The 55697-nt window shown below is 62.9% G+C and carries 58 protein-coding genes and 1 pseudogene (1 of these 59 running past the window's edge); 27 read left to right on the top strand and 32 right to left on the bottom strand.

The genetic code is table 11. The features are described 5' to 3' along the window. Together NKI49_RS01945 and NKI49_RS01940 are read right to left on the bottom strand one after the other, a co-directional pair. Positions 1-55 carry the beginning of an ABC-F family ATP-binding cassette domain-containing protein gene (locus NKI49_RS01945; RefSeq protein WP_352598599.1) on the bottom strand. 1823 nt of this gene lie to the left of the window's left edge, so the window shows 55 of its 1878 coding nt (coding positions 1-55); it begins with the start codon at positions 53-55; its stop codon lies off the left edge, out of view. 138 nt (positions 56-193) lie between these two features. Further along, positions 194-640, bottom strand: coding sequence for a Ros/MucR family transcriptional regulator (locus NKI49_RS01940; RefSeq protein ID WP_352598600.1), 447 nt, complete (start codon positions 638-640; stop codon positions 194-196). A gap of 625 nt (positions 641-1265) precedes the next feature. Here NKI49_RS01940 and NKI49_RS01935 point away from each other — a divergent pair. After that, positions 1266-2210 carry a LysR substrate-binding domain-containing protein gene (locus NKI49_RS01935; protein ID WP_352598601.1) on the top strand — a complete coding sequence of 315 codons (945 nt, stop codon included), beginning with the start codon at positions 1266-1268 and terminating at the stop codon, positions 2208-2210. A 19-nt stretch (positions 2211-2229) separates the two neighbouring features. Here the strand turns inward: NKI49_RS01935 and NKI49_RS01930 are convergent, their stop codons facing one another. Continuing rightward, on the bottom strand, positions 2230-2742 hold the full coding sequence (locus NKI49_RS01930) for a DinB family protein (RefSeq protein WP_352598602.1): 513 nt from the start codon (positions 2740-2742) through the stop codon (positions 2230-2232). A gap of 67 nt (positions 2743-2809) precedes the next feature. On the opposite strand from NKI49_RS01930, the gene NKI49_RS01925 reads away from it, so the two are divergent. Further along, positions 2810-3502 carry a glutathione S-transferase family protein gene (locus NKI49_RS01925; protein ID WP_352598603.1) on the top strand — a complete coding sequence of 231 codons (693 nt, stop codon included), beginning with the start codon at positions 2810-2812 and terminating at the stop codon, positions 3500-3502. An 81-nt stretch (positions 3503-3583) separates the two neighbouring features. On the opposite strand, the gene NKI49_RS01920 is transcribed toward NKI49_RS01925, so the two are convergent. Next, positions 3584-3847, bottom strand: a complete 264-nt coding sequence (locus NKI49_RS01920) for a DUF2934 domain-containing protein (RefSeq protein WP_352598604.1) — start codon at positions 3845-3847, stop codon at positions 3584-3586. Between the two features lie 214 nt (positions 3848-4061). Here NKI49_RS01920 and ndk point away from each other — a divergent pair, with 214 nt between their 5' ends. Next, entirely contained in the window at positions 4062-4484 is a 423-nt protein-coding gene (ndk, locus tag NKI49_RS01915; protein WP_352598605.1) for a nucleoside-diphosphate kinase, read from the top strand. A 152-nt stretch (positions 4485-4636) separates the two neighbouring features. Here the strand turns inward: ndk and NKI49_RS01910 are convergent, their stop codons facing one another. The 7 genes from NKI49_RS01910 to NKI49_RS01880 form a co-directional block, all read right to left on the bottom strand. After that, positions 4637-4906: a hypothetical protein gene (locus NKI49_RS01910; protein WP_352598606.1), complete on the bottom strand. Its 270-nt coding sequence runs from the start codon at positions 4904-4906 to the stop codon at positions 4637-4639. Between the two features lie 163 nt (positions 4907-5069). Beyond that, positions 5070-5834, bottom strand: a complete 765-nt coding sequence (locus NKI49_RS01905) for a YbaY family lipoprotein (RefSeq protein WP_352598607.1) — start codon at positions 5832-5834, stop codon at positions 5070-5072. Positions 5835-5914: 80 nt separating this feature from the next. Further along, positions 5915-6391, bottom strand: coding sequence for a molybdenum cofactor biosynthesis protein MoaE (locus NKI49_RS01900; protein ID WP_352598608.1), 477 nt, complete (start codon positions 6389-6391; stop codon positions 5915-5917). A 5-nt stretch (positions 6392-6396) separates the two neighbouring features. Continuing rightward, a complete protein-coding gene (gene moaD, locus NKI49_RS01895; RefSeq protein WP_352598609.1) occupies positions 6397-6654 on the bottom strand; it encodes a molybdopterin converting factor subunit 1 in 258 nt (85 codons plus the stop codon). Between the two features lies 1 nt (position 6655). Next, on the bottom strand, positions 6656-7252 hold the full coding sequence (pgsA, locus tag NKI49_RS01890; RefSeq protein WP_352598610.1) for a CDP-diacylglycerol--glycerol-3-phosphate 3-phosphatidyltransferase: 597 nt from the start codon (positions 7250-7252) through the stop codon (positions 6656-6658). 128 nt (positions 7253-7380) lie between these two features. Then, the gene (uvrC, locus tag NKI49_RS01885) at positions 7381-9447 is read right to left on the bottom strand and encodes an excinuclease ABC subunit UvrC (protein WP_352598611.1); all 2067 of its coding nucleotides are present in this window, start codon (positions 9445-9447) and stop codon (positions 7381-7383) included. Continuing rightward, the gene (locus NKI49_RS01880; RefSeq protein ID WP_352598612.1) at positions 9444-10205 is read right to left on the bottom strand and encodes an SDR family oxidoreductase; all 762 of its coding nucleotides are present in this window, start codon (positions 10203-10205) and stop codon (positions 9444-9446) included. The genes uvrC and NKI49_RS01880 overlap by 4 nt, the downstream gene beginning before the upstream one ends. 413 nt (positions 10206-10618) lie before the next feature. On the opposite strand from NKI49_RS01880, the gene NKI49_RS01875 reads away from it, so the two are divergent. Beyond that, on the top strand, positions 10619-11275 hold the full coding sequence (locus NKI49_RS01875) for an outer membrane protein (protein ID WP_352598613.1): 657 nt from the start codon (positions 10619-10621) through the stop codon (positions 11273-11275). A 78-nt stretch (positions 11276-11353) separates the two neighbouring features. On the opposite strand, the gene NKI49_RS01870 is transcribed toward NKI49_RS01875, so the two are convergent. Both NKI49_RS01870 and NKI49_RS01865 read right to left on the bottom strand, forming a co-directional pair. Further along, on the bottom strand, positions 11354-11950 hold the full coding sequence (locus NKI49_RS01870; protein ID WP_352598614.1) for a glutathione S-transferase family protein: 597 nt from the start codon (positions 11948-11950) through the stop codon (positions 11354-11356). A gap of 414 nt (positions 11951-12364) precedes the next feature. After that, on the bottom strand, positions 12365-12748 hold the full coding sequence (locus NKI49_RS01865; protein ID WP_352598615.1) for a hypothetical protein: 384 nt from the start codon (positions 12746-12748) through the stop codon (positions 12365-12367). 664 nt (positions 12749-13412) lie between these two features. Here NKI49_RS01865 and NKI49_RS01860 point away from each other — a divergent pair. Next, complete coding sequence (locus NKI49_RS01860) at positions 13413-13724, top strand: transcriptional regulator (RefSeq protein WP_352598616.1); 312 nt, start codon at positions 13413-13415, stop codon at positions 13722-13724. Between the two features lie 69 nt (positions 13725-13793). On the opposite strand, the pseudogene NKI49_RS01855 reads toward NKI49_RS01860, so the two are convergent. Beyond that, a pseudogene (locus tag NKI49_RS01855) lies at positions 13794-14005 on the bottom strand (transposase); the annotation flags it as partial. Positions 14006-14098: 93 nt separating this feature from the next. Here NKI49_RS01855 and NKI49_RS01850 point away from each other — a divergent pair. Next, positions 14099-14554 (top strand): DUF5680 domain-containing protein, encoded by a 456-nt coding sequence (locus NKI49_RS01850; RefSeq protein WP_352598617.1) that lies wholly within the window; start codon positions 14099-14101, stop codon positions 14552-14554. A 328-nt stretch (positions 14555-14882) separates the two neighbouring features. Here NKI49_RS01850 and NKI49_RS01845 read toward each other — a convergent pair whose 3' ends face one another. The 5 genes from NKI49_RS01845 to NKI49_RS01825 all read right to left on the bottom strand — a co-directional run bounded on the left by NKI49_RS01845 (position 14883) and on the right by NKI49_RS01825 (position 19145). Beyond that, the gene (locus tag NKI49_RS01845) at positions 14883-15335 is read right to left on the bottom strand and encodes a hypothetical protein (RefSeq protein ID WP_352598618.1); all 453 of its coding nucleotides are present in this window, start codon (positions 15333-15335) and stop codon (positions 14883-14885) included. A gap of 128 nt (positions 15336-15463) precedes the next feature. Further along, positions 15464-16318: a 23S rRNA (adenine(2030)-N(6))-methyltransferase RlmJ gene (locus NKI49_RS01840; protein ID WP_352598619.1), complete on the bottom strand. Its 855-nt coding sequence runs from the start codon at positions 16316-16318 to the stop codon at positions 15464-15466. Further along, positions 16315-16926 carry a hypothetical protein gene (locus NKI49_RS01835; protein WP_352598620.1) on the bottom strand — a complete coding sequence of 204 codons (612 nt, stop codon included), beginning with the start codon at positions 16924-16926 and terminating at the stop codon, positions 16315-16317. The genes NKI49_RS01840 and NKI49_RS01835 overlap by 4 nt, the downstream gene beginning before the upstream one ends. Before the next feature lie 248 nt (positions 16927-17174). Further along, complete coding sequence (locus tag NKI49_RS01830; protein ID WP_352598621.1) at positions 17175-17624, bottom strand: DNA polymerase III subunit chi; 450 nt, start codon at positions 17622-17624, stop codon at positions 17175-17177. Between the two features lie 9 nt (positions 17625-17633). Further along, entirely contained in the window at positions 17634-19145 is a 1512-nt protein-coding gene (locus NKI49_RS01825) for a leucyl aminopeptidase (RefSeq protein WP_352598622.1), read from the bottom strand. Positions 19146-19506: 361 nt separating this feature from the next. On the opposite strand from NKI49_RS01825, the gene lptF reads away from it, so the two are divergent. From lptF to rsmA, 6 genes are all read left to right on the top strand, one after another. Continuing rightward, positions 19507-20709, top strand: a complete 1203-nt coding sequence (gene lptF, locus NKI49_RS01820; RefSeq protein WP_352598623.1) for an LPS export ABC transporter permease LptF — start codon at positions 19507-19509, stop codon at positions 20707-20709. Then, on the top strand, positions 20706-21791 hold the full coding sequence (lptG, locus tag NKI49_RS01815) for an LPS export ABC transporter permease LptG (RefSeq protein WP_352598660.1): 1086 nt from the start codon (positions 20706-20708) through the stop codon (positions 21789-21791). Before lptF ends, lptG begins: the two co-directional genes overlap by 4 nt. Then, a complete protein-coding gene (locus NKI49_RS01810; RefSeq protein ID WP_352598624.1) occupies positions 21791-24217 on the top strand; it encodes an LPS-assembly protein LptD in 2427 nt (808 codons plus the stop codon). Before lptG ends, NKI49_RS01810 begins: the two co-directional genes overlap by 1 nt. Positions 24218-24305: 88 nt before the next feature. Continuing rightward, positions 24306-25238: a SurA N-terminal domain-containing protein gene (locus NKI49_RS01805; protein ID WP_352598625.1), complete on the top strand. Its 933-nt coding sequence runs from the start codon at positions 24306-24308 to the stop codon at positions 25236-25238. After that, on the top strand, positions 25238-26260 hold the full coding sequence (pdxA, locus tag NKI49_RS01800) for a 4-hydroxythreonine-4-phosphate dehydrogenase PdxA (protein WP_352598626.1): 1023 nt from the start codon (positions 25238-25240) through the stop codon (positions 26258-26260). The genes NKI49_RS01805 and pdxA overlap by 1 nt, the downstream gene beginning before the upstream one ends. A 25-nt stretch (positions 26261-26285) precedes the next feature. Beyond that, positions 26286-27125: a 16S rRNA (adenine(1518)-N(6)/adenine(1519)-N(6))-dimethyltransferase RsmA gene (rsmA, locus tag NKI49_RS01795; RefSeq protein WP_352598627.1), complete on the top strand. Its 840-nt coding sequence runs from the start codon at positions 26286-26288 to the stop codon at positions 27123-27125. A gap of 36 nt (positions 27126-27161) precedes the next feature. Here the strand turns inward: rsmA and gmk are convergent, their stop codons facing one another. The 9 genes from gmk to fabD form a co-directional block, all read right to left on the bottom strand. Further along, a complete protein-coding gene (gene gmk / locus NKI49_RS01790) occupies positions 27162-27818 on the bottom strand; it encodes a guanylate kinase (RefSeq protein ID WP_023773399.1) in 657 nt (218 codons plus the stop codon). 3 nt (positions 27819-27821) lie between these two features. After that, positions 27822-28712, bottom strand: coding sequence for a YicC/YloC family endoribonuclease (locus NKI49_RS01785; protein WP_352598628.1), 891 nt, complete (start codon positions 28710-28712; stop codon positions 27822-27824). A gap of 157 nt (positions 28713-28869) precedes the next feature. After that, positions 28870-30114, bottom strand: a complete 1245-nt coding sequence (gene mltG, locus NKI49_RS01780) for an endolytic transglycosylase MltG (protein WP_352598629.1) — start codon at positions 30112-30114, stop codon at positions 28870-28872. Between the two features lie 102 nt (positions 30115-30216). Continuing rightward, positions 30217-31479, bottom strand: a complete 1263-nt coding sequence (gene fabF, locus NKI49_RS01775; protein ID WP_352598630.1) for a beta-ketoacyl-ACP synthase II — start codon at positions 31477-31479, stop codon at positions 30217-30219. Positions 31480-31513: 34 nt separating this feature from the next. After that, positions 31514-31750, bottom strand: a complete 237-nt coding sequence (locus NKI49_RS01770; protein ID WP_006203723.1) for an acyl carrier protein — start codon at positions 31748-31750, stop codon at positions 31514-31516. 212 nt (positions 31751-31962) lie between these two features. Then, positions 31963-32700, bottom strand: coding sequence for a 3-oxoacyl-[acyl-carrier-protein] reductase (gene fabG / locus NKI49_RS01765; protein ID WP_352598631.1), 738 nt, complete (start codon positions 32698-32700; stop codon positions 31963-31965). A 31-nt stretch (positions 32701-32731) separates the two neighbouring features. Further along, a complete protein-coding gene (locus NKI49_RS01760; RefSeq protein WP_352598632.1) occupies positions 32732-32998 on the bottom strand; it encodes a type II toxin-antitoxin system RelE family toxin in 267 nt (88 codons plus the stop codon). Beyond that, positions 32982-33203, bottom strand: a complete 222-nt coding sequence (gene relB, locus NKI49_RS01755; RefSeq protein WP_352598633.1) for a type II toxin-antitoxin system RelB family antitoxin — start codon at positions 33201-33203, stop codon at positions 32982-32984. The genes NKI49_RS01760 and relB overlap by 17 nt, the downstream gene beginning before the upstream one ends. 56 nt (positions 33204-33259) lie before the next feature. Continuing rightward, positions 33260-34198 carry an ACP S-malonyltransferase gene (fabD, locus tag NKI49_RS01750; protein ID WP_352598635.1) on the bottom strand — a complete coding sequence of 313 codons (939 nt, stop codon included), beginning with the start codon at positions 34196-34198 and terminating at the stop codon, positions 33260-33262. 276 nt (positions 34199-34474) lie between these two features. Here fabD and NKI49_RS01745 point away from each other — a divergent pair, with 276 nt between their 5' ends. Next, entirely contained in the window at positions 34475-36403 is a 1929-nt protein-coding gene (locus NKI49_RS01745; protein WP_352598636.1) for an LTA synthase family protein, read from the top strand. A gap of 48 nt (positions 36404-36451) precedes the next feature. On the opposite strand, the gene NKI49_RS01740 is transcribed toward NKI49_RS01745, so the two are convergent. Continuing rightward, entirely contained in the window at positions 36452-38083 is a 1632-nt protein-coding gene (locus NKI49_RS01740; RefSeq protein ID WP_352598637.1) for a pilus assembly protein TadG-related protein, read from the bottom strand. A 465-nt stretch (positions 38084-38548) separates the two neighbouring features. On the opposite strand from NKI49_RS01740, the gene rpsF reads away from it, so the two are divergent. From rpsF to NKI49_RS01680, 12 genes are all read left to right on the top strand, one after another. Next, positions 38549-39049: a 30S ribosomal protein S6 gene (gene rpsF / locus NKI49_RS01735; protein ID WP_027026331.1), complete on the top strand. Its 501-nt coding sequence runs from the start codon at positions 38549-38551 to the stop codon at positions 39047-39049. After that, positions 39049-39297, top strand: coding sequence for a 30S ribosomal protein S18 (gene rpsR, locus NKI49_RS01730; RefSeq protein ID WP_006203718.1), 249 nt, complete (start codon positions 39049-39051; stop codon positions 39295-39297). The genes rpsF and rpsR overlap by 1 nt, the downstream gene beginning before the upstream one ends. A gap of 219 nt (positions 39298-39516) precedes the next feature. Beyond that, positions 39517-40101, top strand: coding sequence for a 50S ribosomal protein L9 (gene rplI / locus NKI49_RS01725; protein ID WP_352598638.1), 585 nt, complete (start codon positions 39517-39519; stop codon positions 40099-40101). Between the two features lie 177 nt (positions 40102-40278). Further along, entirely contained in the window at positions 40279-41571 is a 1293-nt protein-coding gene (locus NKI49_RS01720) for a cyclopropane fatty acid synthase (protein WP_352598639.1), read from the top strand. A gap of 84 nt (positions 41572-41655) precedes the next feature. Beyond that, positions 41656-41979 carry a YnfA family protein gene (locus NKI49_RS01715; RefSeq protein ID WP_352598640.1) on the top strand — a complete coding sequence of 108 codons (324 nt, stop codon included), beginning with the start codon at positions 41656-41658 and terminating at the stop codon, positions 41977-41979. A 2-nt stretch (positions 41980-41981) separates the two neighbouring features. Then, positions 41982-42944 (top strand): small ribosomal subunit Rsm22 family protein, encoded by a 963-nt coding sequence (locus NKI49_RS01710; protein WP_352598641.1) that lies wholly within the window; start codon positions 41982-41984, stop codon positions 42942-42944. Positions 42945-43173: 229 nt separating this feature from the next. Then, complete coding sequence (locus NKI49_RS01705; RefSeq protein WP_027026336.1) at positions 43174-44664, top strand: replicative DNA helicase; 1491 nt, start codon at positions 43174-43176, stop codon at positions 44662-44664. 248 nt (positions 44665-44912) lie between these two features. Continuing rightward, complete coding sequence (radA, locus tag NKI49_RS01700) at positions 44913-46331, top strand: DNA repair protein RadA (protein ID WP_352598642.1); 1419 nt, start codon at positions 44913-44915, stop codon at positions 46329-46331. 47 nt (positions 46332-46378) lie between these two features. Further along, positions 46379-47050: a CvpA family protein gene (locus tag NKI49_RS01695; RefSeq protein ID WP_352598643.1), complete on the top strand. Its 672-nt coding sequence runs from the start codon at positions 46379-46381 to the stop codon at positions 47048-47050. A gap of 105 nt (positions 47051-47155) precedes the next feature. Continuing rightward, positions 47156-48625: an amidophosphoribosyltransferase gene (gene purF, locus NKI49_RS01690; protein ID WP_352598644.1), complete on the top strand. Its 1470-nt coding sequence runs from the start codon at positions 47156-47158 to the stop codon at positions 48623-48625. Between the two features lie 67 nt (positions 48626-48692). Then, the gene (locus NKI49_RS01685; protein WP_352598645.1) at positions 48693-49460 is read left to right on the top strand and encodes an SDR family NAD(P)-dependent oxidoreductase; all 768 of its coding nucleotides are present in this window, start codon (positions 48693-48695) and stop codon (positions 49458-49460) included. Between the two features lie 172 nt (positions 49461-49632). Continuing rightward, entirely contained in the window at positions 49633-49851 is a 219-nt protein-coding gene (locus NKI49_RS01680) for a hypothetical protein (RefSeq protein ID WP_015318519.1), read from the top strand. Between the two features lie 39 nt (positions 49852-49890). Here the strand turns inward: NKI49_RS01680 and NKI49_RS01675 are convergent, their stop codons facing one another. Further along, entirely contained in the window at positions 49891-50397 is a 507-nt protein-coding gene (locus NKI49_RS01675; RefSeq protein ID WP_352598661.1) for an OsmC family protein, read from the bottom strand. Positions 50398-51038: 641 nt separating this feature from the next. Between NKI49_RS01675 and NKI49_RS01670 the strand changes: the two genes are divergently transcribed. Next, positions 51039-52550, top strand: a complete 1512-nt coding sequence (locus NKI49_RS01670; protein ID WP_352598646.1) for a S10 family peptidase — start codon at positions 51039-51041, stop codon at positions 52548-52550. A 117-nt stretch (positions 52551-52667) separates the two neighbouring features. On the opposite strand, the gene NKI49_RS01665 is transcribed toward NKI49_RS01670, so the two are convergent. Further along, on the bottom strand, positions 52668-53564 hold the full coding sequence (locus NKI49_RS01665) for a glutathione S-transferase family protein (RefSeq protein WP_352598648.1): 897 nt from the start codon (positions 53562-53564) through the stop codon (positions 52668-52670). 27 nt (positions 53565-53591) lie between these two features. Next, a complete protein-coding gene (locus NKI49_RS01660) occupies positions 53592-54173 on the bottom strand; it encodes a VOC family protein (RefSeq protein WP_352598649.1) in 582 nt (193 codons plus the stop codon). A gap of 392 nt (positions 54174-54565) precedes the next feature. Here NKI49_RS01660 and NKI49_RS01655 point away from each other — a divergent pair, with 392 nt between their 5' ends. Next, positions 54566-55459, top strand: a complete 894-nt coding sequence (locus NKI49_RS01655) for a DMT family transporter (protein ID WP_352598650.1) — start codon at positions 54566-54568, stop codon at positions 55457-55459. Positions 55460-55697 lie beyond the last annotated feature (238 nt).

Genomic DNA, 55697 nt, shown 5'->3' with positions numbered 1-55697 from the left:
GGTCGAGAAGCAGGCGTCCGGCCATGCGGAGCGAAAGGTCGTTGATGATCAGCATGGCCGCGCTTTTGCACTGGACATCAACGCTTCGCAAGGCCTTGCTGGCCAGTTGACCGCACAAGGCCTGGAAACGACGCCCGCAAAGGCGCCGTCAATGCAGCCGATCAGCGGCTTGCCACACGGGTCCGGGCAGCGCTCAGGCCGTTACCTTGCGCTTCGTTGCCTTGGCCGCGGCGGGCGCTGCCGCCGGCTTGCGGCCGAGTCCCGTCGACTTCGCCAGAGCGGACCGCGTCGCCGAATAGTTTGGAGCGACCATCGGATAGTCGGGCGGCAGGCCCCATTTGGCCCGATAGTCGTCCGGGCTCAGGCCATAGTCCGTCCGGAGATGCCGCTTGAGCGACTTGAATTTCTTTCCGTCCTCCAGGCAGACGATGTAATCGGGAAACACCGACTTCTTCGGGTTCACGGCCGGCACCAGGCTCGGGCTTTCCGCGACAACCGCGCCGGCCAGCTTCCGAACCGACGCGCTGACGCTGGCAATCAGGTCAGGCAGGCCGGAAGCCGGAAGCGGATTGTTGCCGACATAGGCCGAGACAATATCAGCCGTCAGCTCGATAACGGTCTTATCCTCGATATTTGACAATTCTTTTCATCCTATTTGCGACAAAGCCCTCCACCCCAGCGAAGACTTTTATCGATGTATCTCTTTAACCGAGCCCACCAACGGATCGTCAAGCCTAAACCGAATCAAGACTTGCCACCATATATCTTTTATGAAAATCGATGCGTTGCAAATTAGAAAATCTAATACTTAGTACTGACAGACTTCGCGCCTAGGTTGTGCGCCAATATCTCAAGAATATGCTTCCAGCGGGCACAACGCCTGAAATTCATTTGCTCGACCGCCTTTTCGGCCCTCATCGCGGCATAAAGTGAGCGCCTCGGCGCCAAACTCCTGACCAGCAAATGCGCTTCCTGCCCGGCAGCACGTTCGTTTCGTCAAACACAGCTTTCCGCCTCCGAGCCGCTCCAAGCCGATCGCGACGCCGTGCAGATGCTGCCCAACGCCGAAGCTCGACACTTTCCAGGCGGTGCCGTGGCCGATGCTGGCTTCGCGACCCATCGCATAACACAGTCGGGAATGGCATAGGCGTTCGCTTTACTTCTCCAGGATGGGGACAACACTTGGCAATCACTCGATAAATTCGCCCACCCCTGTAAAGTTAGGAATGCTGGTGCTAGCGTAAGCCCAGCTTAAGGTCGAAACTGTGCGTTTGCTCAATCAGGTTAACCTCAATTCGTTGAAAATCGTGGAGAGTGCTGCCAGGCACGGGAATTTCACGCGCGCCGGCGAAGAGCAGTTCATCACCGCTTCGGCGGTCAGCCAGCGTGTCAAAAGCCTGGAGGACCAGCTGCGCTTCAAGATCTTCCAGCGCGGTGGCAATGCGGTATCTCTGACGCCGGAGGGCGAGACCTATGTGTCGCGCGTTCGCGAGGCGCTGGAGCGGATCGTCGCCGCCAGCATGGAAGCGACCGGGCAATCACAGGAACATGTGCTGAAGATATCGGTGCTGCCGACCTTTGCCGCACGCTGGCTGTTTCCGCGCCTGCCGCTGTTTCAGCAGCGATATCCCGACATCACCATGCGGGTCTCGACCTCTTATGCGACGCACGAATTCACGACTTCGGAGTTCGACCTCGAAATCCGCTATGGCTATGGCGACGGCGGACTTTCCGGGCTGCAGGCCGATCTGCTCTTTCGGGAAGACCTGACGCCTGTGTGCAGCCGCAAGCTGTTCCATGACGTTCTCGGCGACAAGCCGTCGAAGGTGACACCCGACGACCTCAAGCACTTCACGCTCCTGCATTCCGACACCTGCACCCAGAACTGGCAATCCTGGCTTGGCTTTGCCGGTGCAAGCTTCGTGCTCAGCGAGACCAGAAGCATCTATTTCGATTCGTGCATGATGTCCTACGAGGCAGCCAATGCCGGGATGGGCTTTGCGGTGGCCAATCGCGCCTACATGGCCAGCGATATCCACGCCGAAAGGCTGGTGGCTCCATTCGCCGTCCACCACCCGAACACGGCCGGCTGGTATTTCGTCTCTCCCCACAAGACGCTTGGAACACGCAAGGTGCTGCTGTTCAAACAATGGGTCATGGCGGAGGCGGCTTTGACGCAGAGCCAATTGGACTGTGATATCGACGCCTGACTGTCTGCCGGCGGCGAAATCACGCATATGCGCGCCCCTCCTCGGTGCGCTGAAAAGACGCCAGATCGAGCTGCACTGAAGGGCGGCCCAGAACCGTCAGGATCATATGCGCCTGGCCGCGGTGGTGGGTCTGGTGATTGAACACATGATCCAGCGCCGGCGCCAGTCTTTGCGAGACAGTGCGCATGTCCGAGACCGTCATGTAGGTAAAGCGCCCCGTCAACGCCTTATCGCTCAGGCCGCCGATCCAGTCGATCATCCTCTTGTCCTCCGCATCGCGTGCCATTCGCAGGCTCGGCAACGCCCGGTAGAGGATGGCGTCCAGTGTCGTCGGCGCGTCGCCCTCGCCGGTGAAGCGCTTCATCCAGATGCGGTCGGCTGTCAGAAGGTGATTGAGCGTGCCCATCAACGAGCCGAAGAAGGCGCCGACATCGCGATTGAATTCCTCTTCATCGAGATTGGCGGCGGCATCGTAGATGCGGCCATTGGCCCATTGATTATAGGCCGCAAACATCATGAAGTGCTGTCTCATCTTCTTCTCCGCCGAGCCCGTTTCGGGTGCCGGGAGCGATACCTAGACCGCAAGGGAGCCGACGCCAATGACCATTGTGCTTTATGATCTCGTCGGGCGCGACGAGAGCCGTCCGTTCAGCCCGCATTGCTGGAAGACGACGATGGCGCTGGCCCATAAGGGGCTCGAAATCAGCACCGTGCCGACGCGTTTCCTCGAAGTGCCCAGCGTCGAGGGCGGTGTATCGAAACTCGTTCCGGTGATCCGCGACGGGGACACCGTCGTCGCCGATTCCTTCGCCATCGCTCTCTATCTCGAAGAGGCCTATCCGGAGCGGCCGACGCTGTTCGGCGGCGAAGGCGGCAAGGCGATGGCGCGCTTCGTCGAGCGCTGGTCGCAGCTGACCATCCATCCTTATGTGACCACCGCCGCGATCATGGATATCCACGCCATGCAGGACGCCGCGAACGCCGCCTATTTCCGCCAGAGCCGGGAGCAGCGCCTGGGTAAGAAACTGGAAGACGTGATGGCCGCGCGGGAAGCCGGGCTCACCAGTTTCAGGGCCTCGCTGGAACCGCTGCGCTCGACGCTGAGCTACCAACCGTTCATCGGCGGCGCCTCACCGCTGTTTGCCGACTATATCGTCTTTGGAGCACTGCAATGGGCGCGTATAGCCTCGCCCTATCGGCTGCTCGACGACGGCGACCTGGTGGCGCAATGGTTCGCCCGCTGCCTCGACCTGCATGGCGGGTTGGGACGAAACGTAGCCGCGGCGGCATGAGGTCGCGGCGCCTGGCCTTGCCGCAAGGCGAGCGCAATGGCCTTCAATCCTTGCGAACAGGTTGGAGCGAGACGGCCAGACCTACTTGGTCGCCGCCTTTTTTGGCTTGCTGGTCTTTGTAACGGCCTTGGCCTCGTTGGGGGCAGCTTTCGTGTTGCCGGCGCCGGTTGCCTTCTTGGCCGGTTTTTTGGCTGCCGGCGGCTTCCCCGTGGCATCCTCCCGATCGATATCGGCCGCGGCCTGGTTCCAGTGACGTTCGTGCTGACCGGCCGGTTGCCCTTCTTCCTGCCAGATCTGATGTGCACGGTTGCGAATGCGCTCCTGACGATCGTCTGTCATGGTCATATCATCTCCATTCGGGCCGACTTCAGCGCGGCGCCGACACGCGACTATAGCAAGCAAAGCGCAGCATTGCAGCTCTCCGATCTCGCCTCTGGCCCATCCTGTCGACGCCGGCCCGCCACAGAAACGCACACCGCGCCCGCCTCCCCTTGGCAATGGGCCGGGTGACTTGTATAGAGCCCGCCACTCTCAATTCCATTCTCAGAAGGACGACCCCATGGCGCTCGAACGCACCTTTTCCATGATCAAGCCGGACGCAACCCGGCGCAACCTCACCGGCGCCATCACCAAAATGCTGGAAGACGCCGGCCTGCGCGTCGTCGCTTCGCGTCGTGTGTGGATGAGCCGCCGCGAGGCGGAAGGATTTTACGCCGTTCACAAGGAGCGTCCCTTCTTCGGCGAACTGGTTGAGTCCATGTCTTCGGCGCCGACGATCGTCCAGGTGCTGGAGGGCGAGAACGCCATTGCCAAGAACCGCGAAGTGATGGGCGCCACCAACCCGGCCAATGCCGCCGAAGGAACAATCCGCAAGGTGCATGCGCTGTCGATCGGCGAAAACTCGGTGCACGGCTCCGACGCTCCGGAAACCGCAGCGCAGGAGATCAAGTACTGGTTCTCCGATACGGAGATCGTCGGCTGAGCCGACCTCATCAAGCGTGATCTGGAAAGGCCGGCGTTCAGCCGGCCTTTCTCATTGGCTGAACGGTCAGGTCCCGCGCACGAATTGCAACATATGCAACGCGCGCCCGTAAACGAGGAAGCGGCCACCCGGATCAGCCTGCCAGGTTCTGTTCACTTCGGCTGACGATCTTTTACGTTCGCATGAGCGTTCGCTGCCTCGGTGTCGGTGGCCGGCGTCTGGGTGTCGGCGCCGGTGAACGGACTGCCCTGCCCAGGCGCGAGGTCGCCACTGTGGCCGGCCTTGTTGGTCTGGAAGGCTTGGCTGTCGGGGCTGAGACCATGCTGCTCGGCATTGAACAGATGGTCGTCTGCCCTCGCAAGGCCGGTAAGGGCAAGGAGCGATGCGCCTGTGGCAGCAAGGATAAGCACGTGCGTTTTCATCTCTGGACTCCTTCGAGTTAGGCCAGAACGAGCCGCAGCAGGTCTGGCGGCTTCAACGAAGGGACATTCGAGAACATCCCTTTTGCCTACCCGCCATATCTGAGAGAAACGCTCCTCCTGCCCGGATTATTCCGGCTGAAGCGCGTTGGTTACGAAATATGTGTCAGCTCGCGGCGCTGAAGCGCAGGATTTCGCGGCCGTCCTTGTCGGCGATGGTGAGCTTGCCGGCATCGATCTTGTACGACGCCGCTTTGGTCAGCGCATCGAACAGCGCCTTTTCCTCGGCCATGACCTCCGGCGCACAAGCCTTGTAGGTCGAGCCGACATCGCTGATGGCGATCGCCTGGCCGTCGACCTTGACCGTGGCGAAATAGCTGTTGCAGGGGCCGTGGCCGCCGGCCTTGCCCGCTTCGCTGATCTTGAACGTCGCTTGCGGCGCGGTGATCGCGCCGATGCCATCGACATAGTCGACCAACCAGAGCTGCCCAACCACGGAAGCCCCCGGCTCGGTGCTCGGCGTGACGATCTTGAGCATGATCGTCTGCGGCACGTCGGTCAGCGGGTCGACCTGATGGCGCACGTCGCTGATGAACAGGAGCTTGTCATCGACTGTAATGCGCGCTTGCAGCGCATAGGTCATCTGCGACCGGATGACGGAAGCGTCGAACTTTATCTCGAAACCGATCGGCACCTGGCCGGTGGGTTTTACATTCTGCTCACCGATGATTTTGGCCGGCGCATCGGCAAGCGAGACATCGGCAAGCTGGATGGAAAGAACGGCGCTGGGCGGCAAGGCGATGCGCTCACGATAGATCACTTCGCCCCTGATCGCCTTTTCGGCTGCAACCGACGTTTCCGGCACCGCCAATATGCCGACGACAAGCGGCACGAAACCGAAGACCAGGAACTCCGCGATCCTGTCCAGCATGATCACCTCCCTTGCCCAAGCCGACCAACCGCGCCCAACTGGCCAAAGGATTACGGTCAATGCATGGCTGCGGCGCAGGTTTATTCGGACGGTTTCCAGCGCCGCGCGGCGTTGGCGTCGGTTTCCTTGGCGTCGACCCAGCCGCCCTCGGAGCCGTCGGCGCGATGCTCCTTCTTCCAGAAGGGCGCCCGCGATTTCAGATAATCCATAAGGAAATCGGCCGCCTCGAACGCCGCCTGGCGATGCGCAGACGCGGCCACCACCAGCACGATGTTCTCACCAGGCCTGATCTTGCCGTGCCGGTGAATGACCGTCAGGCCCTGCAGCGGCCAGCGCTGAACCGCCTCGGCGGCGATGCGGCCGATTTCAGCTTCCGCCATGCCGGGATAATGTTCGAGTTCAAGCGCCGAAAGCGTGCCTTGCTCGTCTCGGCAGAGACCGGAGAAGGTGACCACCGCGCCGATGTCGGCACGGCCTTGCGTCAGCCGGGCGATCTCGGCGGCGACGTCGAAATCCCCGGCCTGGATCCGCACGGTCGGCACCATGGCGGCCGACATGGTTGTCAGCCTCCGGTCATGGGCGGGAACAGCGCGATCTCGCGCGCGCCCGATATCTTCTCGCGATGGTCGACATGTTCCTGGTTGATGGCGACACGGATCACGTCGGGATATTGCAGCGCGTTCTCATAGCCCTCGCCGCGCGACTTCAGCCAGCGCAACAGGTCGGCGACCGTTTCGATGCCGTCAGGCAAGTCGATGTCTTCCTCGGGCATGCCGATGCGCTCGCGCACCCAGGCAAAATAGATAAGGCGGGTCGTCATCTCACTCGTCCATGATGTGCTTGAGGCCGGCGCGGAAATAGTCGTAGCCGGTGTAGAGCGTGACGAGCGCCGCGATCCACAGCAGCACCAGGCCGGTCTGCGTGGTCAGCGGAAAGATCTTGTCACCGGCCGGTCCTGCCAGCAGAAAGGCGATGGCGACCATCTGGATCGTCGTCTTCCACTTGGCAAGCTGCGTCACCGGCACCGAGACCTTGAGCGCCGCCAGATATTCGCGCAGGCCCGAAACCAGGATCTCGCGGCATAGGATGATGATCGCCGCCCACAGCGACCAGCCAGCGATACCGGCGTGACGATCCGTGTCGGCGGCCAGCAGCAAAAGACAGGTAGCGACCAGCAGCTTGTCGGCGATCGGATCGAGCATCTTGCCGATGTTGGAGGTCTGCTGCCAGGCGCGCGCAAAATAGCCGTCAAAGTAATCGGTAACCGACGCCAGCAGGAAAATGACCAGCGCCGACCAACGGGCAAAATCGCTCGATTTCAGGTGTCCTTCCAGAAAAAAGCACAGCACGACCAGCGGCACCGCGATGATGCGGGCGTAGGTCAGTATGTTGGGCAGGTTGAACGCGCGCTGGGCCATATCTTGGGGACTCTTTCTGCCTGCGTACTCAAATCAGATGCGAATGTGGGGGGTCAACAGGCGAAAATCGATTGGCCAGTCGAAAATAGCCGAATCTGTCTTGGGGGCGATGCATGCCGCGACACGCATCAGCTCTCGTGGAAATGATTGTAGACCAGTTTCGCGACCTGCTCGGAAATGCCGTCCACTTTCCTCAGATCCTCGATCGCGGCGCGGCTGACCGCCTTGGCGGTGCCGAAATGCAGCAGCAGGGCGCGCTTGCGGCCGGGGCCGATGCCGCTGATCTCGTCGAGCGGGCTCTTGACCATCTCCTTCTTGCGTCTGGCCCGATGCGAGCCGATGGCGAAGCGATGCACCTCGTCGCGCAGCCGCTGGACGAAATAGAGCACGGGGTCGCGCACCGGCAGCGAGAACGAGTCCCTGCCCTTGACGAAGAAGCGCTCCCGGCCGGCATCGCGGTCCTGGCCCTTGGCGATACCGATGGCCACGACGCGGTCCTCGATGCCGAGATCCGAAAGGATCTTGCGCACCGCAGTCATCTGGCCCTGGCCGCCGTCGATCAGGATGACGTCGGGCCAGGCCGGGAAGCTGCCGGAGATGTCTTCTTCCATGTCGGCGCCGGCTTCACCGGCAGCCGCATCATCGGGCGCGACATCGCCATGCTCCTTCAGCAACCGCGAAAAGCGCCGCTCCATCACCTCACGCATCATGCCGAAATCGTCGCCCGGCGTGATCTCGGTCGAGCGGATGTTGAATTTCCGGTACTGGTTCTTCACGAACCCTTCCGGCCCGGCGACGACCATGGCGCCGACGGCGTTGGTGCCCATGATATGCGAGTTGTCGTAGACCTCGATGCGCACCGGCGGCTTGGCAAGGCCGAAAGTCTCGGCGAAACCGGCGAGCAGCCGGCCTTGCGTCGAGGTTTCCGCCAGCCGGCGGCCAAGCGCCTCACGCGCATTCTGCAACGCGTTGTCGGTCAGGTCCTTCTTCTCGCCGCGCTGCGGCACCGAGATTGCCACCTTGCGGCCGGCGCGGGTCGAAAGCGCCTCGGCAAGCAGTTCCTGGTCCTCGACGCCGTGCGACAGCAGGATCGAGCGCGGCGTCGGCTTGTCGTCGTAGAATTGCGCCAGGAACGAGCCCAGCACCTCCGATCCCTCCAGCGCCGGATCGGCCTTGGGGAAATAGGCGCGGTTGCCCCAGTTCTGGCCGGTGCGGAAGAAGAACACCTGGATGCAGACCTGGCCGCCTTCCTGATGGATGGCGAAGACGTCGGCTTCGTCGACGGTCTGCGGGTTGATGCCCTGGTGGCTCTGCACATGCGACAGGGCCGCCAGCCGGTCGCGGTAGATAGCGGCGCGCTCGAAATCGAGGTCCTGCGAGGCCTGCTGCATCGCGGCAGAAATTTCGGTCTTCACTTTCTGGCTGCGGCCGGAGAGGAAATCCTTCGCCTCGGCGACCAGCTCCGCATAGTCCTGATGCGATATCTCGCCGGTGCATGGGCCGGCGCAGCGCTTGATCTGGTAGAGCAGGCACGGCCGGGTGCGGTTCTCGTAGAACGAATTGGTACAGCTGCGCAGCAGGAAGGCGCGCTGCAGCGAATTGATGGTGCGGCCAACGGCGCCGGCCGAAGCGAAGGGGCCGAAATAATCGCCTTTTCGCGACCGCGCGCCGCGATGCTTGTAGATGCCGGGCGAGACATGGTCGCCGGTCAGAAGAATGTAGGGGAACGACTTGTCGTCCCGCATCAGCACATTGAATCGCGGCCGCAGGCGCTTGATAAGATTGGCCTCGAGCAGCAGCGCCTCGATCTCGGTGCGGGTGACGACGAACTCCATCGTCGACGTCTCGCGCACCATGCGGCCGATGCGATTGGTGTGGAACCGGCCTTGTGCGTAGTTGGTGACGCGCTTCTTCAGGCTGCGCGCCTTGCCGACATAGAGCACGTCGCCGGCGGCGTTCATCATCCGGTAGACGCCGGGCGCGTTGGGCAGCCGCTTGACCAACGTCTGGATCACCTCGGCGCCGACCATGCCGTCGGCGTCGCCGGCATGCGGCGTCCAGTCGATGGCCGTAAACGCGACGTCCGGGCCTACCGGTTCGACAATCTCCTCGTGTGCCTCATCCTCGAGGTCGATTTCGGGGGGAAGATCATCGGGGCCGCCCCGTGCCTTGTTTTTGTGATCCAAAGGACTCATTCCGCCATGCCTGTCACATCCGGCGTCTGCCATGCAAGATGCTGCCCGCCATCAAGTGCGATCATCTGGCCGGTGACGGAGCGCGCCTCCCAGAGATAGCGGATGGTGGCGCCGAATTCCGGCAATTCCGGGCCGCGCTTCAGGATCAGGCCGGCGACCTGCGCGGCAAAATCGGAATCATCCTGGCGCGTGTTCTTCAGCGTCGGACCCGGACCGATGGCGTTGACGCGAATGCGGGGCCCAAGCGCCTGGGCCATCATCTGCGTCTGCGTCCACAATGCCGACTTCGACAGCGCATAGGAAAAATAGCGCGGTGTCGGCCGCCAGACACGCTGGTCGACGATGTTGACGATCAGCCCCTCCTGCCCTGCGGGCAAGGACCGGGCTAAGTTCTGCGCCAACAGCGCCGGGGTTTTCACATGGATGGCGAAGTGGCGGTCCCAGGCCTGCCAGTCGAAATCCTCAACCGAATCGTCGACGAACAGCGAAGCGTTGTTGACCAGCAGCGAGATCGGCCCGAGCGCTGCCTGTGCCTGGCCGATCAGGCCGGCGACATCGTCCATGTCGGTCAGATCGGCGCCGACCACGGCCGCGCGGCCGCCGGACCGGTTGATCCGGGCAGCCAGGGCTTGCGCCTCATCATGCGAGCGGTTGGCGTGGATGGCGACGGCAAAACCATGGCCGGCAAGATCTTCGACGATCGCCTTGCCGATCCGTTTCGCCCCGCCCGTCACCAGCGCCGCGGTGGCCTTGCTCATGTGCTGTCAATCCTCGGTTTGGGCACGAAAAGACGGTGCCGGCAAAATATGGCCTGTCATCTCTTAAACGGCGTTCGCACCTGGGGCAGCATTGTGGCGAAACGCCCTGACGGGCATCGCGACTCGCCAGTCAACCAGGCCAGCCGAACCCCAATATAGGGCGCTGGACTCCTTGCACCAAGCGGCGTGCAGCGCGGTATGATCCGGCTGCTGACATTTCGCTGTTGCGAAGATGCAACGTCAAGTTTCTGCCTCATTCGTGCCGGGGAATGACCCAAGTTCAGGTTCGCTTCAGCCGCATTTCGACACGACATTTGGAACCGACGAACGCCAGATCCGTTTCACCCCCCGGACGGGTCGATGGCGATCGTGAAAAACAAGCCTGTGTCCTGTGGCTTAAGGAGTAAACAACAATGCAAGCCAATCTCAAATTCGCACGGCCGCTGGCCGTAGCGCTCGGGCTCTTTGCCCTCGGTGGTACCGCCTTTGCCGCGGACGTCGTTTCGGAAGAGCCGCCGGCACCCGCCCCGGTTGCCGAACTTCCGGTCGCCTCCTGGGCCGGCCCCTATGTCGGTCTCAATGTTGGCTACGGCTTCAGCGGCCGTACCAAGGAGAAGGATTTCGGCGTTGAAACCGATACCAAAGGTTTCGTCGGCAGCGTCTTCGGCGGCTATCAGTGGCAGCAGGAGAACTTTGTCTACGGTGCTGAAGCCGAACTCGGCTACAACGGCGTCAAGGGCGACGATAACGGCATCAACTCCAAGGCCGGCTTCGAAGGCTCGCTGCGTGCCCGTCTCGGCTACGCCGTGACCCCGGAAATCCTGCTCTACGGCACCGGCGGTCTCGCCGGCAGAAGCCTGAAGGTGGAGGACACCGTCCTTGGCGTCAGCGATACCGCTACCATGCTCGGCTGGACCGCCGGCCTCGGCACCGACATCAAGCTGACCGACAATGTGTTCGGCCGCGTCGAATATCGCTATACCGATTTCGGCAGCAAGAGCTTCGATGGCATTGGCAAGGTCAAGGCCACCGACAACCGCGTCACCTTCGGCGTCGGTATGAAGTTCTAAGTCGTCCAAGCCACGACACGAAAAAGCCGGGCCTCGCGCCCGGCTTTTTTTGTGTCCGCCGATCAGGCGGGTCATCAATCAGCTGGGGATGCAATCCTTCAGCTCTGGAAACTTCTCGTCGAAGCGCGCCGCCCAGCGTGTCAGCCGAGCGCGACCTTTCTCCCATTTGCCGGCGAAGCGAAGGGCGAGATAGCCAAGACAGGCGCGCAGCGCCATCTGACCGGCGGTGATCTTCTTGGGCAATTTTGGCGGGTTGGAATTGAGCAGGTCGAGCGCCTGCGTGATCTTCGCCCACTGGCGGTCCAGCCATGGTTGATAGACCATTTCTTCGGGCCGCGTGCGGCGCTCATAGACCATCGAAAGCGCGCAGTCGCAGATACCATCGGCCAGCGCCTCCAGCACTTCCGCCTCCAGCCGCTTGTCGGGATTGCGCGGGAAAAGCGCATTCTTCGAAACACGATTGAGATGCTGGGTGATGGCGCGGCTGTCATGGATCGAACGGCCGTCTTCGAGCACCAGGACCGGGATTTTGCCGAGCGGATTGGCGTCGATCAGGACAGCCTGTTTGTCCTCGGTCTTGACCGCTACCGCTTCGATGGCGATGCCGGCATAGGCGGCGGCCATGCGCACCTTGGAGCTGTAGGGGGAAGATGAGGCGTAGAGCAGCTTCGGCATGGTCGGGTTCCTGTTAGCATATGGGCAGTGTCGACCGGACAGATCTCTGCGATCAACGGCCAGGCGGCAACAAAATAATCGCCAGGAACCGGCTGCGGTTTCCACTCATGATCATCATGACAGGCCTACGGACTGGTATGCCGGAGATACAAGAAAAAGGCAGCAGGCCGACGGGACTCGAGCCTGCTTTCGGGCCTCACCGCGTGCATTGCGCTGGAGCCTTACGCACCGAGAAGGAGAGGACCAGATCGGGCGAGCGAGGCAGCCAACCGGCGCCTCGCTTTGCTTGCCCTCATTCCCTTCCTCCACGCCCAGCCCCGCAGGCTGGACCCATTGCCGGAAATGCCCCGATCCAGAGAGCGCCGGAGCGTCCTTGTCACGCCCGCAACGGACGCGACGCCCCAACGGTCCGGTTTACTTCTTGGCCGGAGCCTTCGCCTTCGCAGGTGCCGCCTTTGCCTTCGGAGCGGCGGCTTTTTTCACCGCCGGCTTTGTCGCGGCTGCCGCGGCCTTCTTTGGCGGAGCTTTGGCCGGAGCCTTGGCTGCAGCCTTCGCGGGCGCTGCTTTCTTGGCCGCGGGTTTTGCCGCCGCCTTGGCCGCAGGCTTCTTGGCCGGTGCTGCCTTAGCCGCGGGCTTCTTTGCCGGTGCTGCCTTCGCTGCGGGCTTTGCCGCCGCCTTGGCGGGCGCTGCTTTCTTGGCCACCGGCTTCGCGGCAGGCTTTGCCGCGGCTACGGGTTTCTTTGCCGGCGCCTTGGCAGCGGCAGCCTTCGGCTTGGCGGCGGGCGCTGCTTTCTTCACTGCGGTTGCGGCCTTCGCCGCCACTGCTTTTGCGGGTGCTTTCTTTGCCGGTGTCTTGGATGCCGGCGCTTTAGATGACTGCTTAGCCATGTCATGCCCCTTCACGTTATGCCGACGGCCGTGAATGACCCCGGCGCGCAATGCATATCTGACTCGCGGCTCGCTAGCCAGCGAAGCAATGTCATGATTTTCGCAATGTAAACTTTGACCGCGGACGAGGCATGATCGCGCTGATCATCGCACGGATGCGATGCTGATCTTCGGATATCGTCAGCGGTTCGACACCGACATTCTCAATGCGTCACAAGACCGGCCTGCCGTGAAGTGCTGAAGGTCAGCGACCTATCTTGTGCATTGATCTTCGGCCACCGACATCATGACCTGTCGCTTCATCGACACGGTTGTCTTCTGTAGCGGGACGGATCTACGCGGATCAGGAGAGCAAAGGGGTCACCAATTCGCCCGTTACCTTGTCAAACAGTTCTCCATCACTCGGAGAATTGACAGATAACTCTATATTGCAGAGTATTCTGCAAGGGATTGGAGCGTGCTGAATGTCGGTTACAGAGGAGCAAGCCTCGCCGTCCGAGATCGCCGGGATTGCGTCCGACGATATCGGCCCTTTCATCGATGGCCCGTGCCTTTGCCGCGCCGGAGCCGATCGATGAGCGCCGACGAGATCATCCATCAGAGTACGCGACTCAGGATCATGGCCGCCCTGAACATGCTGGAAAGGCGGGAGGCGTTGGAGTTCACGCAGCTGAAAGCCATGATCGAAGCCACAGACGGCAATCTCGGCGCGCATCTCGACACGCTGGCAAGGGCCGGCTACGTCAATGTCGAAAAGCTGTTCGTCGGACGGCGGCCGCAGACGCGGATCAAGGCGACGACGATCGGACGGCGCGCGTTTCGTGGCCACGTTGCTTTTCTACGCAGGATTCTCGATCAGGCCGAGACGCCGCCGCGCAGAAAATAGGCCGTTGCCGATCGATGCCTCTTAGCGCGTGGCGACGCCGGCACCAATCATGACACCGCCTGCCGGGCGGCGGTGTGTCTCCGCTTCCAGCAGCCGGCTCGAACGCACCCGGTTCAAATAGCCATACTGGAAGAGTTTAAGCAGATCGGCCGGACCGTAACCGGGACGACCGTTCCCCTGGGCTCGATACGGGGCAAATCCTGACGCCTGCAAATCCAGCCCATCGACGAAGCGAACCGGATTGTCTGACATAGTATCCAACGCTCAGGCCGAAGCAGCATCTGCGAGCGATCAATCCCAGAGCCGGCGATCGACTCTTGGCAGGTACGCGCACCTGTGGGATCTTCTTTTATGTTCCGATGAGAAGATTTGTCATGGATGGCTTGAAGACTTTTATCCTGGAAGCAAAATCGGCGACATATGTCGGAGGCGGCAGCCCGTCACCGGCATGCCGGAATGCGTCACACGACATCGGTTACAAGCGTGGTTCTTGGCACTATCTGGATAGCTATTTTGGAGGTACCGATTTTCTTGGACAGGAAGTCGTCTGGCAAGGTGACGACCCCGTTTGGGCCATGAACTATTATGGCCGTATCCTAGATCCGGAAATGATCGACGCGACCATTGCCGGTACAGTTATCAAGGAGTCGTTGTCAGCCTTGTACGGACTCGGCAGATTCCTCGGTGCATTCGAATATGTCGTTCGACAATACCGTTACGTTGACAACAGCAACGAGAACGTTGAGGGGTTCCTCGGAATCGAGCGGATCTACGTCGAACACAAGGAGGTCTATCGGTTAGACTATCACGGAGGACTTGTTAGGCCATAACCGCAAGTTGCGGATCAAACGCGCCTGCATAGCTCACACAATTGCGGATCGCCGTAATGGGCGGGCCGGCCCCAACGCGAAGGCGGCCACCATGGCGCATAGGCCAAAAGCGCATACAGACCGCCGCCGAGCGCCTTCCAGGTTTCCGGCGCGCGTGGGTCGACGGTGAACCGGCCGCGACAGGCCACGAGGTCACCGACAGCAATGCGCCGTAGATCAGCAGGACCCAAAGCCCGCCGTATAGGCGATCATGCAATTCGCCCAGTCCAGCCACTGTATCCTCTCGGGCGCAAGGTCGCTGCCGCCCGAAAAAACCGGCTGCTGGGATTTAGCGCAGGACGCGGCAGCGGCCGTTGTAGACCATCCAGCGGTCGAAGCCCGAGACGCAGAATTCAACGTTGTCGCCGATCGAGGCAAAGCCCTGCCCTTCTTCGATCAGGTACCAGATCGTCCGGTCGCGGCCGTCGGACAGGCTGACGGTGGCGCCGCAGTAGCGGCGACCGATCGGCCAGGTCTCGTTGGCCGGCAGATAGCGATGCTGGTGGATGCGCTGGAAATCGGTGATCTGCACATCGGGCAGATGCGGCACGTGATGCACCTGATAGGAGAAGCGGCTGGTGATCTTGTTCAGCACCCAGGGCTGGCCGCAGATGCCACTGTCCTCATCGATGTAGACGGCAAGGTCGGCCGCGTGTGCCGCCTGAGTGACGCCAAGAGGTGCGGCAAGCGGGGTGCAGAGCGAAATCAGGGCAGCAAGTGCGGATTTGGCGAAGCGAGTCATGACAGCCTCTCAAGGTCGATTGCGCGCACTGTGCGGATTCGCTGACGTTCGGTCAAGCGATTGTGATTGACTTGGTTTCCGCCTTCGAAATAGCCAGAGCCGGCGCTCGCAAGCGCTCGCTGTCGCTTCTACGCGGCCTCGCCCGCCAACCACTCCAGCGACCAGTGCGCGGGTTTTTCCACGGCGAGCAGTTTGTGCAGTGCCGGCAGCACGCTTCGCAACTCGGCTTCCAGAGTGAAAGGCGGATTGACCACCACCATGCCGCTGCCGTCGAGGCTGGGTTCCGAAGAGGCCGGCCTGATCTCGAATTCGATGTCGAGCAGTTTCGGAATGCCGGATTGCTTCAGCGCTTTCCTGAAGGCGATGATCGCCCTGCGGTCCTTGATCGGATACCACAACGCATAGATGCCCCCCGGCCACCGCTTGTGCGCTCTTATAAGCCCTTCGGCGAGGCGATCGAACTCGCCCGCCTCCTCGAAAGGCGGATCGATGAGCACCAGCCCGCGCTTTTCCTTCGGCGGCAGGTGGGCGCCGAGCGCCAGCCAGCCGTCGAGTTCCATCACCCTGGTCTGGAAATCTCCGGCGAACTCCGCCTTCAGCTTCGCGGCATCCTTGGGATGCAGTTCGATCGCCGAAAGCCGATCCTGCTTGCGCAGGAGATTGCGCGCGAGCCGGGGCGAGCCCGGATATTTCTTCACGCCGCCCTCAGGATTGAGCGACCGCACCGTCTCCAGATAGGGCGCGAGCAGCGCCGCCGTCCTGGCGTCGAGCGAAGCATCGATGAGGCGACCGATGCCGCCTTGCCATTCGCCGGTCTTTTGCGCCTCGAGCGACGACAGATCGTAGCGGCCGATGCCGGCGTGGGTGTCGACGACGCGAAACGCCTTGTCCTTCTGCTTCAGATATTCGAGCAGCCGCGTCAGCACGACATGCTTGACGACGTCGGCGAAATTCCCGGCGTGATAGGCGTGGCGGTAGTTCACTTGGAGCCCCTGCCCCAGCGCGGCGGTGGCGGCTGCGAGTTCGGATTCTCCGGCCGGCCGGCACGCGTACGCAAGGACAGCATGAAGCCGATCAGGCCAACCGCCATCAGCGAGAAGCCGACCGGCCGCGCACGGCTGTCGGTCTCGCCGATACCGGAACGCAAGATGAGATCGACCGCCCGCATCGGAATGTCCTCGGCATCGCCTGGGCCGACGGTGAAGACGTAAGGGCCAGGGCTGACGGCCGCGATCACCCCGGCCTCGTCGCGAAAGATCTTGTCGGGCAGTTGCGGGCTGGCCTGGCGCGGATTGTCCACGTGGTTGAACTGCAAAGTCGAGGCAAGCACCGTGCGGCCGCTGGCGGCCGCGGTCAGCGTCAATATCGTGCGCTGCTGCGAAACGATGCGCTCGGCCCTGGCAGTGAGGTCCACCAGCACCCGCACCGGCGCGTCGCGGCCGGAGAGCGGCACTGTCACCGGCCTGAAACGGCCCTGCTCATAGACCCGCCACGTACCGATCTCATGGCCGGAAAAATTGGTCATCGCCCAGGGGTAGATGACACCGATGCCGGTGCCGGCCAGCAAGATCAGGACAAACAGAAAGCGCATTCAGACAATCACCAGCGATATCGTGACCTTGCCCATAGCGCCCCGACGATCAAAAGGCGATGGCCAGCTTCAGCAGCCATCCCGCTTCCAAGGCTTTCGCGACTTGCGCACATCGAACAAGACGGCAAGGGCCGGTGCGCGCCATCGGTGCACGAATAGCATTTCATTCACACTTGAGCGACCGCCAAAGCCGACGCTGGGCTCACTGCTCCGCCCGGATATTCCAACTGAGGCGCAGTACTGCCCGCCTATGCCTTGCGCTCCCAGCGGCGGTCTGGCGTCTGCTGCCAGTAGGTCACCATATGGCCGGCGTCCTTCATCGTCTTCCAGTGGCCGCGGGCGGCCTCGACCTGGGCGGCGTCGTGGCCGTCGAACAGGAACACGGCACGCTCGTAGCCGGCAAGTTCGGGTGGCACCGCGCCGTCGACCAGGAATCTTATCTTGGCCTCGTTGGGATTGCCGTCGCCGGTGGTCAGGAGAATCGGCTGCTCGTCCGGAAAAGCCTCGCGGTCGGTCGCATGGGCGAGAAACGAATCGTCGCGGAAGGTCCACAGATGCTGGTCGAGCGCGTCGCGGCGCTCCTCGGTGCCAGTCTGCACCACGGCGCGCCAGCCACGGTCGACGCTGCGTTCCAAGAGGCCTGGCAGCGTGTCCTCCAGCGTCGATTCGGTCAGGTGATAGAACAGGACGTCGGCCATGGATCCAGGTCAGCTCTCGTAATGGTCGCGCACCAGCCGGTCGAGCAGCCGAACACCGAAACCCGAAGCCCAGGACTGGTTGATCTCGTTCGACGGCGAGCCGATCGCCGTGCCGGCAATGTCGAGATGCGCCCAGGGCGTGTCCTTGACGAAGCGCTGCAGGAATTGCGCCGCGATGATGGCGCCGCCATAGCGGCCGCCAATATTCTTCATGTCGGCGTTCTTGGAATCGATCAGCTTGTCGTATTCCGTGCCGAGCGGCATGCGCCACAGCCGTTCCTGCGTCGCTTGTCCCGCCGCCGTCAGCCTTTGCGCCAGTTCGTCATTGTTGGAGAACAGGCCGGCATAGTGCTGGCCGAGCGCGACCATGATGGCGCCGGTGAGCGTCGCCAGATTGACCATGAATTTCGGTCGAAAGCGGTCGTTGCAGTACCACAGCGCGTCGGCCAGCACGAGGCGTCCTTCCGCGTCGGTGTTGAGCACCTCGATGGTTTGGCCCGACATCGAGGTGACGATGTCGCCGGGGCGCTGCGCGTGGCCATCGACGGCATTTTCGACCAGCCCGATGATGCCGACGACATTGGCCTTCGCCTTGCGGGCGGCCAAAGCGTGCATCAAGCCGGTGACGGCGGCAGCGCCACCCATGTCGCCCTTCATGTCTTCCATGCCCGATGCCGGCTTGATCGAATTGCCGCCCGTGTCGAAAGTCACGCCCTTGCCGACAAAGGCCACCGGGCTGTCCTTGGGCTTGCCGCCGTTCCATTGCATGACGACCATGCGGGCACCGCGCGGCGAACCTTGCGCGACGCCGAGCAGCGAGCCCATGCCGAGCTTCTTCATCTCCTTCTCGGTCAAGATCTCGACCTTGACACCGAGCGCCTCGAGTTCGTCTGCGCGGGCGGCGAACTCGACCGGCCCCAACGCGTTGGCCGGCTCGTTGACCAGGTCGCGCGCCAGGAGCACGCCGTCGACCACCGCTTCAAGCTCGGCGAAGGCCTTCTTGGCGCCTGCCGGGTCGGCGGTGTGGATGGTGACCTTGACCGGCTTTTTCGGATCGGGCTTGCCGTTGTCCTTGTCCTTCCTGGTCTTGTATTTGTCGAAGGAGTAGCCGCGAAGAAGGATGCCCGCGGCAAGGTTCGCGGCGTCCTTACCATTGGGCGAGGCACCGATCAGGTCGAGCACCACGGCCGCGTCGGTCGCCTTGCGCAGCGACGACGCGATGCTGCCGCCAAGCTTCAGCCAGGCATATTCGTCGAGCCCCGACACCTTGCCGGCGCCGATCGCCACCAGCCTGTCGAGCGAGCCTCCTTCCGGCGCCAGGATTTCGAGGACGCTGGCGAACTTGCCCGTGAACTCGCCGACAGGGAAAGCCCGCTCCAGCGTCTTGCCGGAATCGTAGGCCCTGGCGGTGTCGCTCAGGCCACCACCATCCGCCGACAGCACGAAGACCGTGCCCTTCCTGTTCGCCGCCGCTTGAGGCGCAGCGAATTTTGCGAAGGCGATCGACGGTCTCTGGTTCATCATGTCCTGCTTTCGGGGAGTGCGTGGTTCTGCGGGAAGCCGTTAAAGCGATCCGCGACATTTGGTCGTTTTCCGGCATTTGGCAAGACTTTGCCGAATTCGCTCCCCATATGACACGTGGAATCGATGGCGATTCGTCGCGGCACGGCCCCGCTTCTTGCCGCAACCTGTTGTTAACCATCGATGTTCGCCCTTTCTTATCCATTCCCCCCGACACTCCGGCCAACCGCGGCGCGCGATGTGGGACGGGACCGGATCGCCTGCCTGACCGGGCCCGAGGGAGCCAGTTGTGCGGGCGTCGCCGGACAGCTACCTTTACGCGGTGGCATGATGCCGTTCGAGAAAATCGAGTAAAGCCTTCATGAAGGTCATTGAACGCTACATCATGCGCCGCGCTCTCGTGGTCTTCATGGCAGCGCTGGTCTGGACGCTGGCGATCGTCTGGACGACGCAGGTGCTGGCCAAGATCGACCTCGTCACCGACAGCGGTCAATCGGCGCTGACCTTCTTCGAGGTCGCATCCCTCATCCTTCCCTCGATTATCCCCATCGTTGTGCCTTTCGCACTGGTGGTGGCGGTCGCCCAGACACTCAGCGTCATGAATTCGGATTCGGAACTCGCCGTCGTCAACGCGTCGGGTGCCTCGCGCTGGACCATTGTGCGGCCGATCATGCTTCTGGCGCTCGCGGCCAGCGTCTTCTCCTTTGCCGTCGACAACGGCATCGATCCCTATGCACGGCAGAAAAACCGCGCACTGGTGGCTGAGTCGCGCGCCGATCTGCTGTCGCTGATCATCCAGGAAGGCACCTTCCGCAAAATAGAGGACGGGCTGTTCCTGCAGATCGGCGAGCGGCTACCCAATAATCGGCTGGGCGGCATTTTCGTCGCCGATTCGCGCGAGGAAGGCGTCAACCTCGTCTATTACGCCAAGACGGGCAGCATCATCGAACGCGGCGGCGAGAAGGTGCTGATGATGAATGACGGCGTCATCCATCGCAAAACGCTGACCGGCGACCTGTCGATCATCCGGTTCACATCCTACGCCTTCGACATGTCGGCCTTCATGACGGCGGCTTCCGAGGTGACGCTGCTGCCGAAGGACCGGACGACGCAGTACCTGCTCAATCCGAGTGCCAACGACAAGCATTACCAGCAAAGTCCCCAGGAGTACCGGGCCGAGGTCGACCAGCGGTTTTCGGAATGGACCTATTCGATGGTCTTCGCACTCATTGCCCTCGCCGTCGCCGGCGACGCGCGCTCGCACCGCGAAGCACGCGTCAATCCGCTGATCACGGCCATCGCGATATCGCTGTTCGTGCGCTGGCTAGGCTTCTTTGCCGCCAGCAAGGCCGATGAGATCCCGCAATATGGCTATATGGTCTATGGCGTGCCCATCGTGGCATCGGCGGTGGCGATCTGGTTCATCGTCTCCAACCGGACCATGGAACTGCCGGTGGCCTGGGCGGACTGGATGACAAACCTGGCCACGAGTGTCGGCGACGGCTGGAACGCCCTCAAGCTGAGGCTTTCCAGGCGCGACACTTCAGGGCAAAGGGTCGGCTGATGGGTTGGACGCTGGGCCGCTACTTCTTCTTCCGCTACGTGACGATAACCATCTGGTTCTTCATCGGCCTGCTGGCGCTGGTGTTCCTGATCGATTTCACCGAACTATCCGGCCGCACCACCGGCCTGCCCGGCTTCACCTATGGGACGGCGGTGGCCATCTCGGCGCTCCGGATGCCGATGATCATGCTGCAGACGGTGCCGTTTGTCGGCCTGTTCTCGGCGATGGCGACGTTGGTCTCGCTCAATCGCAGATATGAACTGGTCATCGCACGCTCGGCGGGCGTGTCCGCCTGGCAATTCCTGTTGCCATGCTGCATCGGTGCGTTGCTGTTCGGCATCGTGTCGGTCGGGATCATCAACCCGCTCGCCGCGCACGCCTTTTCCTGGTCCGAGCAGATCGAGACCCAACTGCGCTCCGGCAAATCAAACGTGGTTTCGGCCGATGCAGCCCCCTGGATCCGCCAAAAAACCGGCTCAGTGGACACCATCATCGGCGCGCGGGCCATTCTCAACCAGGGCCTGGAGATGGCCGACGCCGTCTTTTTCATCCTCGACCAGCAGGGCAATATCGTCGAGCGCAAGGACGCCGCGCATGCCTACCTGCGGGAGGGCTATTGGGAATTGCAGGATGTGAAGACGTTCCAGAACGGCACTATCCTGCCTGCCGCAAGCGATCGCGTGCCGACCAATCTGAAGCCCGAATTCGTGCAGGAGCGGCTGGCGCGCCCGGAAACCATTCCGTTCTACGACCTGCCCGGAAAAATCGAGGTTGCCCGCTCGTTCGGCCTCAAGGCAAATGCCTTTGCCATGCAGTTTGATTCGCTGGTGGCGTTGCCGTTCCTCCTCGTCGCCATGACGCTGATTGCGGCAACAGTTTCAATGCGATTTGCGAGGATGGGGCAGTCGGCGACGATGATTCTGGGTGGCGTCGTTGCCGGGTTTCTGCTTTATGTCGTTTCGGTGCTGGTAAAGGCAGTCGGCGTGGCGGGGTTCGTGCCGACTGTCATAGCCGCCTGGGTGCCGGTCGTGGTAGCTATGTTCTTCGGGGTGACTTTCCTGCTATACAAGGAAGACGGCTAGTGAGGGAGGCGTTTTTGCCCAGCTACAGGCAGGCCGGTTTGGCGCGCCTCTATGCGGCGACCGCCTTGGCGTGCCTGTTCGCCTGCGCCGTCCCGCTGCCGGTGTTCGCGCAGGACGTTGGCGACATGTCGACCAGCGTTCCGTCGGGCTCGCAGATGCTGCTGGCGGCCGATACGCTGGTTTACAACAACGACAACCAGACCGTGACCGCCGTCGGTGGCGTGCAGATCGATTATGGCGGCAATCGCCTTGTCGCCCAGAAGGTCGAGTACAACCGCAACACCAAGCGGATGGTCGCGAGCGGCAATGTCGAGGTCGTCAACAGCGACGGCACCAAGATCAATTCGCAACATATCGACATCACCGACGATTTCGCCGACGGCTTCGTCAATGCATTGCGCGTCGAAACCATCGACAAGGCCTATTTCGCCGCCGAAAGCGCCGAACGCATGGGCGGCGTGCTGACCACGTTCCACAATGGCGTCTACACCGCCTGCGAGCCGTGCGAGGACAAGCCCAACAAAGCGCCGACCTGGCGCGTGAAGGCGAAAAAGATCATCTGGAACGGCGAGAAGAAGACGGTCCGCTTCGAGAACGCGAATTTCGAGTTCTTCGGCTTCCCGCTCGCCTATCTGCCGGCATTCGAGATCGCCGACCCGACGGTCAAGCGCAAGAGCGGCTTTCTGATCCCCGGCATCATCTACAAAAGCGATCTCGGCGTCGGCGTGAAGGTTCCCTACTATTTCGCGTTGTCACCGACTTATGACCTGACCGTCACCGGCACCGGCTATACCAAGCAAGGCTTCCTCGGCGAGGCCGAATGGCGCCAGCGCTTCAACAATGGCGAATACAGCTTGAAGATCGCAGGGATCCATCAGCGGGATCCCGACGCCTTCATCGATGCCGCCGGTCGCAATGTCGATTCGGGTCCGGCGGGCGATCCCAACAAGTTCCGCGGCATGATGGGCACCCAGGGCCAGTTCGCCATCAATTCGCGCTGGAATTTCGGCTGGGACGTGCTGCTGCAGACCGACAAGAACTTCTCGAATATGTACAACATCGACAAGTACAATGCGTATGTTCACCAATCGTCGGTCTACCTGAACGGCCTCAACGGCCGCAATTATTTCGACGTGCGCGCCATGCATTTCGAGGTGCAGGAAAATACGCTCGGCGACAATCCGGCGGCGCGAAGCGGCCAGCAGCCCTGGGTACTGCCGTCGCTCGACTATGCCTACATCCCCGACGTATCGGTTGCCGGCGGTCAGTTGTCGCTCAACCTCAATGCGCGTGTCATCCGTCGCGACGATCTCGACGAGACTTTCAACATTCCATACGACTCCACCACCCCCACGCAGCGTGTCCGCGGCATCGAAGGCGAATCGGGCCGACTCACCGCCGAAGCCGAGTGGAAGCGGAGCTTCGTCACCGATGACGGACTTGTGCTGACGCCGTTGCTCGCGCTGCAGGGCGACGTGGACTACCTCGACGCGTCATCTGGTTCGCTCGCCGCCATCAACGAGATGGCGGCCAATCCCCTCATAGCCACCAGCGACGATATGCGCTCGTCGTTTGCGCGTTACATGGCGACCGCCGGGCTCGAGATGCGCTGGCCGTTGCTGTTTTCCATGGCCAGCGGATCCAGCCATGTGTTCGAACCGATGGCGCAGGTCTTCATGCGGCCGAACGAGCAATATGTCGGCGGCCTTTCCGTCCCGAACGAAGATGCCCAGAGCATGGTCTTCGACGCGACCACATTGTTCGAACGCGACAAATTCTCCGGTTACGATCGCGTGGAAGGCGGTTCGCGTGCCAATGTCGGCCTGCGTTATTCCGGCTCCTACAACAATGGCTGGGGCACCAATGCCATCCTAGGCCAGTCCTACCAGATCGGTGGCGAGAACTCTTTCGCCGCGCCGGACCTGGTCAATGTCGGCGCCTATTCCGGCCTTCAGACGAGCAAGTCGGATTATGTAGGCCTGTTTGGCATCAACAGCCCCAACGGGTTCGCGGCCTCGGTCAGCGGTCGTTTCGACGAACAGACCTTCGAGGTTCGCCGTGCCGAGGTGAAGGCCGCCTATTCAGGCCTGCCGGTGTCGCTGAGCGCCAAATATGCCTTCATCCAGGCCCAGCCGCTCTACGGTTTCACGACCGACCGTCACGAGGTCACGCTCGGTGCATCGACGCATCTTGCCGAGAACTGGCGCGTCTTCGGGACCGGAACCTACGATCTGGAGCAGAGCCTGCTGGTCAAGGACGGGGTCGGCTTCGCCTACAACGACTCCTGCTTCACCTACCTGATGACGTACTCGCAGTCGCGCGACCTGAACACCAGGGAGGTGACGCAGAGCATCGGCTTCAACCTGTCGTTCCGCACGCTCGGCGATTTCGGTACATCGAGCAGCGCCATCGACACGATCCAGTAGTCCGCGACATCGTTTCGCCGCATAGGGCTGGCACGGATTCGTGCATCCTGGACAGGACAAGGTTGGGCGGAACCGAGATAGAATTGGGATGCTAACGATGAGGAAATACCTCTTTTCGGCAGGGTTCGCGCTGCTTGTGGCGGCGACATCCGTGTCGATGACCGTGATGACCCCGCCGGCTTTCGCCAGCGAGATCAAATATGTCGTCAACGACATACCAGTCACCACCGGGGATATCGCGCATCGCGCCGCCTTTCTGAAGCTGCAGCGCAAGAAGGGCGATGCCGGCCAGGAAATGATCGACCAGACGCTGCGCATGGCAGAGGCCAGGCGGCTTGGCATCCGCATCAGCGACGCCCAGGTCGAGACCGCGTATCAGCGCTTTGCCTCCAACAACAAGATGCAGCTCGGCCAGCTTGACGGCGTCATGGAAAAATCCGGCGTCGGCAAGGACCATTTCAAGGAATTCATCCGCGCCCAGATGGCCTGGAACCAGGCCTTGAGCGCGCGTTACCGCTCCGGCGAAGGCGGCAGCGTGACCGAGCAGGACGCGGTCCGGCGCATGCTCGACAAGGGCGGTTCCAAACCAAGCGCCACCGAATACATGCTCCAGCAGGTTATCTTCGTCGTGCCGGCGGCCGAACGCAGCGCGACCTTGGCCAAGCGCAAGCGCGAGGCCGATGCCATGCGTGCCCGCTTCAACGGCTGCAACTCGACGCGCGAATTCGCCAAGGGCCTGCTCGACGTCACCGTCCGCGATCTGGGCCGGGTGCTGGCGCCGCAATTGCCGCCGGACTGGGCCGAGCAGATCAAGGCAACCAAGGTCGGCGGCGCCACCGTCACGCGTGCGACCGAACGCGGCGTCGAGTTCATCGGCATCTGCTCTTCGCGCGAAGTGTCCGACGACAAGGTCGCCCAGATGGTGTTCCAGAATGAAGGCTCCGGCGACAAGAACGCCGACGAGCTCAGCAAGAAATATGTAGACGAGCTGAAGGCGAAAGCCCGCATCGTCAAGCGCTGATGGGCAGCGCAATGACTGCGCTCGCGTTGAGCGTCGGCGATCCCTCGGGCATCGGGCCGGAAATCGCCATCGCCGCCTTTCTGGCGCGCGACACTGTTGGCGTACCTCCCTTCTATCTGCTCGCCGACCCGGCGCTGATCGCTTCGCGGGCAGGCCTTCTCGGCATTTCGCTGCCGGCGGTCGAAACAACACCTGCGCAAGCCGTGCAAGCCTTCTCCCACGCGCTGCCGATCGTCCCATTGGCCGCCCGCAGCATCGACAGCCCCGGTCGGCCGGACCCGGCCAATGCGGCCGGCATCATCGAGGCCATCGACCGCGCCGTTGCCGATTGCCTCGCCGGCGTCGCCGCGGCCGTCGTCACCTGCCCCATTGCCAAGAAGCCGCTCTACGATGCCGGCTTCCGCTTTCCCGGCCACACCGAATATCTGGCCTATCTGGCCGCAAGGCACAGCGGGGTCGACGCGGTGCCGGTGATGATGCTGGCAGGCCCGGACCTGCGCACGGTTCCCGTCACCATCCACATCGCGTTGGCCGAAGTGCCGAAAGCCCTGACCACCGAGTTGATCGTCGCCACCGCTCGCGTGACCGCCACCGACCTTGCCAGCCGCTTCGGCATCGCCAGGCCGCGGCTGGCCATCGCCGGTCTCAATCCGCATGCGGGCGAAGGCGGCTCCATGGGCCTGGAGGACGAACGCATCGTGCGCCCGGCGGTCGACATGCTGCGTTCCGAAGGGATCGACGCTTTCGGCCCGCTACCGGCCGACACCTTGTTCCACGCCCGGGCACGCGCCGGCTACGACGTGGCACTTTGCATGTATCACGACCAGGCGCTGATCCCGGCCAAGGCGCTGGCCTTCGACGAGGCGGTCAACGTCACGCTCGGCCTGCCCTTCATCCGCACCTCGCCCGACCACGGCACCGCCTTCGATATTGCCGGCAAGGGTATTGCGCGCCCCGACAGCCTGATCGCGGCGCTGAAGCTTGCCAGACAGCTCGCCGACACCGATGCAAGCGCCGCATGAGCGCTTCCGCTTCGAGTCCAAAAGCATGAGCATCGATGGGCTGCCGCCGCTGCGCGACGTCATCGAGCGTCATGAACTGCAAGCGAAGAAGTCGCTCGGCCAGAACTTCCTGTTCGACCTCAATTTGACCGGCAAGATCGCACGTGCCGCAGGCGATCTGACAAACGCCACGGTAATCGAGGTGGGGCCGGGGCCCGGAGGGCTGACAAGGGCGCTGCTTTTCAATGGCGCGCGCCGCGTCGTCGCCATCGAGCGCGACGAACGCTGCCTGGCTGCCCTTGCGGAAGTGTCCGCTCATTATCCCGGCCGGCTGGAGGTGGTTCCCGGCGACGCGCTGAAGACCGATTTCGCGGCCCTCACCGCAACCGTCGCCGGAGATGGCGGCCCGGTAAGGATCGTCGCCAATCTGCCCTACAATATCGGCACGGAACTGCTGGTCCGATGGCTGACGGTGGCGGACTGGCCGCCCTTCTACGCCTCGATGACGCTGATGTTCCAACGCGAGGTGGCCCAGCGCATCGTCGCGGCGCCGGGCAGCGATGCCTATGGCAGGCTTGGCGTGCTGGCCGGCTGGCGTACGCAAGCCAGGATCGCCTTCGATGTGCCGCCCCAGGCGTTCACGCCGCCGCCCAAGGTCACCTCGTCGGTCGTGCAGCTGGAGCCGCGCGCGACACCCTTGGCTACCGACGTGAAGAAACTCGGCCGCGTCACCGAAGCCGCCTTCGGCCAACGGCGCAAGATGCTGAGGCAGAGCGTGAAAAGCCTTGGCGGCGAGGCTCTGCTCGAACGCGCTGGCATCGACCCGACCCGCCGCGCCGAAACGCTCAGCGTCGAGGAATTCGTAAGGCTGACTAACGCGGTCTAAACTCTTCTCCCCGTGAACGGGGCGAAGGACGAGGGATCAATCCGTCTTCTCGTCCAGCAGTCCCGAGACGAAGTCGAACAGACCAGGCCGGCGATCGCGTCTTAGCCGCTCGGCGACGACGATGCCGCGCACCTCGGCGAAGGCGCGGTCGAGATCGTCGTTGACGATGACGAAATCATACTCCTTCCAGTGCTCGATCTCGTTGCGGGCGTTCTTCAGCCGTGTCTCGATCACCGCTTCCTGATCCTCGGCGCGGCGCTTCAGGCGCGCCTTCAATTCCTTCATCGACGGCGGCAGGATGAAGATCGAGACGATGTCGGCGCGCATCTTCTCCTTGAGCTGCTGGGCGCCTTGCCAGTCGATGTCGAACAGCATGTCGCGGCCTTGCGCCAGCGCCAGTTCGGCCGGTTCGCGCGGTGTCGCGTAGCAATTGCCGTGCACTTCGGCCCACTCGAGCAGCGCGTCGGAATCGCGCAGCCGTTCGAACTCACGCATCGTTCGGAAATGATAATGAACGCCCTCGATCTCGCTGCCACGGCGCGGTCTGGTGGTGACGGAAACAGACAGTTCGAGGCTGGAATCGCTCTCCAGAAGATTGCGCGCGATCGTCGACTTGCCGGCACCCGAGGGTGACGACAGGACGAGCATCAGGCCTCGGCGACGAATGCGAGACCCCAAATCCCTGGCAACCATCGGCTACTCCAGATTCTGGACTTGTTCACGAAACTGGTCGACCACGGACTTCAGTTCCAGTCCAATCGCGGTGACGGCGGCGGCGTTCGACTTCGAGCACAGCGTATTCGATTCGCGGTTAAATTCCTGTGCCAGGAAATCGAGCTTGCGGCCGACGGCGCCGCCCCCTTTGAGCAGGGTCCGGCCGGACGCGACATGCGTTTTCAGCCGGTCGATCTCTTCGCGAATATCCGCCTTGGTGGCAAGAAACGCCGCTTCCATGTGCAGCCTGGCTGCATCCAGATTGGCGGAGGCGTCCATCAGCAGCCCGACCTGCTCGGCGATCCGCTCGCGGATCGCCGCCGGATCGCGTGACGGATCCGCTTCGGCGCGCAGCGTCAGCATTTCGATGGTATCGACATGGCCGGAAAGCAGCAGCGCCAGCGCAGCACCCTCGCCCTGTCGCGCCTGTTCCAGCCCTTCCAGCGCAACCTCGAGCGCGGCGGTGATGGCGGTGTCGAGCGCGGTCCGTACTTCCTCGGTTTCGACGGTTTCGGGAATGTCGAGCACGCCACGAAGCGACAGCAGACCGTCAGCCGTCGCCGGGGCAACCCCGAATTGCTCCTGCAGCCGCCGGGCAAGGCCGGCGAGGTCTTTTAGAAACGCTTCATTGACGACCGGCTGCGCCTGGGCGCCGGCGGCACGGCCAATGGTCAAAGTTGCCTGGAAATTGCCGCGCGAAAAACGCTTCTGCAGCGTTTGCCTGACCGCCGGTTCCAACCGCTCGAAGCCTTGGGGCAGCCGCAGCCGCACCTCCACGCTCTTGCCGTTGACCGATTTGACCTCCCAGGCGATCGACGTGCCTTCATGCTCGGCGACCGCACGCGCAAAACCGGTCATGCTCTGCAAATTCATATCGCCCGCACATCCCTGGTGCATCGCCCCGAAACCAGCTTTCCGGACAGGGCAAATGCCGTTTAAAAATGACCGCACCGCGAGCGCGTCGAAACCGGACGCGCGGCGCTCTTTCAAATGTCAGGCCGCCACCTTGCCGGCAACGCCTTTTTTCAGTCTATTGGGCGGTACTTGCATCGCCCCCGGCGTCGCCACCGCCGCTCTCGTCGATGGCGCCGTCAGCAGGCTTGTCGGCATCGCCGACACCGCTGGCGCTGGCCGCCTTGGCGGCCTCATCGGCCTGCTTCTTCTGCAATGCGCGATAGCGGGCGACATTCTCGTTGTGCTCGTCCAGCGTCGCGGCGAAAACGTGCCCGCCGGCTCCATCGGCGACGAAATAGAGGTCGTCGGTCTTCGACGGATTGGCCACCGCCTCAAGCGCCGCCCGCCCCGGATTGGCGATCGGCGTCGGCGGCAGGCCGCTGATCACATAGGTGTTGTACGGCGTCTGCTTCTGGATATCCGACTGGTAGATCGGCCGGTCCGCCGGCTTGCCCTTGCCGCCGAACAGGCCATAGATGATGGTCGGGTCGGATTGCAGGCGCATGCCCTTGGCCAAGCGGTTCAGGAAGACGGCGGCGACGCGCGAGCGCTCATCGCCCTTGCCCGTTTCCTTCTCGACGATCGAGGCAAGCGTGACGAATTCCTCGATGTTGGCCAGCGGCAGGTCCGGCGCACGCCGCTGCCAGACCTCATCGACCAGCTTCTTCTGGTCGGCCAGCAGCTTGTCGACCATCTGCTGGCGCGTGGCGCCGCGCGTGAAGCGCAGCGTGTCGGTGGCAAGGCTGCCCTCGGGAGGCTTGGTCCCCGGCATGTCGCCGCTCAAGGCGGGTTCGTCGGCGATGCGCTGCAGCGCCTGTTCGACCGTCAGCCCCTCTGGAACGGTCAGCGAATACATGACCGACTTGCCGCTCTTCAGAAGTTCCATGATGTCGCGCATGGATGCCCTGGGCTTGACCTCGTATTCGCCGGCCTTGAGCGCGGAATCATTGCCGAAGGCGCGCACACCAAGGCGGAATACCCGGGCGTCGCTGATCAATCCGCGGCGTTCGAGCTGGTCGGCGATATCCTGGACACCGGTATTCGGCTTGACCAGGAAAGTGTCGCCGTTGGCAGATGGACCGGGCTCGGTGAATTCCTGCTTACCGAAATAAAGGGCGACGCCCGCCGCCAGGATGATCAACATCACCGAGGAGAGGACGAAGTTCGTGAACACGACGACCTGGCTGCGCGAAGCACGCGAGCGCTTCGGCGGCGGCGTGCCGGCTTCCGGCCGCAGGGCCTCGCTGGCCGTCTTCGGCACGATCGGTCCCGGTGTCGGCCGCTGCCCGAATTCTCCGTTGTCAGCCGGATTTGTGTTCATTTCGCCCTGCCGTTTGATTGCTCAACGAATCCCCCGAGGCAGAGTAAGGGCGAATATGGCAAAATTGACGACAAGCCTAAGCGTCGCCCGGTAGCTGGACGATCAGCCATTGTAGCGCTGGAAGACGAGCGAAGCGTTGGTGCCGCCAAAACCGAAGGAATTGGACAGCGCAACGTCGATCTGGCGGGCGCGTGGCTTGTTCGGCACCAGGTCGATCGCGGTTTCACGCTCGGGGTTGTCGAGATTGATGGTCGCCGGCGCGATGTTGTCCCTGATGGCAAGGATCGAGAAGATCGCTTCGGCGGCACCCGCCGCCCCCAGCAGATGGCCGATCGACGACTTGGTCGACGACATCGAAATCCCGGACGCAGCATTGCCGACAAGCCGCTCGACGGCGCCGAGCTCGATCGTATCGGCCATGGTCGAGGTGCCGTGCGCATTGATGTAGTCGACATCGGCGGGCGTCAGCTTGGCCCGGTTCAGTGCCGCCGTCATGCAACGGAAAGCGCCGTCGCCATCTTCGGCGGGCGCGGTGATGTGATAGGCGTCGCCCGTGAGGCCGTAACCGGTGACCTCCGCGTAGATCTTGGCGCCGCGCGCCTTTGCGTGTTCGAGTTCTTCAAGCACGACGACACCGGCGCCCTCGCCCATGACGAAGCCGTCGCGGTCGCGATCGTAGGGGCGAGATGCGGTCTGCGGCGCGTCGTTGCGCTCGGTCGACAGCGCCCGGCAGGCAGCGAAGCCGGCGATCGACAGCCGCGTCACCGGCGCTTCGGCGCCGCCGGCAACCATGACATCGGCATCGCCCCACATGATCAGCCGGGCAGCATCGCCTATGGCGTGCGCGCCGGTCGAACAGGCGGTGACGACGGCGTGGTTCGGGCCTTTCAGTCCGTGCCGGATCGAAACCTGGCCGGAGACGAGATTGATGATCTGGCCCGGGATGAAGAACGGGCTGATGCGGCGCGGGCCGCGCTCCTTGAGGATCATCGCATTCTCGGCGATGCCCTCGATGCCACCGATGCCAGAGCCGATCAGGACGCCGGTGGCGCACTGTTCGGCATGGGTTTTCGGCTCCCAACCGGAATCCTTCAGCGCCTCGTCGGCGGCAGCGATTCCGTACAGGATGAAGTCGCCGACCTTGCGCAATTCCTTCGGCTCGAGCACGGCCTCGGGATTGAAGGTGGCATTGCTGCCGTCGCCGCGCGGAACGACGTGGGCGATCTTGCAGGCAAGATCCTCCACCTCGAACTCGGTAACGCGCTTGGCGGCGCTGCGGCCGGTCAGAAGTTCCTTCCAGCTGTGCTCAAAGCCCATGCCGAACGGCGACAACAATCCAAGGCCCGTGACGACGACACGCCTCATCGCAGGTCCTCCCCGGTGATAACTGCGGAAAGCGTCAGGCCGAAGCCTTGTCGATATACTTCACCGCGTCGCCGACGGTCAGGATGGTTTCGGCCGCGTCATCGGGGATTTCGACGCCGAACTCTTCTTCGAACGCCATGACGAGTTCAACCGTGTCGAGGCTGTCAGCGCCCAGATCATCGATGAAGCTCGCCTGCTCCGTCACTTTGTCGGCATCGACGCCAAGGTGCTCGATGACGATCTTCTTGACGCGCTCTGCGGTGTCACTCATTTGGGCATCCTCGTCTTTTGGTTGTCTGTCTTCGTTAGCGGGCAGAATGCCGCTAATCAAGCTGAAAGATGGTCCTGCCGGTAACGCAATGGCTACGGACCGGTTTTTGCCCGAACCGCCGGGTTGCAGGCCGCATTACACGAAAATTGGCTCAGGTCCAAGGCGAAATGGGCTCTTTTCACAAGCCGGCAGCCTTGCCGCAGGAACCTCATTCAGATCATCGCCATGCCGCCATTCACATGGATGGTCTGGCCGGTGACATAGGCCGCTTCATTGGAGGCGAGATAGGCGACGGCGGACGCGACCTCGGCGCTGCTGCCCATGCGGCGCGTCGGGATCGCCGCCATGATCGCCTCTTTCTGCTTGCCGTTGAGCTTGTCGGTCATCGCCGATTCGATGAAGCCCGGGGCGACGCAGTTGACGGTGATGTTGCGGGTGGCGATCTCCTGCGCCAGCGATTTGGAAAAGCCGATCATGCCGGCCTTGGAGGCGCAGTAATTGGTCTGGCCGGGATTGCCGGTGACGCCGACCACCGAGGTGATGTTGATGATGCGGCCGTGGCGGCGACGCATCATGGGGTGGGTGAGTTCGCGCGTCAGCCTGAACACGGCCGTCAGGTTGACCTCGAGAACATTATCCCAGTCGGCGTCAGCCATGCGCACGAACAGGCCGTCCTTGGTGATGCCGGCATTGTTGACCAGGATGTCGACCCCCTCGAGATCGGCCTCCGCCTTCTGGCCGAGCGCCTTGACTTCGTCGCGGTCCGACAAATTGGCCGGGAACAGCTTGACCCGGTCGCCCAGTTCGCTGGCCAGTGTCTCCAGTTTCTCGATGCGCGTGCCATGCAGGCCGACGATCGCGCCCTGCGCATGCAGCACCCTGGCGATCGCCTCACCGATGCCACCCGATGCGCCGGTAACGAGCGCCTTGCGGCCAGTCAGTTCGAACATGTCGTGTCCTCTTCCTAGATCGAGCGGGCGATTATCTATGGACGTCACCGCGATGGCCTATGGTTACCACCAGAATGACCAGCCGGTTGTCTTGCACATCGCAGATAATGCGATAATCCCCAACCCGATATCTCCAAAAAGTCGCTAAAGGGCCCTTTAACGGCTTGCCAGCCTCACGTGGATCGTCGAGCACCGCGATGCGGTTTTCGATGAAGTCCCTAATGCCGTGGCGCGTTTGCGGATCCAGCTTTTCGACGAATTTGCGTGCCGACCGGGCGTATTCAAGCGTCCAGGCCACGCCAGAAGTCCTCGCCCTTCACGACGTCCTCTTCGCCACGCCTGATCCGTTCCAGAACTTCGGCGGCGAGATAGTAATCTTCCATCTCCTCGATACCGCGTTCGATGAGTTCGCGCAGATAGTAAGCCTTGCTGCGGCCGGTCCTGGCGGCAAGGAAATCCAGACGCTCCTCAATTTCGGGAGCCAATCGTATCGAGGTCGGCACGGCAATCTCCCATGAATACATGTATTCATGTACACCTGCGCAGCCGAGACTTCAAGTCAGAGCGCCGCCAATGCCGCCTCGACCTCGGCCGCGGTGCCGACCGCCGCGGTAGCGATGTCGCGGTTGATGCGGCGGGCCAGCCCCGAAAGCACTTTGCCGGCGCCGACTTCGTAAAGCGTGGTGACGTCGTTTGCGCCGAACCACTCCACCGTCTCGCGCCAGCGCACGCGGGCAACCACCTGCTCGACCAGACGGCGCGCGATCTCGTCCGGGTCGTTCGTTGGGGTAACGGTGACGTTGGAGATGATCGGGACCACCGGCGTGGCCTTGGCCACGCCAGCCAATGCCTCGCGCATGATCTCGGCCGCCGGCGTCATCAGCGCGGAATGGAACGGCGCCGACACCTGCAGCATCAGCGCCCGCTTGGCGCCTTTCTCGGTGCACAGTTTCGCCGCCAGTTCGACCGCGGCCTTGGCTCCCGAAATCACCAGCTGGCCGCCGCCATTGTCGTTGGCGACCTGGCAGACGGAACCTTTGGCGGCCTCGACGCAGGCGGCTTCCACATCCGCCTGTTCCAAACCGATGATCGCCGCCATGGCGCCCTCGCCGGCCGGCACCGCCGCCTGCATGGCATTGCCACGGATACGCAGCAGCCGCGCGGCATCGGCGACCGAAACGAAACCGGCGGCGGCGAGCGCTGAATATTCGCCCAGCGAATGACCCGCGACATAGGCGATCTTGTCCTTCAGCGAGAAGCCGCGCGATTCCAGCGCCCCGACCGCCGCCAGCGAAACCGCCATCAGCGCGGGCTGGGCATTGGCCGTGAGCGTCAAGATCTCTTCGGGACCTTCCCAGATCAGCTTCGACAGGTTCTCGCCGAGCGCATCGTCGACTTCCTGGAAAACCCGGCGCGCTTCGGGAAAGGCGTCGGCGAGATCCTTGCCCATGCCGACAGCCTGGCTGCCTTGTCCCGGAAAGGTGAATGCGACGGCCATGCGTGGGCTCCCGAGGCTGGTTCTGCTTGCCTGATAGACGATTTTTCATGCCTGTGACGCAAGGCGGGCCGCCAAGTCAAGCCCGGTTCGGCTTCTTCGCGGGGCAGCATGGCAAGCCGAGTGCCTGTTCCAAAAGGCTTTTTGGCGATCACTCCTGATGAAAACCGCTCACGAATCGTTTGCTGGCTCTTCTTATTTTCGCCACAGGCGCTAGCTTTGCGTGACAATTCCATGACAATCGAGTGACGCGCTTGTCGCTGGGTGGGAAAGTTGAAAGTGGCCAAGAGTTTGAAACGCGCCGGCAAAGCCGTGCCGCAGTTCCTGGAAGACGATCCGTCCACCGGCTATCTGCCGGGCCGGAGATGGCCGGTCGTCCGCTATGGGCTGATCAGCCTGGCGATCTCGGCTGTCCTGGTGTTCGCCATTGAATTGACCGTTCGCGGCGATGTCGCCGGCACCGTTTCCTTCTTCCTGCAGCCGCTCAAGCCGGGGTGGACCACCATCGTCGTCTTCGCGCTGGTTCTGATCGGTCTCGACGCCGTGCTCGGCCGCAGTCACCAGAGCCTGATGATCGTCGCGCCGCTGACCTTGTCGCTGGCCTTCGTCGGCCACCAGAAATCGCATTATCTAGGCGACCCGCTCTATCCGACGGATTTCCTCTACGCCCGCCAGATCTTCGCTCTGCTGCCGCTCCTAGTGCGCGACAGGCCGATGACCGCGCTGGCAATGGTCGCCGGCATCGTCGCCGGCCTGTCGCTGCTCGTCTATGGCTGGCGGCTCTGGCGCCGCAAGGTTCCAGCACTCAGCCGCAAGGGCCGCCTGGCCCGGCTGACGCTGGCGGTGCCGTTGCTTGCCTTTTTCGTCTCGATCATGGACTACGCCACGTTTTCATGGACCCGCGACCGGCTGCAGATCATCCCGATCATGTGGGACCAGAAGGAAAACTACGCCTCCAACGGCTTTGCGCTCGCCTTCGCGCTCAACGTGCCGATGGCGCATGTATCGGCGCCGCCGGGATATTCCGACAAGGCAATCGCGGCGATCGACCGGACACCGGTGACCGCTTCGGTACCCGACGAAAAACCCGACATCATCATCGTCATGAGCGAATCCTTCTGGGATCCAACCACACTGCCCGGCGTCACCATCACGCCGGATCCCATTTCCACCGTGCGGTCGCTGCGTTCCGGCTCGATGTTCTCGCCTGAATTCGGCGGCATGACCGCCAACATCGAATTCGAGGCGCTGACCGGCTTCTCGAACGCCTTCCTGCCGGCCGGCAGCATCCCCTACCAGCAATATGTGCGCACGCCGACGCCTTCGATGGCGACCTTCCTGAAGAGCGAGGGCTACAAGGCGCGTGCCATCCATCCAGGTACCAACTGGTTCTGGAACCGTGGCGCGGTCTACGCCGATTTCGGTTTCAACGACTTCAAGTCGGAAGAGACGCTGCCGCCCATGGAAAAGCGCGGACCGCTGGCATCGGACGCCGCGATGACCGACGAGATCATCCGCGAAGCCGACAGCAGCGACCAACCGGTGTTCTTCTTCGCTGTCAGCCTGCAGAACCATGGCCCTTACGAGCCCAACCGCTATTACAATCCGACCCACACGGTGAAGGCACCGATCAGCCAGTGGGCGCGTGATTCGCTGCTTTCCTACACCGAGGGGTCAGCCGACGCGGACCGCGGCCTCGAACGCCTGATCGAATGGGCCAAGAAGCGCGAGCGGCCGACGGTTATCGCCTTCTTCGGTGACCATCTGCCGCCGTTGGGGCCGGTCTATGTCGAGACCGGCTTCCTGAAGGACAACGTCGCGCCACGCAAGGAGCCGACGCCGGAAGCCGCCCTTGACCATCACCAGACGCCGCTGGTCATCTGGTCGAACCGCTCCGGTCCAGTCGAGAACCTGGGCGCGGTGAGCCCCGCATTCCTGCCCTATCATATCCTCACCACCGCAGGCATCACCCACCCTTATTACACGGGCTTCCTGGGCGAGATGCGGGAACACTATCGCGTGGTCGACCGCAACCTGCTGCTGACCCCGACCGGCGAGGCCACGTCGGATTGGTCGCGGCAGAAGGAGATCGACCCGACGATCCGCGATTTCCGGTTCATTCAGTACGACATGATGTTCGGCAAGCGCCACGCGGCGCCCGACTTCTTCCCCGGAACGGTCGGCAAGGCTATCGCCCACACGAGTTGAATTCCCGATCCATCGAGGACCGCCGCCGCACCTCCCAGGGTTGATCGTTCAATTCGTCAGCTGCAGTTTCGAGAACTTGTTGGCGATCTCCAGGAACACATTTGGCAGCTTGTTCGGATCGTTGACGGCATAATAGCCGCTCGGATCCGAGGCGCATGCGCTGTAAAGCGCGCGGTTGGCCGCGGTGTCGGATTGCAGCACCATGGTGTAGATCTGCACGCCCTCGTTCTTCAATTGCGTACAAACGCCTTTGGTCCAGCCGTCGACATTGCGCGCCGCGGTGGTCTGGTTGTCCGATCCGAAACGGCCACCCGCCAGATAACCATAGGATGTGTAATCCGACTTCGTCGCCGGCTGTTCGCTGGCGCCATAGACGACGTTCTCTCCGTCGGTGAGCAACAGCACGATCTTGCTCACGCCGGGCGTCTTCCACGACGCTCCACCGGTGTAGGGTGGGCTGGGCGACAGCACCCGCATGCCCCACGACAGGCCTTCGGAGACATTCGTACCCGAGCCGTTCCACTCGGTCATCGCGCTTGCCGCCTTGCGCAGCTTGTCGAAATCGTCGGTGAGGGGGACGACGGGCGTGGGGCACGCGCGGTTCGGGCCGACAGTGATGGTGGAGCCCGTCTCGGTGATGATCTCCTTGGCGGGCGCAACATATTTGGCGACCTTTTCCTTGTCGGGATCGCCGGTAGTCCCGCTGAGATCGATGCCGAGAATGTTGGCGTCCTGCTTATAGAGCTTGGTCTTGTCGCTGACGTCATCGAGATAGGAATTGTTGTAGTATTTGGCGGAATTGCCGTAAGAACTCGACGGCGCCTGGGCAATTTCCGGATCATCCGGTGCGAAATACGGAACGAACAGCGTGTCGGGCTTGGCGGAGTCGGGCACGGCGTCGGAGATATTGTAAGCGCCCGGCCGCGCCTCGACGCAGCCTTTCCATCCGGTGCCGTTCCATCCGGCCCCGGTCCATCCGGTCTTCTTGAGCTGCTTGAACAGCGCCATGTGATTGGGACGTATGCCCTTGATGACCGGGAAATTGACGCCGTTGGTGGAAGACTTGCCGTCCATGTCAATCCAGGACGGGTCGAACTCGTCGCCGTTGACGTTGACGGCCGTGACGAATGGAACCAGCGAGGCCCGGACATCGCGCGTCGGCGATTTTGCCGCTTCGAGGGTGTCGAGCAACGATTTCGTCGCCGTCCTCAATGCCTTCATGCGGGCGCCGGCCATCGAGCCGGTATTGTCCAGCACCAGCACCACTTCGAGCTGATTGTTCGATTCCGTGGCGGCGGCATCGACCTGGATGTGCTTGCTGTTGCCGAACAGGAAGGCAAAGTTCAGGTTGACGTCCGCCGAGGCGACCGCCTTCGTCGTGACGAAGTTGACGCCCCTGTCGACGGTCAGCGTGGCCTGGGCGTTGGCGAGTTCGCCATGCTCGGCGATGTTGGCTTGGAAATAGCGGCCGAAAGCGTCGGTGCGCGTGATCTCGAGATCGCCAAGATGCGAGGAGGCGAGATTCGCCGCGTCCAGCGCATTCTGCAAATTGCTCTTGGCCCGCATGAGGGTGGAGACATCGGTTGCGAAGGCGACAGCCGTCAGGATGGCCGGCAGGCCCATTGCCAGCACAAGTGCAAAATTGCCGCTCGTCGAGCGCCAGAACTTATTGAGAAGCATCCTTACCCCCGGAAATGCTTGGCTCCCGTTCCGACCACGGGACGTCGCCTTTTGCGCCTGTCATGATGAATCACCGGTTGATGCCACGCCTCAACCCTGTACAACCTGACATGGTGGTTAAGGCTTGGTTTCGCAAAACCTTGCCGTTGCAGCTATCCGATTGGCCGACCGTGCGACATCAGCAACACCGCTTGCCCTGTCGCTTGCCCTTGTCTTCCCCGCGGATTGCTATATAGACGCCCTCAATCTGCCGGTCCCAGCTGGGGGCTGAACGGAGGGCCGGAGGTTTTTTCGAAAACCTTCGTGTGAAGCCAGAAGCGCTTCCGCCTCCCGTGTCTCCGCTCTCGACCGTCTCGTCATGCTCCTTTCTTCCCCCTGCCCTTCGAGGGTTTGCGGGTCAGAGAAGTTGCAGAGGCTTTTGCCGCCGGGAACCGGGAGAGAAACGAAGAAAGGCGAAAAGACATAATGGCTCTTTACGAACATGTGTTTCTTGCCCGGCAGGACCTCTCGCAGCAGCAGGTCGATGCGCTTGTCGAACAGTACAAGGGTGTCATCTCCGCTAATGGCGGGTCGGTCGGACGGGTCGAGAACTGGGGACTGAAGTCCCTCACCTACCGGGTCAACAAGAACCGGAAGGCCTACTACACGCTGATGGACCTTAACTGCCCGCCGGCAGCGCTCAACGAGATGGAGCGCCAGATGGGCCTGTCCGAAGACGTGCTGCGTTTCCTGACCATCAAGGTCGAGGCGCATGAAGAAGGCCCCTCCGCCATGATGCAGAAGCGCGAAGAGCGCTCGGAACGCGGCGGCTTCGGCGACCGTGACCGTGGCGACCGTGGTCCGCGCTCGTTCGGCGACCGTGATCGCGGCGACCGCGGCGATCGTCCGCCGCGCAGCTTCGGCGACGCCGGTGGCGATCGTGGTCCGCGCCGTCCGCGCGAAGGCTTTGAAGGGGGTGCAGAATAATGGTCGACATCAACCAGATCCCGACCCGGCGCCCGTTCCATCGCCGCCGCAAGACCTGCCCGTTCTCCGGCGCCAACGCGCCCAAGATCGACTACAAGGACGTGCGTCTCCTGCAGCGCTACATTTCCGAGCGCGGCAAGATCGTGCCGTCGCGCATCACCGCCGTCAGCCAGAAGAAGCAGCGTGAACTCGCCAAGGCGATCAAGCGCGCCCGCTTCCTCGGTTTGCTGCCCTACGTGGTCCGCTAGTTCCTACCCAAGCGGGCGGTTTTGCCGCCCGCTTTTCTCCCGATCGCGACGGGCGCGACCGGTTCGAACCAATCCCGAGTTGGATTTCAAAAGAGATCCTAACTGCCTGGACAGGCAGGACAGCGACACCGGCGCCAAGGCGCCCGAGCTTCCTGACCTGTTCCGCGAGAATTGGCGCCGATCTTGATGATCGGTGCCCAACCTGAAAGGAACAAAACCATGGAAGTCATTCTTCTCGAACGCGTTTCCCGCCTCGGCCAGATGGGCGAGACCGTCAAGGTCAAGGACGGCTTTGCCCGCAATTTCCTGCTGCCGCAGGGCAAGGCGCTGCGCGCCAACGAGGCCAACAAGAAGAAGTTCGAAGGCCAGCGCGCCCAGCTCGAAGCCCGTAACCTCGAGCGCAAGTCGGAAGCCAGCCAGGTCGCCGAACAGCTCGACGGCAAGAGCTTCGTCGCCGTTCGCTCGGCCGGCGAAACCGGCCAGCTCTACGGTTCGGTGTCGACGCGCGACATCGCCGATCTGCTGACGGCGGAAGGTTTTTCGATCAACCGCAACCAGATCCTGCTCAACCAGCCGATCAAGACCATCGGCGTCACCAATGTGGCGATCGCGCTTCATCCGGAAGTCGAAGTCACGATCACGCTCAACATCGCCCGCACCGCGGACGAAGCCGAGCGCCAGGCCAAGGGCGAGACGCTGACCACCGCCGAAGCCATCTATGGCGAAGACATCAACGACAACGCCCGGCCGGAAAACTTCTTCGATCCGAACAGCGAGTTCGAAGGCGGCGAAGACAACGCCTGATCGCATGCGATCCTAGCGCCGGACCGGGCGCTCGGGTCATCTTGTCAGTGCCAGTTTGTTCTGGACCAATGCCCGGGCCTCTCGCCCGGGCATTTTTGTGCCAAAAGGAACTTTTCGAAACCCTATATATTGATGCAGAGTAGGACAGCCTGTCTGACCGAGAGGGGACGTTAGGTCATGAATATTCTGTTGAAGCGCGTGCTCGATCGCCTGGTGCGCACCGGCAATCTCAAGGTAACCGGCCCCAAGGGCGCGTCGGTGATTTTCGGTGACGGCAGCGGCGAGCCGGTGCACATGCACATCAAGACCGCGCATGCCGAGCGCGCCATCACCTTCGATCCCATGCTGGCGGTTCCGGAAGCTTACATGGACGGCGAACTCGACATTCTCGAAGGCGGGGTGTTGGGCGTGATGCGCATCGCCTTCCAGAACATGGGCAGCGGCGGCATCGACGCCACCTGGTCGAAGGCCATCGAAGGCCTGCGCCATGCTTTCCGCCGCCTGCAGCAGATCAACACCGCTTCGCGCTCGCGCCGCAACGTGCAGCGCCACTACGATCTTTCGGGCGAGCTCTATCGGCTCTTCCTCGACGAGGACATGCAGTATTCCTGCGCCTATTTCGAGCAGCCGGACATGACGCTCGACGAGGCGCAGGCCGCCAAGAAGCGCCACATCGCCGCCAAGCTCAGGCTGAAGGCGGGGCAGACGGTGCTCGACATCGGCTCCGGCTGGGGCGGGCTCGGCCTCTATCTCGCCAAGGCCTTCGACGTCGACGTGCAAGGCGTGACGCTGTCGACCGAACAGCATGGCGTGGCCACCGACCGGGCGCATGCGCAGGGCCTGGAGAGCCACGTCCATTTCGAATTGAAGGATTACCGCGAACTCAACGAACGTTTCGACCGCATCGTTTCGGTCGGCATGTTCGAGCATGTCGGCGTCAACCACTTCCGCACCTTCTTCGAAAAGAGCGCGACATTGCTCAAGCCGGACGGCGTCATGCTTCTGCACACGATCGGCCGCTCGGGGGTGCCGTGGGCGACCAGCGCCTTCATCCGCAAATACATCTTCCCGGGCGGCTACATCCCGGCAATGTCGGAAGTGCTGCCGGCGATCGAGAAGTCCGGCCTGGTGGTCACCGACATCGAGATCCTGCGGCTCCACTATGCCGACACGCTGAAGCACTGGGGCCAGCGCTTCGCGGCAAACCGCGACAAGGCCAAGGCGATCTACGACGAACGCTTCTGCCGCATGTGGGAATTCTACCTGGCCGCGTCGGAAGCAGCCTTCCGTTGGCAGGACCTGGTCATCTTCCAGATCCAGCTCGCCAAGAAGAACGACACGCTGCCGACGACGCGCGACTATATGGCCAAATGCGAAAAAGCGCTGGACATGCGCGACATGGGACGCCGCGAGCCGGCGCCCGTCGAAAAGCCGGCCAAGCCCGCCCGGCGCCGCAAGGTGGCGGAGTAGCAACAGCACGCTTTCGCCATTGGTGCTTGCCATCGCAGGCCCGTGCCCCGACAAAGGCCTCGTGACCGTCACGAGGCCTTTTCCATGACCTATCTCCTCTATGCCGCCGCCGCACTGGCCGAGATCGCCGGCTGCTTTTCGGTATGGGCCTGGTGGCGGCTGGAGAAATCGCCGCTATGGCTGGCGCCGGGCTTCGTCTCGCTGCTTCTGTTCGCCTGGCTTCTGGCGCTGGTCGACACCAATGCCGCCGGCCGCGCCTATGCCGCCTATGGCGGCATCTACATTGCGGCCTCGCTTGGCTGGCTGTGGCTGATGGAAGGCGTGCGGCCCGACCGCTGGGATCTGGGCGGCGCGGCGCTGTGCCTGGCCGGCGCCTCGGTCATCCTGCTCGCACCGCGAGGGGCATAGCCGTGGAACTGCCCATCCCGCTTCGACAGGCTGTCGACCGCATCCTCGAAAAAGTGCCGTTGCCGGAGCTGAAACAGGCGGCGAAAACGCTTTCCGACCGCTACCGCGCCGAGCTGCGCGACGGCCGCTTTCATATGGCGCAGGAAATGGCGGTCAAAGCCTATCTAGCCACCCGGCTGCCGGCGACTTATGCAGCGGTCCGCGCCAGCCTCGATGCGCTGAACGAGGCCCGGCCGGAATTCGCGCCGAAAACCCTGCTCGATGTCGGCGCCGGCCCGGGCACGGTGCTTTGGGCCACGAGCTATCTCTGGCCCGAGCTCGAACAGGCAACATTGCTGGAAGCGAGTGCTGCGGTGCGCAAGGTCGGCGAGACGCTCGCCGCCGATGCAATCGCGGCGCGGACCGTCTGGCAGGCCGGCGACGTCACCATCGATCTTGCCGACCTGCGGCCGGCCGACCTCGTCACCTGCGCCTATGTGCTGGATGAGATCGCGCCGGCATCTTTGCCCAAAATGGTCGACCGGCTGTGGCAGCTCACGACAGACACGCTGCTGATCGTGGAGCCGGGCACGCCGGCGGGCTGGCAGCGTGTCCTCGCGGTTCGCCGGCAACTGATCGAAGCGGGCGCGCACGTGCTGGCACCTTGCCCGCACGAAGCCCCCTGCCCGCTCATCGCGCCCGACTGGTGCCATTTTTCGCGGCGCGTCGCCCGCTCGCGCCTGCACCGGCTGTCCAAGGACGCCGAAGTGCCGTGGGAAGACGAGAAGTTCATCTATGTCGCCGCCTCGCGGCAACCAGCCGCTTCCCGTCAGGCGCGGGTTCTCGCACCACCGAAATCCGGCTCCGGCAAGGTTTTGCTCAAGCTGTGCGAGCCGGACGGCCGCGCCGACGAAAAACTCTTCACCAAACGCGACGGCGAACTGTTCAAGGTGGCGCGGCGGCGAGACTGGGGCGATTCCGTTTAGAGCCAAATCTTGGCATTTGACTTTGTTCTCTTTTTGTTCTAAATCATCGAGAATCATGACCTTGCCAAGTCAACCGGAATCGGAGCACGGGAATTATGTCCTGTGGACGGTGTAGCCCTCCTGTGAAAAGTGGGCATCAAAGTTGGTTGGGTAGTAACTGTTGCAGATAAGTCAGCACTGAATTTTCCCATTCTGATATCGAGAAGCCGGGATCGAAATTGGGGACATCATGGCTGAGGCAGCGCGAAAATTCGGCGTCGCGGAGCAACCGCTCTATCGCGAGGCACCAAACAACATCGAGGCGGAGCAGGCGCTGCTCGGCGCCATCCTTGTCAACAACGATGCCTTCTACCGTGTCTCGGACTTCCTCAAGCCGGGTCATTTTTACGAGCCGCTGCATAGAAAAATCTTCGAGGTGGCGGCCGAGCTCATCCGCATGGGCAAGGTCGCGACGCCGATCACCTTGAAGACCTTCCTGCCCGCCGACGGAAAGGTCGGCGACATGACCGTGGCGCAATATGTGGTGCGGCTGGCCGTGGAAGCCGTCACCGTCGTCAACGCCACCGACTATGGCCGCGCCATCTACGATCTCGCCACACGCCGGGCGTTGATCACCGTCGGCGAGGACATGGTCAATATCGCCTATGACGCGCCGGTCGACATGTCGCCTTCCGAGCAGATCGAGGACGCCGAACGCCGCCTTTTCGAACTGGCCGAGACCGGGCGCTATGATGGCGGCTTCGAGAGCTTCACCGACGCGGTCAAGACCGCGGTGGACATGGCGAACGCCGCCTATATGCGTGACGGCCATCTGTCGGGTCTCGCCACCGGCATGCGCGATCTCGACCGCCGCATGGGCGGCCTGCAGTCGTCCGATCTGATCATCATCGCCGGCCGTCCAGGCATGGGCAAGACATCGCTCGCCACCAACATCGCCTTCAACATTGCCGAGATGTACGAGCCGGCCCAGCAGGCCGACGGCTCGTTCAAGGCGGCCAATGGCGGTGTCGTCGGCTTCTTCTCGCTCGAAATGTCGTCCGAACAGCTCGCCACCCGCATCATTTCCGAACAGACCGAAATCTCGTCTTCGAAAATCCGCCGCGGCGAAATCACCGAAATGGATTTCGAAAAGCTGGTCGCCTGTTCGCAGACCATGCAGAAGATCCCGCTGTTCATCGACCAGACCGGCGGTATCTCGATCGCCCAGCTCTCGGCCCGCGCCCGTCGCCTGAAGCGCCAGCGCGGCCTCGACCTGATCGTCATCGACTATATCCAGCTGATGCAGGGTTCGAGCGCCAAGTCTTCGCAGAATCGCGTACAGGAAATCACCGAGATCACCACCGGCCTCAAGGCACTGGCCAAGGAACTCGCCGTGCCGATCATCGCGCTGTCGCAGCTGTCGCGCCAGGTCGAAAGCCGCGAGGACAAGCGCCCGCAGCTCTCCGACCTGCGTGAATCCGGGTCGATCGAGCAGGACGCCGACGTCGTGATGTTCGTCTACCGCGAGGAATATTACCTCAAGAACCGGGAGCCGAAGCTTGGCACGGAAGAATACGTCAAGTGGGAAAACGAGATGAACGAGATGCGCGGCAAGGCCGAGGTGATCGTCGCCAAGCAGCGCCACGGCCCGACAGGCTCGGTCACGCTGGCCTTCCACGGCGAATTCACCCGCTTCTCCGATCTTGCGGAGGAACACCACATCGCGGAGAGGTTTGAGTAGCCGCTTGTCCGACTTTCCAGCAAAGATGCCGGACAACGCTTTACGGCGCCCCCTTCTGTCCTGCCGGACATCTCCCCCACGAGGGGGGAGATCGGACTGCGCGTCGGATTTCGCCAATTTTCAGCATTGCAAAAAAGAGCATCGGCGTGGGCGACGGCCAATCTCCCCCCTCGTGGGGGAGATGTCCGGCAGGACAGAGGGGGGCGCGAAGGATCGCGGCGCCCGCCAGCGGGCGAGAAGGTAACAGCGTGGCTAAATCGCGCGTCCAGTTCATCTGCCAGAATTGCGGTTCGGTGCATCAGCGATGGGCCGGCAAATGCGATGGCTGCGGTGAGTGGAACACGCTGGTCGAGGAAGGCACGTCCGGCGGCATCGGTTCGGGCCCGGCCAACACGCGCAACGCCCGCAAGGGCCGCGCGGTCGTGCTGACCACGCTTTCCGGCGACATCGAGGATGCACCGCGCATCGTCTCGGGCATCGGTGAACTCGACCGTGCCACCGGCGGCGGCTTCGTGCGCGGCTCGGCGCTTTTGGTCGGCGGCGATCCCGGCATCGGCAAGTCGACGCTGCTCACCCAGGCGGCGGCCGCCCTTGCCTCCAGGGGCCACCGCATCGTCTACGTCTCCGGCGAAGAGGCCGTCGCGCAGATCAGGCTGCGCGCCCAGCGGCTCGGCGTCGCCTCGTCGCCGGTGGAACTGGCGGCCGAGACCAATGTCGAGGACATCCTGGCGACCATAGCCGACGGCAAGCGCCCGGATCTGGTCATCCTCGATTCCATCCAGACGCTGTGGACCGATCTCGCCGATTCGGCCCCGGGCACGGTCACCCAGGTTCGCGCCGCCGCCCAGGCGATGATCCGCTATGCGAAATCCACAGGGGCGGCGATCGTTCTCGTCGGCCACGTCACGAAGGAAGGCCAGATCGCCGGCCCGCGCGTCGTCGAGCACATGGTCGACGCCGTGCTCTATTTCGAGGGCGAAGGCGGCCATCATTACCGCATCCTGCGCACGGTGAAGAACCGCTTCGGGCCGACGGACGAGATCGGCGTCTTCGAAATGTCGGACAAGGGCTTGCGTGAGGTCGCCAATCCGTCCGAGCTTTTCCTTGGCGAACGCCATGCGAAATCACCGGGTGCCGCGGTTTTCGCCGGCATGGAGGGGACAAGGCCAGTGCTGGTCGAGATCCAGGCGCTGGTCGCGCAATCCTCGCTCGGCACGCCGCGCCGGGCCGTGGTCGGCTGGGACGGCGCCCGGCTGTCGATGATCCTGGCGGTGCTGGAGGCGCATTGCGGCGTTCGCTTCGGCCAGCATGACGTCTATCTCAATGTCGCCGGCGGCTATCGCATCAGCGAGCCCGCGGCCGATCTCGCGGTTGCCGCCGCACTGGTTTCCTCGCTCACCGGTCTTGCCCTTCCCGCCGATTGCGTCTATTTCGGCGAAATCAGCCTTTCGGGCGCGGTGAGGCCGGTTGCGCATGCGCAGCAGCGCCTCAAGGAAGCCGAAAAGCTGGGTTTCGGAAGTGCGGTTCTGCCCTCGGGCAGTGGGGACCTTGCTGGTGGCAATGGGGCCGGGGGGATAGGGGCCGGCGCTTTCCAGCCCACCGAGCTTGCCGACCTCGTGGCGCGTATAGCCGGATCGCGGCGCAGCCGCGCCAACGATGAAGAGTGACGCGGCCCGCCGGGTCGTGAAAAAGAAATCGGAGTGGGGCGAAAGACATGCCGATTACGCTGCTTGACGGAATCCTCGTCGGCTTCACCCTGGTCTCGGCGATGCTCGCCATGGTTCGCGGTTTTTCGCGCGAGGTTCTCTCGGTCGTGTCCTGGGCCGCGGCAGCGGCAGCGGCCTTTTTCTTCTACAAGCCGGTCCTGCCTTATCTTGCGCCGTATATCGACAATGAGAAGATCGCCATGGCGGCCTCGGCCGGCGTCGTCTTCATCGTCGCGCTGATCGTCGTCTCGGTCATCACTATGAAACTCGCCGACTGGATCATCGATTCCAGGATCGGCGCACTCGACCGCACGCTCGGTTTCCTTTACGGCGCGGCGCGCGGCGTCCTGGTCGTCGCGGTCGCACTGCTGTTCTTCAACTGGCTGGCCGGCGCCAAGGCCCCAGCCTGGGTCACGGAAGCCAAGTCGCGGCCGCTGCTGGAACAGATCGGCGCCAAGCTCGAAAGCCTGCTGCCGGAGGATCCGGAAAACGCCATCCTCAAGAAGCTCAATCCGAATCAGCCGGCCACCGAGACGCCCTTGGCGCCGGGCGCACCGGCTACGGATGCCCCTGCCGGCGGCGACGACGCCAATGCGCCGGCGCCAGACGACAATGACACCGAGACACCGCCCGCGGACAACGCGCCGGCCACTCCGGCGCCGGCAGCCCCGGCGAATTGACGCCGGAATCGGACGCCGGAAAACGCCGGTGGTGTGAACGGCTGCGCGGAACGCGTTGCTTTCGGTGCGAACCGGCCTTATATGGCGATTTTAGCGGAGCTTAAGATGGCAGACGCAGACGACGTGCTTTCCGCCGAGGCTGACGATCACTTCCACGACGAATGCGGTGTGTTCGGCATTTTCGGCCGGCAGGACGCGGCAGCCATCGTCACGCTGGGCCTGCACGCGCTGCAGCATCGCGGCCAGGAAGCGGCAGGCATCGTTTCCTATGACGGCACCCAGTTCCATGTCGAACGCCATGTCGGCCTGATCGGCGACACTTTCACCAAGCAGCGCGTCATCGACAGCCTGCAAGGCAATCGCGCCATCGGCCATACCCGCTACGCCACGACTGGCGGCGCCGGTATGCGCAACATACAGCCCTTCTTCGCCGAACTGGCGGACGGCGGCTTTGCGGTTGCCCACAACGGCAATCTCACCAACGCTATGACCGTACAGCGCGCGCTGCAGAAGCAAGGCGCGATCTTCTCGTCCACCTCCGATACCGAGACGCTCCTGCACCTCGTCGCGACCAGCAAGGAGCGCGATCTGAACTCGCGCTTCATCGACGCGGTGCGGCAGGTCGAGGGCGCCTTTTCGCTGGTGGCGATGACGGCCAAGAAGATGATCGGCTGCCGCGATCCGCTCGGCATCCGCCCGCTGGTGCTCGGCGATCTCGACGGCGCCTGGATCCTTGCTTCAGAGACCTGCGCGCTCGACATTATCGGCGCGCGCTTCGTGCGCGACCTGAAGCCCGGCGAGATGGTCGTCGTCACCTCGAAGGGCATTGAAAGCCTGTTCCCGTTCGAGCCGCAGAAGACCCGCTTCTGCATCTTCGAATATGTCTATTTCGCACGCCCGGACTCTTCGGTCGAAGGCCGCAACGTCTATGAGGTGCGCAAGCGCATCGGTGCGGAACTGGCGCAGGAAAATCCGGTCGATGCCGACATCGTCGTGCCGGTGCCGGATTCCGGCACGCCGGCGGCGATCGGCTTCTCGCAAGCCGCCGGCATTCCCTTCGAGCTCGGCATCATCCGCAACCACTATGTCGGCCGCACCTTCATCCAGCCGGGCGATTCGATCCGCCACATGGGCGTCAAGCTGAAGCACAATGCCAACCGCCGCATGATCGAGGGCAAGCGCGTGGTGCTGGTCGACGACAGCATCGTGCGCGGCACCACCAGCCAGAAAATCGTGCAGATGGTGCGCGACGCCGGCGCCAAGGAAGTGCACATGCGCATCGCCTCGCCGCCGACACGCGCCTCCTGCTTCTACGGCGTCGACACGCCTGAAAAGTCGAAGCTGCTGGCGTCGCGCATGTCGGTGGAAGAGATGGCCGAGTTCATTCGTGTCGATTCGCTCGGGTTCCTGACCATCGACGGGCTTTACCGCGCCGTCGGCGAGGCCAGCCGCGACAACGATCAGCCCCAATTCTGCGACGCCTGCTTCACCGGCCAGTATCCGACCCGCCTGCTCGACTTCGAAGGCCACGACAATGTGCGCACGCTGTCGCTGCTGGCGACGAGCGGGGCTTAGGATTGCCGGACCAGCATTTGCCTTCGCCAGAGGGGGCGTTTTCGCGCGCACTCATGGAAGCTATCGCATGATCCCCGCCCCTCCCCTCGACCTTGCCGGCCGCGTCGCGGTCGTCACCGGCGCCTCGCGCGGTATCGGCTATTTCATCGCCAAGGAACTGGCCGCCGCCGGCGCGCATGTCATCGCCGTCGCCCGCACCGTCGGCGGGCTGGAGGAACTCGACGACCAGATCAAGGCCGAACACGCCAAAACCGGCAAGGGCGAAGCAACGCTGGTGCCGCTCGATCTCGCCGACATGCCCGGCATCGACCGGTTGGGTGGCGCCATCCATGAGCGCTGGGGCAAGCTCGACATTCTCGTCGCCAATGCCGGCGTGCTCGGCGTCATCTCGCCGATCGGCCATGTCGAAGCGAAAACCTTCGAGAAGGTGATGACCATCAACGTCACCTCGACCTGGCGGATGATCCGCTCGGTCGACCCGCTGCTCCGGCTTTCGGATGCGGGCCGGGCCATCATCCTGTCCTCCAACGCAGCGCATTCGGCGCGCGCCTTCTGGGCACCTTACGCTGCGTCGAAGGCGGCGGTCGAAACCATGATGCGGTCCTGGGCGCATGAGACGCAAAGTCTGCCGCTGCGCGTCAACGCGGCCGATCCGGGCGCTACCCGCACGGCCATGCGGGCGCAAGCCGTTCCCGGCGAGGATCCGGCAACGCTGCCGCACCCGTCGGAAATCGCCAAGCGCATCTTGCCTCTGGCCAGCCCCGACCTGAAAGAGACAGGGCTGATCTTCCAGGCCAAGCACAATCGCTTCGTCGCCTACCGCCAGCCCGAATAGCTGCATGCTTTCGCCGAACTGAGTGGCCCGGATAAACAGCCCTATCATCACGCGGCCGTGATCAAAGGCGAAAGGCTGCGCCGCGGTCATGCTTTCGTCATTTCCGCGGAGTTGGTAGGATCGTACCGACTCCCGCAACAAGCGCCCGTCCGGGCAGAATAGGGAAATACTCATGGCTACGACCGCAGCGTTGGTCTGGTATCTGGTAATCGCCGGCCCGCAAGGCGGCATGGTCGTGCTGCCCAGCACCTTCGACAAGCGCGAACAATGCACCGCCGCCATCACCGAATATCAGAAGCAGCCGACTCCGGCCGGCTGGTCGGTGCAATGCGTGCCGAGCGCCTCGCCCTTTACCGACGAGGGTGACGCCGAAGAGCCGGCGGCGCAGTAACGAGCGTGATCTCCCCCTCAAGGGAGGAGATTGGCCACGTCAGCGCCGCGCTGAAACCGTCAGCTCCGGCTTGCTGTTGATGGTCTGGAACACCACGCAATAGCGCTCGGTCAGCTTCAGCAGCGAGTCTATGCGCTCCTGCGGCTCATCCGTGTCGAGATCGAAGTTGAGCCGAATGGCGCGAAAGCCGACCGGCGCATCCTTGGCGACGCCGAGCGTGCCGCGAAAATCGAGGTCGCCCTCGGCTTCCACCGTGGCGGCGCCGAGCTTGAATTCGAGCGCCGTCGCCACGGCCTTCAGCGTCACGCCGGCGCAAGCCACCAATGCCTCAAGCAGCATGTCGCCGGAGCAGAGCTCCATACCTGAGCCGCCGGTTGCCGGATGCAGCCCGGCAACCGCCAGCGCCCTGCCCGTATCCACCTTACAGGCCACCGACTGGTCGTCGATCGAGCCCTTCGCCTTTAGCGTGATCAGCGCGCGCGAGGCGTCGTCGCGATAGGCTTGCTTCAGCGGCGCCTGCATCGCCTTCAGTTCGGTCGCATCCATTTCGCTGCCCCTTTCGTCGACTGTCTCTGTTCGCATGTGCCACTCGCCAAGAGTGGCCCGATCATACGGGAAAGCAAACGATATTCATTTCCGCCAAGATACAGGCCAGCCGCTGCTGGCTGGCAAACGCCGATGTCCCAAATGGGACATTGACGGACGGGTTCCCAAAACCGTCTGATCCGGCAAATGCAATCGTTCCATTTCCGGTGATTTCGCAATGTCACGCACCCTGCCGACGAAGCCGAAACAGGATTGGTTTCGAGCGCCTGGCGAATTCGAGCCGAAATCGGGCTGTTGGCTGACCTGGCCGGAGCGTCCCGACACGTGGCGTTAACGAGGGCTGGCGACGGCCAGCCGGGCTGTGCGGCAGCTTCTCGCGATAGGAATTTTTTCTTGACAGGTGAGTGCAGCTATGGTAGATATTTGGTTATGGTGCTGAGTTGCGCCAGGGACTCGCCGCGCGGGCGGGGTTTTCCGTTCAATGTTCCGTCAACAGCGCGCCGGCGAAGGCTCCGAAGGAACCCGCTGATCCGGATTCGTTGCCCTGATGCCAAGCGATCCATCTTCAACCAGACAAGCCTTTCCTTTGACTTCGATCGCATCGGCTATAGCTATGCGACAAGCGTTCTCGCGGAGGCGTCATGCCGTTTAAGTTGAAACTGATCTGCTTCATCCTCCTGATGCTTGCCGTCTTCGCGCAGCCTGGCCTGTCCCAAACAGCGGAGCGGCCGGCACCAACGGGCGGCGTGCTGTCGCTGCTGCCGGAACCGCAGACCACCAGCCATTCTATCCAGCTCGCCGGGCGCAAGCTGGACTATCAGGCAAAGGCCGGCACGCTGTCGCTGCTTTCGGGCAAGGCCGAGGTCACGGCGGAGATCTTCTATGTCGCCTACACGCAACGGGCGCCGGCGGACGCCGCGGAAGGCTCGCGGCGCCCCATCACCTTCGTCTTCAACGGCGGACCGGGAGCGGCATCCGCCTATCTGCATCTCGGCGCCCTCGGCCCGCGCATAATCACCACGGGAACCGACGGGGAATTCCTGCCTTCGCCGCAAAAACTTGTCGACAATCCGGACAGTTGGCTCGACATGACCGACCTGGTCTTCGTCGATCCGGTCGGGACCGGCTACAGCCGCGAGGCATCAGGCCAGAACACGCATGACTTCTGGGGCGTCAACCAGGATGCCAGTTCGATGGGAGCCTTCATCCGGCTCTACCTTGCGCAGAACGGCCGCACCGGATCTCCGCTCTTCCTTGCCGGGGAAAGCTATGGCGGGTTCCGCGCGGCGCTGCTGGCCAGGACGCTGCAAGAGGATATCGGCATCAGTCCGAACGGCATCGTGCTGATCTCGCCGGCGCTGGAGTTCATGCTTGTCCAGCCCGACGAATTCGAGCCGCTGCATTGGGCGCTCGAACTCCCCTCACTGGCGGCGGTGCGGCTGCGGGCCGAAGGCGTCGGCGGCGATGCGCTGCGCGAGAAGCTCGCCGAGGTCGAGCATTATGCGCTCGGCGACTACCTCACGGCTATCGCCAGCGGGCTGGAGCAAGGCGGCCGGACGGCGAGCCAGCATGTGGCCGACATCACCGGGCTGCCGCTCGACCTCGTCCAGCGGAACTTCGCCCGCATCCCCACCGGCCTGTTCGCAAGGGAGTTCGCCCGCGCCGGCGGCAAGGTGCTCAGCCCATATGACGGCACGATCGGTACGGCCGACATCGCTCCTGAAAGCGCTCGCATCGCTGGACCCGATCCGGTGCTCGACCGCAGCGTACCAGCATTGACCTCTGCCTTCGTCGGCTATGCCCGCGACGAGCTGAACTACCACACCGATGTCAGCTATCGGCTGCTCAATGGCGAGATCAGCGGCAATTGGGACTACGGCACTTCGCGGCAAGGTTATGCCGGCGTGATGAACGATCTGCAGCGGGCGCGCTCGCTCAATCCTGCGCTCGGCGTGGTCATCGTCAACGGCTACACCGACCTGGTCACGCCTTATCTGGCCTCGCGCTATCTGGTGAACCAGATACCCTCGCTCGCCGGGGCAAAACCCATCCGCCTCGATGTCATCGAGGGCGGGCACATGATGTATTTAAGGCCGGACGGCCGGCGTGCGCTGAAGGAGGCGGCTTCAGAGCTCTACCAGGCAACGCAATGAGGGCCGCGCGCCCTTGTGCGTGCCCGGACAGAGGTGTGAAAAACGCGGCTTGGCGCATGCGCATCAACACCGCCCGCCGGCGGGGCGATCCAGCCGGCGGCGAGTGAGCGAGAAGTCTCAGGCCTTGGCTTGCGACTTCACATGGGCGATGTAGCCGCGTACGTCGCCGGCCGGGCCTGCATAGGCATTGCCGAGCTTCTTCTCCATCGCCGCCATGTAGTCGCTGGCCCATTTGGGCAGGGCGTAGTCGATGACGGCCAGGAATTCGAGTGTCGCCGCCAGGCGGATATCGGCGATCGACGGGTTTTTGCCTCCGATGAAGGGCTTGCCATCCCTGAAGAAGGAGTGGAACACCTCCAGCGGTTCGGAGATGGCGGCGATCGCCGCCTTCTGCGCCTCCGACTTTCTGTCGGGATGAGCGTCGCTATGGCCGACCTCGCCGGCATATTGCGGGAAGCCGAGCACCGGATAGGTGGCGCGCGCCACATAGGGATAGAGCGTGCCGATCAGGTAGAACATGGCGCTGTCGATCATCGCCCGCTTGGCAGGCGCCTTGGGGTAGAATTTCTCCAGCCCGTGCTTGTTGGCGAGATACTGCATGATGGCGCAGCTCTCCCAAAGCACTCCCCGCGGCAAGCTCTTGTCCTCGATCATCGGGGTCAGATGGGCCGGGTTGCGCGCCATGAATTCGGGCGAGCGCGTGCTGCCCCAGGCGTCGGCCTCGGCATGGTCCAGCCCGGCGGCACGGGCAAACACCCGAACTGTCATGTTGTTGACGCTCGGCTTCAGCATGCTGATCATCAGGGCGGGCTTCTTCGCCGATTTCCCCTTGGCCTTGGCCATGGTCGTGCCTGCGGCTGCCTTTGACGCCGCCTTGGCGGCAGGCTTTGCCGATGCCTTAGTCGCCGGCCCCGCCGACGCTTTTGCCGCCGGCTTGGCTGAAACTTTTACGGCAGCTTTTGGTGCCGCCTTAGCCGCCGGCTTCTTCCCGCTCTTCGTCCCTGTGCTTGCCATGTGTTCCTCCCTTATGTTTGGCAAAAATCAATATGGGTTCCTTGGCCCCCGGTCCGCCGACAATGTCGCGCGCGAGCGCTCAACCAGTGCCTGGATGGCGTCGGCCAGATGCACCTCGGCGATGTTGTAGTCGCCGCGCCCGACGCGGAGCTTGTGTGCTTCCATCAGCACGTCGGCATGGGTAAAGCCCGCCGGCGGATCGAAACGGTAGGAAGCAAGTTCGATCAGCAGACCGAGCGGATCCTCGAAATAGATCGAATCCATGAAACCGCGGTCCTTGACGCCGCTGTGCTTGATGGCGCGCTCGTCGAGCCGGGCGACCGCCTGCAGGAAGGTAACGCGCGACACGGCAAAGGCGATGTGATGTACGCAGCCGGTGTCGGTCGGGGTGCGGCGCTTTACCGGCGTGCGGGTTTCGTCGGTGAAGATGGTGATCAGCCGCCCGTCGCCTGGATCGAAGTAGAGATGGCTTTCGGTTGCCTTGTCGAGGTTGGGCTGCTCGAAAATGAAAGGCATGCCCAGCACGCCTTCCCAGAAATCGATCGACGTCTGGCGACCGGCGCCGACCAGCGTGATGTGATGGACGCCTTGCGATTGCAGTTTCTGCATTGCGTTCTCCCCTGCCATGTCGGTGTCTCGACACTAGAAGTGCCAGGTTTCAGGGCCCGCCGCGCACGATGCGAACGGCACCTCTCATGCGAGCGTTGGTTTCCTGGTCCGCACCGTTCCTTGGCGTTCTGCGCGCCGCCCCAGCGTCACGCGCCGGCTTTTGTGAGACAATGCTAAACCAATCAGCCGCGCCACGCCAGAAGTCGCATCCGGGACCACCCTGCCCCAACGCAAGCATGGCGCTGGAGCTGCGCCATGCAAAGTTTCGCCCCTATAGCTGGCAGGCGCGCAGCCGACAGGGGCCGGAGCGAGCATTTCGCAAACGGCAGTGATGGGCATGGCCAGACTGCTGACACTACGATGTCAGGACAGAACCGCGTAAATTGGCTTTCATGACCGATGTTGCAGCCGCCACCGACACCGCAGAACGGACACTTGGCATCATCCTGGTGTCGTCCTCGGCGGCCGTGTTCGGGCTGACCGGCGTGCTGACCAAGTCGATCCACGCCGATCCGCTGACCATCACCTGCTGGCGCGGCTTCGTCGGTTCGATCCTGATCACGCTCTATGTGCTGTGGCGCCGCCACCGCTCCGGCAATCGCGAAACGTTGCGGCTTGGCTGGCGCGGCTGGCTGCTGGCGGTGGAAGGGGCGCTGGCCAGCATCGCCTTCATCTCTGCCTTCAAATTCACCTTCGTCGCCAATGTCGCGGTCATCTATGCAACGTCGCCCTTCATCGCCGCCTTGCTGGCCTGGGTGCTGGTGCGCGAACCTTTCCGCCTGCAGACGATGGCGGCCGCGGCTGTATCGCTATGCGGCGTGGCGGTGATGGTCCGGTCCGGTTTCGGCACCGGCAATCTGTTCGGCGACGGACTGGCGCTGCTTATGACGATCGGCAGCGCGCTCTACATGATCATGGTGCGCGCCTTCCGCGACACGCCGGTGGTGTGGGCCGGCGCGGTTTCGGCCTTCCTGTTGTTCGTGCTCGGCTGGTTCGTCACCGATCCGCTGGCGGTGTCGTCAAGGGACGCCGTTCTGCTCGCCACCTTCGGCGCATCCTTCGCGCTGGCTTCCATCCTGTGGACGGAAGGCTCGCGGCTCATCCCGGCGCCTGAATCCGGCCTGCTTGGCTCGGCGGAAGTGCCGTTTGCGATCCTGTTTGCCTTCCTGTTCCTCGCCGAGATACCGCCAATGGCCAGCATGATCGGCGGCACCATCGTGCTCGCCGCGGTGTTTGCCCATGCCGGACGCGACTGGCTGGCAGCCCGGTCTCAACGCACGGCATAAAATATTTCTTAAAAAAGTGACACAGTCATGGAACCATCATCGGGGTCGGGCATTGTTAGTGCGACGGGCCACCCCAAGTCCCCCCAAACCCCTCGGCCCGTCCTACTCCAAGCCGACCGCAAGGTCGGCTTTTTCTTGTGTGCCGAGCATGATCGACAGCTCGGAGGTGTAAGTCCTCTACCCAGCCTGATGGCGGCGAAGGGTTAGCGAAGCGCAAGGGCGTCGTCGTGAGGCGGGG

The sequence above is a fragment of the Mesorhizobium sp. M0587 genome (assembly GCF_040320945.1).
In the GTDB taxonomy this organism is placed as follows: domain Bacteria; phylum Pseudomonadota; class Alphaproteobacteria; order Rhizobiales; family Rhizobiaceae; genus Mesorhizobium.
The sequence above is the reverse complement of the archived record's forward strand: the minus strand, read 5'-3'. Positions and strand labels throughout refer to the sequence as shown.

Excerpts from the sequence above, each read along its gene's own strand:
- NKI49_RS01930 (WP_352598602.1), bottom strand. The coding sequence starts at position 2,742 with ATGAGACAGCACTTCATGATGTTTGCGGCCTATAATCAATGGGCCAAT.
- NKI49_RS01925 (WP_352598603.1), top strand. The coding sequence starts at position 2,810 with ATGACCATTGTGCTTTATGATCTCGTCGGGCGCGACGAGAGCCGTCCG.
- NKI49_RS01920 (WP_352598604.1), bottom strand. The coding sequence starts at position 3,847 with ATGACCATGACAGACGATCGTCAGGAGCGCATTCGCAACCGTGCACAT.
- ndk (WP_352598605.1), top strand. The coding sequence starts at position 4,062 with ATGGCGCTCGAACGCACCTTTTCCATGATCAAGCCGGACGCAACCCGG.
- NKI49_RS01910 (WP_352598606.1), bottom strand. The coding sequence starts at position 4,906 with ATGAAAACGCACGTGCTTATCCTTGCTGCCACAGGCGCATCGCTCCTT.
- NKI49_RS01905 (WP_352598607.1), bottom strand. The coding sequence starts at position 5,834 with ATGCTGGACAGGATCGCGGAGTTCCTGGTCTTCGGTTTCGTGCCGCTT.
- NKI49_RS01900 (WP_352598608.1), bottom strand. The coding sequence starts at position 6,391 with ATGTCGGCCGCCATGGTGCCGACCGTGCGGATCCAGGCCGGGGATTTC.
- moaD (WP_352598609.1), bottom strand. The coding sequence starts at position 6,654 with ATGACGACCCGCCTTATCTATTTTGCCTGGGTGCGCGAGCGCATCGGC.
- pgsA (WP_352598610.1), bottom strand. The coding sequence starts at position 7,252 with ATGGCCCAGCGCGCGTTCAACCTGCCCAACATACTGACCTACGCCCGC.
- uvrC (WP_352598611.1), bottom strand. The coding sequence starts at position 9,447 with ATGAGTCCTTTGGATCACAAAAACAAGGCACGGGGCGGCCCCGATGAT.
- NKI49_RS01880 (WP_352598612.1), bottom strand. The coding sequence starts at position 10,205 with ATGAGCAAGGCCACCGCGGCGCTGGTGACGGGCGGGGCGAAACGGATC.
- NKI49_RS01875 (WP_352598613.1), top strand. The coding sequence starts at position 10,619 with ATGCAAGCCAATCTCAAATTCGCACGGCCGCTGGCCGTAGCGCTCGGG.
- NKI49_RS01870 (WP_352598614.1), bottom strand. The coding sequence starts at position 11,950 with ATGCCGAAGCTGCTCTACGCCTCATCTTCCCCCTACAGCTCCAAGGTG.
- NKI49_RS01860 (WP_352598616.1), top strand. The coding sequence starts at position 13,413 with ATGAGCGCCGACGAGATCATCCATCAGAGTACGCGACTCAGGATCATG.
- NKI49_RS01850 (WP_352598617.1), top strand. The coding sequence starts at position 14,099 with ATGGATGGCTTGAAGACTTTTATCCTGGAAGCAAAATCGGCGACATAT.
- NKI49_RS01845 (WP_352598618.1), bottom strand. The coding sequence starts at position 15,335 with ATGACTCGCTTCGCCAAATCCGCACTTGCTGCCCTGATTTCGCTCTGC.
- NKI49_RS01835 (WP_352598620.1), bottom strand. The coding sequence starts at position 16,926 with ATGCGCTTTCTGTTTGTCCTGATCTTGCTGGCCGGCACCGGCATCGGT.
- NKI49_RS01830 (WP_352598621.1), bottom strand. The coding sequence starts at position 17,624 with ATGGCCGACGTCCTGTTCTATCACCTGACCGAATCGACGCTGGAGGAC.
- NKI49_RS01825 (WP_352598622.1), bottom strand. The coding sequence starts at position 19,145 with ATGAACCAGAGACCGTCGATCGCCTTCGCAAAATTCGCTGCGCCTCAA.
- lptF (WP_352598623.1), top strand. The coding sequence starts at position 19,507 with ATGAAGGTCATTGAACGCTACATCATGCGCCGCGCTCTCGTGGTCTTC.
- NKI49_RS01805 (WP_352598625.1), top strand. The coding sequence starts at position 24,306 with ATGCTAACGATGAGGAAATACCTCTTTTCGGCAGGGTTCGCGCTGCTT.
- pdxA (WP_352598626.1), top strand. The coding sequence starts at position 25,238 with ATGGGCAGCGCAATGACTGCGCTCGCGTTGAGCGTCGGCGATCCCTCG.
- rsmA (WP_352598627.1), top strand. The coding sequence starts at position 26,286 with ATGAGCATCGATGGGCTGCCGCCGCTGCGCGACGTCATCGAGCGTCAT.
- gmk (WP_023773399.1), bottom strand. The coding sequence starts at position 27,818 with ATGGTTGCCAGGGATTTGGGGTCTCGCATTCGTCGCCGAGGCCTGATG.
- NKI49_RS01785 (WP_352598628.1), bottom strand. The coding sequence starts at position 28,712 with ATGAATTTGCAGAGCATGACCGGTTTTGCGCGTGCGGTCGCCGAGCAT.
- mltG (WP_352598629.1), bottom strand. The coding sequence starts at position 30,114 with ATGAACACAAATCCGGCTGACAACGGAGAATTCGGGCAGCGGCCGACA.
- fabF (WP_352598630.1), bottom strand. The coding sequence starts at position 31,479 with ATGAGGCGTGTCGTCGTCACGGGCCTTGGATTGTTGTCGCCGTTCGGC.
- NKI49_RS01770 (WP_006203723.1), bottom strand. The coding sequence starts at position 31,750 with ATGAGTGACACCGCAGAGCGCGTCAAGAAGATCGTCATCGAGCACCTT.
- fabG (WP_352598631.1), bottom strand. The coding sequence starts at position 32,700 with ATGTTCGAACTGACTGGCCGCAAGGCGCTCGTTACCGGCGCATCGGGT.
- fabD (WP_352598635.1), bottom strand. The coding sequence starts at position 34,198 with ATGGCCGTCGCATTCACCTTTCCGGGACAAGGCAGCCAGGCTGTCGGC.
- NKI49_RS01740 (WP_352598637.1), bottom strand. The coding sequence starts at position 38,083 with ATGCTTCTCAATAAGTTCTGGCGCTCGACGAGCGGCAATTTTGCACTT.
- rpsF (WP_027026331.1), top strand. The coding sequence starts at position 38,549 with ATGGCTCTTTACGAACATGTGTTTCTTGCCCGGCAGGACCTCTCGCAG.
- rpsR (WP_006203718.1), top strand. The coding sequence starts at position 39,049 with ATGGTCGACATCAACCAGATCCCGACCCGGCGCCCGTTCCATCGCCGC.
- rplI (WP_352598638.1), top strand. The coding sequence starts at position 39,517 with ATGGAAGTCATTCTTCTCGAACGCGTTTCCCGCCTCGGCCAGATGGGC.
- NKI49_RS01720 (WP_352598639.1), top strand. The coding sequence starts at position 40,279 with ATGAATATTCTGTTGAAGCGCGTGCTCGATCGCCTGGTGCGCACCGGC.
- NKI49_RS01715 (WP_352598640.1), top strand. The coding sequence starts at position 41,656 with ATGACCTATCTCCTCTATGCCGCCGCCGCACTGGCCGAGATCGCCGGC.
- NKI49_RS01705 (WP_027026336.1), top strand. The coding sequence starts at position 43,174 with ATGGCTGAGGCAGCGCGAAAATTCGGCGTCGCGGAGCAACCGCTCTAT.
- NKI49_RS01695 (WP_352598643.1), top strand. The coding sequence starts at position 46,379 with ATGCCGATTACGCTGCTTGACGGAATCCTCGTCGGCTTCACCCTGGTC.
- purF (WP_352598644.1), top strand. The coding sequence starts at position 47,156 with ATGGCAGACGCAGACGACGTGCTTTCCGCCGAGGCTGACGATCACTTC.
- NKI49_RS01685 (WP_352598645.1), top strand. The coding sequence starts at position 48,693 with ATGATCCCCGCCCCTCCCCTCGACCTTGCCGGCCGCGTCGCGGTCGTC.
- NKI49_RS01680 (WP_015318519.1), top strand. The coding sequence starts at position 49,633 with ATGGCTACGACCGCAGCGTTGGTCTGGTATCTGGTAATCGCCGGCCCG.
- NKI49_RS01675 (WP_352598661.1), bottom strand. The coding sequence starts at position 50,397 with ATGGATGCGACCGAACTGAAGGCGATGCAGGCGCCGCTGAAGCAAGCC.
- NKI49_RS01670 (WP_352598646.1), top strand. The coding sequence starts at position 51,039 with ATGCCGTTTAAGTTGAAACTGATCTGCTTCATCCTCCTGATGCTTGCC.
- NKI49_RS01665 (WP_352598648.1), bottom strand. The coding sequence starts at position 53,564 with ATGGCAAGCACAGGGACGAAGAGCGGGAAGAAGCCGGCGGCTAAGGCG.
- NKI49_RS01660 (WP_352598649.1), bottom strand. The coding sequence starts at position 54,173 with ATGCAGAAACTGCAATCGCAAGGCGTCCATCACATCACGCTGGTCGGC.
- NKI49_RS01655 (WP_352598650.1), top strand. The coding sequence starts at position 54,566 with ATGACCGATGTTGCAGCCGCCACCGACACCGCAGAACGGACACTTGGC.